The organism is Halorubrum sodomense (assembly GCF_900111935.1).
GTDB lineage: Archaea > Halobacteriota > Halobacteria > Halobacteriales > Haloferacaceae > Halorubrum > Halorubrum sodomense.
Genome location: NZ_FOYN01000002.1, coordinates 558,701 through 615,906, shown reverse-complemented (window position 1 = coordinate 615,906; position 57,206 = coordinate 558,701). Strand labels below are relative to the sequence as shown.

51 protein-coding genes and 4 pseudogenes (2 of these 55 running past the window's edge) are annotated in these 57,206 nt (G+C 65.9%); 25 read left to right on the top strand and 30 right to left on the bottom strand.

Features of this window, described 5'->3' with window-relative positions:
* The 3 genes from BM286_RS07895 to BM286_RS07885 form a co-directional block, all read left to right on the top strand.
* A protein-coding gene (locus tag BM286_RS07895) for a glycosyltransferase (protein WP_092921016.1) crosses the window boundary here: on the top strand, positions 1-421 show its end. The gene continues 629 nt to the left of window position 1, outside the view; only the last 421 of its 1,050 coding nucleotides appear in the window; its start codon lies off the left edge, out of view; its stop codon occupies positions 419-421.
* 46 nt (positions 422-467) lie between these two features.
* On the top strand, positions 468-1,286 hold the full coding sequence (gene hisF / locus BM286_RS07890) for an imidazole glycerol phosphate synthase subunit HisF (RefSeq protein WP_092921015.1): 819 nt from the start codon (positions 468-470) through the stop codon (positions 1,284-1,286).
* Positions 1,287-1,384: 98 nt separating this feature from the next.
* The gene (locus tag BM286_RS07885) at positions 1,385-1,570 is read left to right on the top strand and encodes a DUF7511 domain-containing protein (RefSeq protein WP_092921014.1); all 186 of its coding nucleotides are present in this window, start codon (positions 1,385-1,387) and stop codon (positions 1,568-1,570) included.
* A 453-nt stretch (positions 1,571-2,023) separates the two neighbouring features.
* On the opposite strand, the gene BM286_RS07880 is transcribed toward BM286_RS07885, so the two are convergent.
* Positions 2,024-4,225 (bottom strand): glucan 1,4-alpha-glucosidase, encoded by a 2,202-nt coding sequence (locus BM286_RS07880; RefSeq protein ID WP_092921013.1) that lies wholly within the window; start codon positions 4,223-4,225, stop codon positions 2,024-2,026.
* A 103-nt stretch (positions 4,226-4,328) separates the two neighbouring features.
* Between BM286_RS07880 and BM286_RS07875 the strand changes: the two genes are divergently transcribed.
* Together BM286_RS07875 and BM286_RS07870 are read left to right on the top strand one after the other, a co-directional pair.
* Entirely contained in the window at positions 4,329-6,641 is a 2,313-nt protein-coding gene (locus BM286_RS07875; protein ID WP_092921355.1) for an alpha-amylase family glycosyl hydrolase, read from the top strand.
* A 115-nt stretch (positions 6,642-6,756) separates the two neighbouring features.
* The gene (locus BM286_RS07870; RefSeq protein WP_092921012.1) at positions 6,757-7,818 is read left to right on the top strand and encodes a TrmB family transcriptional regulator; all 1,062 of its coding nucleotides are present in this window, start codon (positions 6,757-6,759) and stop codon (positions 7,816-7,818) included.
* Positions 7,819-7,888: 70 nt separating this feature from the next.
* On the opposite strand, the gene BM286_RS07865 is transcribed toward BM286_RS07870, so the two are convergent.
* From BM286_RS07865 to BM286_RS07825, 11 genes and pseudogenes are all read right to left on the bottom strand, one after another.
* Positions 7,889-8,971, bottom strand: a complete 1,083-nt coding sequence (locus tag BM286_RS07865) for a DUF7551 domain-containing protein (RefSeq protein ID WP_092921011.1) — start codon at positions 8,969-8,971, stop codon at positions 7,889-7,891.
* A gap of 25 nt (positions 8,972-8,996) precedes the next feature.
* Positions 8,997-9,143 carry a hypothetical protein gene (locus tag BM286_RS15595; protein ID WP_167603368.1) on the bottom strand — a complete coding sequence of 49 codons (147 nt, stop codon included), beginning with the start codon at positions 9,141-9,143 and terminating at the stop codon, positions 8,997-8,999.
* Complete coding sequence (locus tag BM286_RS15590) at positions 9,140-9,316, bottom strand: hypothetical protein (RefSeq protein WP_167603366.1); 177 nt, start codon at positions 9,314-9,316, stop codon at positions 9,140-9,142. Before BM286_RS15590 ends, BM286_RS15595 begins: the two co-directional genes overlap by 4 nt.
* Positions 9,317-10,561, bottom strand: coding sequence for an ABC transporter substrate-binding protein (locus tag BM286_RS07860; RefSeq protein ID WP_092921010.1), 1,245 nt, complete (start codon positions 10,559-10,561; stop codon positions 9,317-9,319).
* An 86-nt stretch (positions 10,562-10,647) separates the two neighbouring features.
* Positions 10,648-11,577, bottom strand: a complete 930-nt coding sequence (locus BM286_RS07855) for an ABC transporter ATP-binding protein (protein ID WP_092921009.1) — start codon at positions 11,575-11,577, stop codon at positions 10,648-10,650.
* Positions 11,578-12,792: a FecCD family ABC transporter permease gene (locus BM286_RS07850; RefSeq protein ID WP_092921008.1), complete on the bottom strand. Its 1,215-nt coding sequence runs from the start codon at positions 12,790-12,792 to the stop codon at positions 11,578-11,580.
* Positions 12,789-13,808, bottom strand: a complete 1,020-nt coding sequence (locus BM286_RS07845) for an FAD-dependent oxidoreductase (protein WP_092921007.1) — start codon at positions 13,806-13,808, stop codon at positions 12,789-12,791. The genes BM286_RS07850 and BM286_RS07845 overlap by 4 nt, the downstream gene beginning before the upstream one ends.
* Complete coding sequence (locus tag BM286_RS07840; protein ID WP_092921006.1) at positions 13,805-15,061, bottom strand: ABC transporter substrate-binding protein; 1,257 nt, start codon at positions 15,059-15,061, stop codon at positions 13,805-13,807. Before BM286_RS07840 ends, BM286_RS07845 begins: the two co-directional genes overlap by 4 nt.
* Before the next feature lie 184 nt (positions 15,062-15,245).
* Positions 15,246-16,160, bottom strand: coding sequence for a serine/threonine-protein kinase RIO2 (locus BM286_RS07835; RefSeq protein ID WP_092921005.1), 915 nt, complete (start codon positions 16,158-16,160; stop codon positions 15,246-15,248).
* A gap of 284 nt (positions 16,161-16,444) precedes the next feature.
* Positions 16,445-18,050 (bottom strand): annotated as a pseudogene (locus BM286_RS15835) (transposase); the annotation flags it as partial.
* 265 nt (positions 18,051-18,315) lie between these two features.
* The gene (locus tag BM286_RS07825) at positions 18,316-19,194 is read right to left on the bottom strand and encodes a DUF7351 domain-containing protein (protein WP_092921004.1); all 879 of its coding nucleotides are present in this window, start codon (positions 19,192-19,194) and stop codon (positions 18,316-18,318) included.
* A gap of 131 nt (positions 19,195-19,325) precedes the next feature.
* Here BM286_RS07825 and BM286_RS07820 point away from each other — a divergent pair, with 131 nt between their 5' ends.
* The 3 genes from BM286_RS07820 (at position 19,326) to BM286_RS15180 (ending at position 21,546) form a co-directional block, all read left to right on the top strand.
* Positions 19,326-20,393, top strand: coding sequence for a M23 family metallopeptidase (locus BM286_RS07820; RefSeq protein ID WP_167603362.1), 1,068 nt, complete (start codon positions 19,326-19,328; stop codon positions 20,391-20,393).
* A 391-nt stretch (positions 20,394-20,784) separates the two neighbouring features.
* Positions 20,785-20,958: a hypothetical protein gene (locus BM286_RS15575; protein WP_167603360.1), complete on the top strand. Its 174-nt coding sequence runs from the start codon at positions 20,785-20,787 to the stop codon at positions 20,956-20,958.
* A gap of 231 nt (positions 20,959-21,189) precedes the next feature.
* Positions 21,190-21,546: a hypothetical protein gene (locus BM286_RS15180; RefSeq protein WP_143103862.1), complete on the top strand. Its 357-nt coding sequence runs from the start codon at positions 21,190-21,192 to the stop codon at positions 21,544-21,546.
* A gap of 210 nt (positions 21,547-21,756) precedes the next feature.
* Here the strand turns inward: BM286_RS15180 and BM286_RS07815 are convergent, their stop codons facing one another.
* Together BM286_RS07815 and BM286_RS15570 are read right to left on the bottom strand one after the other, a co-directional pair.
* Positions 21,757-22,692, bottom strand: a complete 936-nt coding sequence (locus tag BM286_RS07815) for a hypothetical protein (protein ID WP_092921002.1) — start codon at positions 22,690-22,692, stop codon at positions 21,757-21,759.
* 355 nt (positions 22,693-23,047) lie between these two features.
* The gene (locus BM286_RS15570) at positions 23,048-23,185 is read right to left on the bottom strand and encodes a hypothetical protein (RefSeq protein ID WP_167603358.1); all 138 of its coding nucleotides are present in this window, start codon (positions 23,183-23,185) and stop codon (positions 23,048-23,050) included.
* Between the two features lie 469 nt (positions 23,186-23,654).
* On the opposite strand from BM286_RS15570, the gene BM286_RS07810 reads away from it, so the two are divergent.
* Positions 23,655-24,182, top strand: a complete 528-nt coding sequence (locus BM286_RS07810) for a hypothetical protein (RefSeq protein WP_092921001.1) — start codon at positions 23,655-23,657, stop codon at positions 24,180-24,182.
* A gap of 349 nt (positions 24,183-24,531) precedes the next feature.
* On the top strand, positions 24,532-25,215 hold the full coding sequence (locus BM286_RS07805) for a metallophosphoesterase family protein (protein WP_092921000.1): 684 nt from the start codon (positions 24,532-24,534) through the stop codon (positions 25,213-25,215).
* Positions 25,216-25,303: 88 nt separating this feature from the next.
* Here BM286_RS07805 and ppk1 read toward each other — a convergent pair whose 3' ends face one another.
* The 3 genes from ppk1 to BM286_RS16030 form a co-directional block, all read right to left on the bottom strand.
* Entirely contained in the window at positions 25,304-27,685 is a 2,382-nt protein-coding gene (gene ppk1, locus BM286_RS07800) for a polyphosphate kinase 1 (protein WP_092920999.1), read from the bottom strand.
* Positions 27,686-28,344: 659 nt separating this feature from the next.
* Entirely contained in the window at positions 28,345-29,217 is an 873-nt protein-coding gene (locus BM286_RS07790) for a hypothetical protein (protein WP_092920997.1), read from the bottom strand.
* 169 nt (positions 29,218-29,386) lie between these two features.
* Positions 29,387-29,605, bottom strand: coding sequence for a DUF7511 domain-containing protein (locus tag BM286_RS16030; protein WP_092920996.1), 219 nt, complete (start codon positions 29,603-29,605; stop codon positions 29,387-29,389).
* A gap of 359 nt (positions 29,606-29,964) precedes the next feature.
* On the opposite strand from BM286_RS16030, the gene BM286_RS07780 reads away from it, so the two are divergent.
* Entirely contained in the window at positions 29,965-31,023 is a 1,059-nt protein-coding gene (locus BM286_RS07780; RefSeq protein ID WP_092920995.1) for a PAS domain-containing sensor histidine kinase, read from the top strand.
* Positions 31,024-31,559: 536 nt separating this feature from the next.
* Here the strand turns inward: BM286_RS07780 and BM286_RS07775 are convergent.
* Positions 31,560-31,805 carry a hypothetical protein gene (locus tag BM286_RS07775; RefSeq protein WP_092920994.1) on the bottom strand — a complete coding sequence of 82 codons (246 nt, stop codon included), beginning with the start codon at positions 31,803-31,805 and terminating at the stop codon, positions 31,560-31,562.
* A gap of 622 nt (positions 31,806-32,427) precedes the next feature.
* Here BM286_RS07775 and BM286_RS07770 point away from each other — a divergent pair.
* On the top strand, positions 32,428-32,634 hold the full coding sequence (locus BM286_RS07770) for a hypothetical protein (protein ID WP_092920993.1): 207 nt from the start codon (positions 32,428-32,430) through the stop codon (positions 32,632-32,634).
* Between the two features lie 194 nt (positions 32,635-32,828).
* Here BM286_RS07770 and BM286_RS15170 read toward each other — a convergent pair whose 3' ends face one another.
* Positions 32,829-33,614 carry a hypothetical protein gene (locus tag BM286_RS15170; RefSeq protein ID WP_137706740.1) on the bottom strand — a complete coding sequence of 262 codons (786 nt, stop codon included), beginning with the start codon at positions 33,612-33,614 and terminating at the stop codon, positions 32,829-32,831.
* A gap of 463 nt (positions 33,615-34,077) precedes the next feature.
* On the opposite strand from BM286_RS15170, the pseudogene BM286_RS07765 reads away from it, so the two are divergent.
* A pseudogene (locus BM286_RS07765) lies at positions 34,078-34,907 on the top strand (IS5 family transposase).
* Between the two features lie 32 nt (positions 34,908-34,939).
* On the opposite strand, the pseudogene BM286_RS15995 reads toward BM286_RS07765, so the two are convergent.
* Positions 34,940-35,056 (bottom strand): annotated as a pseudogene (locus BM286_RS15995) (twitching motility protein PilT); the annotation flags it as partial.
* Positions 35,053-35,421 carry a UPF0175 family protein gene (locus BM286_RS07755; protein WP_092920992.1) on the bottom strand — a complete coding sequence of 123 codons (369 nt, stop codon included), beginning with the start codon at positions 35,419-35,421 and terminating at the stop codon, positions 35,053-35,055. The pseudogene BM286_RS15995 and the gene BM286_RS07755, both read right to left, overlap by 4 nt.
* A gap of 308 nt (positions 35,422-35,729) precedes the next feature.
* Between BM286_RS07755 and BM286_RS07750 the strand changes: the two genes are divergently transcribed.
* From BM286_RS07750 to BM286_RS07730, 5 genes are all read left to right on the top strand, one after another.
* Positions 35,730-37,301 carry an outer membrane protein assembly factor BamB family protein gene (locus BM286_RS07750; RefSeq protein WP_167603356.1) on the top strand — a complete coding sequence of 524 codons (1,572 nt, stop codon included), beginning with the start codon at positions 35,730-35,732 and terminating at the stop codon, positions 37,299-37,301.
* A 63-nt stretch (positions 37,302-37,364) separates the two neighbouring features.
* Entirely contained in the window at positions 37,365-38,216 is an 852-nt protein-coding gene (locus BM286_RS07745) for a lipoate--protein ligase family protein (protein ID WP_092920990.1), read from the top strand.
* A gap of 74 nt (positions 38,217-38,290) precedes the next feature.
* Entirely contained in the window at positions 38,291-39,127 is an 837-nt protein-coding gene (locus BM286_RS07740; protein WP_092920989.1) for a deoxyribonuclease IV, read from the top strand.
* A gap of 93 nt (positions 39,128-39,220) precedes the next feature.
* Positions 39,221-39,721, top strand: coding sequence for a hypothetical protein (locus BM286_RS07735; RefSeq protein ID WP_092920988.1), 501 nt, complete (start codon positions 39,221-39,223; stop codon positions 39,719-39,721).
* A 70-nt stretch (positions 39,722-39,791) separates the two neighbouring features.
* Positions 39,792-40,700 (top strand): class I SAM-dependent methyltransferase, encoded by a 909-nt coding sequence (locus BM286_RS07730; RefSeq protein ID WP_092920987.1) that lies wholly within the window; start codon positions 39,792-39,794, stop codon positions 40,698-40,700.
* A 571-nt stretch (positions 40,701-41,271) separates the two neighbouring features.
* On the opposite strand, the gene BM286_RS07725 is transcribed toward BM286_RS07730, so the two are convergent.
* Positions 41,272-41,916 carry a DUF7095 family protein gene (locus tag BM286_RS07725; RefSeq protein ID WP_092920986.1) on the bottom strand — a complete coding sequence of 215 codons (645 nt, stop codon included), beginning with the start codon at positions 41,914-41,916 and terminating at the stop codon, positions 41,272-41,274.
* 120 nt (positions 41,917-42,036) lie between these two features.
* Entirely contained in the window at positions 42,037-43,821 is a 1,785-nt protein-coding gene (polX, locus tag BM286_RS07720) for a DNA polymerase/3'-5' exonuclease PolX (protein WP_092920985.1), read from the bottom strand.
* A 27-nt stretch (positions 43,822-43,848) separates the two neighbouring features.
* Here polX and BM286_RS07715 point away from each other — a divergent pair, with 27 nt between their 5' ends.
* Together BM286_RS07715 and BM286_RS07710 are read left to right on the top strand one after the other, a co-directional pair.
* Complete coding sequence (locus tag BM286_RS07715) at positions 43,849-44,295, top strand: DUF2237 family protein (RefSeq protein ID WP_092920984.1); 447 nt, start codon at positions 43,849-43,851, stop codon at positions 44,293-44,295.
* A 72-nt stretch (positions 44,296-44,367) separates the two neighbouring features.
* Complete coding sequence (locus tag BM286_RS07710) at positions 44,368-45,387, top strand: hypothetical protein (protein ID WP_092920983.1); 1,020 nt, start codon at positions 44,368-44,370, stop codon at positions 45,385-45,387.
* 72 nt (positions 45,388-45,459) lie between these two features.
* Here BM286_RS07710 and BM286_RS07705 read toward each other — a convergent pair whose 3' ends face one another.
* A complete protein-coding gene (locus BM286_RS07705) occupies positions 45,460-46,689 on the bottom strand; it encodes an MFS transporter (RefSeq protein ID WP_092920982.1) in 1,230 nt (409 codons plus the stop codon).
* A gap of 988 nt (positions 46,690-47,677) precedes the next feature.
* Here BM286_RS07705 and BM286_RS07700 point away from each other — a divergent pair.
* Positions 47,678-48,268 (top strand): DUF4397 domain-containing protein, encoded by a 591-nt coding sequence (locus BM286_RS07700; protein WP_092920981.1) that lies wholly within the window; start codon positions 47,678-47,680, stop codon positions 48,266-48,268.
* A gap of 331 nt (positions 48,269-48,599) precedes the next feature.
* Positions 48,600-49,346: an archaellin/type IV pilin N-terminal domain-containing protein gene (locus tag BM286_RS07695; RefSeq protein ID WP_092920980.1), complete on the top strand. Its 747-nt coding sequence runs from the start codon at positions 48,600-48,602 to the stop codon at positions 49,344-49,346.
* 197 nt (positions 49,347-49,543) lie between these two features.
* Here the strand turns inward: BM286_RS07695 and BM286_RS07690 are convergent, their stop codons facing one another.
* A complete protein-coding gene (locus BM286_RS07690; RefSeq protein ID WP_199233598.1) occupies positions 49,544-49,987 on the bottom strand; it encodes a type IV pilin in 444 nt (147 codons plus the stop codon).
* A gap of 77 nt (positions 49,988-50,064) precedes the next feature.
* Here BM286_RS07690 and BM286_RS07685 point away from each other — a divergent pair.
* Positions 50,065-50,893 (top strand): annotated as a pseudogene (locus BM286_RS07685) (IS5 family transposase).
* Between the two features lie 89 nt (positions 50,894-50,982).
* Here the strand turns inward: BM286_RS07685 and BM286_RS07680 are convergent.
* The 5 genes from BM286_RS07680 to BM286_RS07660 all read right to left on the bottom strand — a co-directional run bounded on the left by BM286_RS07680 (position 50,983) and on the right by BM286_RS07660 (position 56,367).
* On the bottom strand, positions 50,983-52,179 hold the full coding sequence (locus tag BM286_RS07680) for a DUF6498-containing protein (protein WP_092920978.1): 1,197 nt from the start codon (positions 52,177-52,179) through the stop codon (positions 50,983-50,985).
* A gap of 282 nt (positions 52,180-52,461) precedes the next feature.
* Complete coding sequence (locus BM286_RS15990) at positions 52,462-52,575, bottom strand: archaellin/type IV pilin N-terminal domain-containing protein (RefSeq protein WP_137693840.1); 114 nt, start codon at positions 52,573-52,575, stop codon at positions 52,462-52,464.
* 276 nt (positions 52,576-52,851) lie between these two features.
* Complete coding sequence (locus BM286_RS07670; protein ID WP_092920976.1) at positions 52,852-54,243, bottom strand: signal recognition particle protein Srp54; 1,392 nt, start codon at positions 54,241-54,243, stop codon at positions 52,852-52,854.
* Between the two features lie 419 nt (positions 54,244-54,662).
* Positions 54,663-55,418 carry a DICT sensory domain-containing protein gene (locus BM286_RS07665; protein ID WP_092920975.1) on the bottom strand — a complete coding sequence of 252 codons (756 nt, stop codon included), beginning with the start codon at positions 55,416-55,418 and terminating at the stop codon, positions 54,663-54,665.
* A 31-nt stretch (positions 55,419-55,449) separates the two neighbouring features.
* The gene (locus BM286_RS07660; RefSeq protein WP_092920974.1) at positions 55,450-56,367 is read right to left on the bottom strand and encodes a pantoate kinase; all 918 of its coding nucleotides are present in this window, start codon (positions 56,365-56,367) and stop codon (positions 55,450-55,452) included.
* Positions 56,368-56,552: 185 nt separating this feature from the next.
* On the opposite strand from BM286_RS07660, the gene BM286_RS07655 reads away from it, so the two are divergent.
* Both BM286_RS07655 and BM286_RS07650 read left to right on the top strand, forming a co-directional pair.
* On the top strand, positions 56,553-57,065 hold the full coding sequence (locus BM286_RS07655; RefSeq protein ID WP_092920973.1) for a DUF7575 domain-containing protein: 513 nt from the start codon (positions 56,553-56,555) through the stop codon (positions 57,063-57,065).
* A gap of 123 nt (positions 57,066-57,188) precedes the next feature.
* On the top strand, positions 57,189-57,206 hold the start of the coding sequence (locus tag BM286_RS07650; RefSeq protein WP_092920972.1) for a phosphatase PAP2 family protein. The gene runs 819 nt beyond the window's last position; 18 of the gene's 837 nt are visible here — the first part of the coding sequence; it begins with the start codon at positions 57,189-57,191; the stop codon falls past the right edge of the window.

Sequence of the window (57,206 nt, the reverse complement as noted above, 5' to 3'; positions counted from 1 at the left end):
GCTCCCGACCCCGACCGCCGCGGACGGCGGGCGCAGCGCCCACGAGTGGGGCTGGAAGTACCGCGGCCTCGCCTACCGCCTGCTGAAGAACTACGGCGTGCGGCCGACCGTCCTCCTCCGGACGGGATCGCACGCCGTCGGAGACGCGCTCGGCGCGGCGAGGGACGTGGTCCGCGGCGAGTCGACGCCCACGCGGTGGGCCGCGACGGGCCGCGACGTACTGCTCGGGCTCACCGGCGGGACCTCCGACGGGCTCGTCGCGCGGCGGCGGGACCGGAGCCCCGCGCGGAACCCGAACGGGATCTCGACGCGCGCGGACCGCGCCGTCGCGAAGTACGACCGACGGGAAGCGGCGGACCGCGACGAGGGGAGCGGAGCGGACCGCGACGGGGAGGCCGAGGCGGCCGACGACGCCGAGTGAGCCCCGCGCCTTTTAACCGAGGGCGCGGCCAACGCTCCGACAACGAATGGGACTCACGAAGCGCATCATCCCCTGTATCGACGTCGACCTCGACGACGACGGCGACGCCGCGGTGTACACCGGCGTCAACTTCGAGAACCTGGAGTACACCGGCGACCCCGTCGAGTTGGCGAAGAAGTACAACGCGGCGGGCGCCGACGAGTTCGTCTTCCTCGACATCACCGCCAGCGCCGACGGGCGCGAGACGATGCTCGACGTGGTCAACGCGGTCGCCGACGAGTGTTTCATTCCGCTCACGGTCGGCGGCGGCATCCGTACCAAGGCCGACATCAAGGAGACGCTCCGCGCCGGCGCGGACAAGGTGTCGATCACGACCGGCGCCCTGGAGCGTCCGGAGTTGATCGACGAGGGTGCGGCCGCGTTCGGCAGCCAGTGCATCGTCATCTCGATCGACGCGCGTCGCCGGTACGACGACGCGGGCGACCACTTCTACGAGGACGACGACGGCGAGACGGTGTGGTTCGAGTGCACGAAGAAGGGCGGCCGCGAGGGCACCGGTATCGACGCCGTCTCGTGGGCGACGGAGGCCGAGGAGCGCGGCGCGGGCGAGCTGTTCGTCAACTCCATCGACAAGGACGGGACGAAGGACGGCTACGACGTCCCGCTGATGAAAGCGGTGGGCGAGGCGGTCTCGACGCCTCTCATCGCCTCCTCCGGCTGCGGGGGCCCCGAGGACATGTACGAGGTGTTCACCGAGGCGAACGCCGACGCGGGGCTCGCGGCCTCCATCTTCCACTTCGGCGACTACTCCATCGAGGAGACGAAGGCGTACCTCGACGAGCGCGGCGTCCCGGTGCGACGCTGAGCGCGGGGTGGCGGTTCGGCGTTAACTACCGGTGTAGTTTTTATTTTTACGCGACCGAAACCAACAGTTATTATCCGACCGAGCGCGAAGCGTGACGTATGTCCACGTCCACGTCATCCGCGCGTGTTCGCGACGGGTCGCCCGAGCTCGTCTGTAAACGGACCGACGGCGACGGCGGCGGTGAGGTGACGTTCTTCGAGCGGGACGTCGACCCGGACGAGCGGACCACCCGCTGGGTGACGGTCCGGGAGGAGGACTGCGTGCCCCGCGACGAGTGGCGATAAGATCGGGTTCGCTGTGGTTTTGCTGGTTGTCTATAAATCGTCGTGAGCGGAGCGGCGGAGAACACCTCCAAAGCCCCAGCCGCTCGGCGATACGTGGCTGCTGCCGCGGAGAACACCTCCAAAGCCCCAGTCGCTCGGCGATACGTGGCTGCTGCCGCGGAGAACACCTCCAAAGCCCCAGCCGCGAGGACTCGGTGCGCTCGCTGCGCTCCTCAGTCGCTCGTTTCACTCGCTCCTTTCGGTGCTTACGTCGCGCGCCGTCGTCCTCGCGGCTGCCCCTTTGAGTCCCACCCCGCACCGCACAGCACCGCACCTCACACCTCCCCAGCCTCGCGGCTCCCTCGCTTCGCTTCGGTCGCCGCGTCCCTCGCGCGTGCGACTCGCGCCCTTCGGGCGCTCGTCGGCACGCGCCGACCGCACCGCGGTCGTTAATAAATAGTCGCCGAGGTCCGGTCAGTCGTCGTCCGCGGGGGCGCGGTCGGCGAACTGCGAGAGCTCCTCGTCGAGCAGCGCGACCGTCGCCAGTCGGATCGCGTGCGGCCAGCCGAGCGGGGTCGCGCTGTCGGGCGTCCCGTCGTCGAAGAACTGCTCGGGGAGGTACGTCGTCGGCTCGCACAGGGAGCCGCCGGGCGAGACGTGCGCGAGCAGGTCGCGGGCCCGGGCCGCCATCTCGGCGGCGCGCGGGTCGTCGCGCGCCGCGAGCAAGGCGGCGAGCTCCGCGCAGGCGTTCGCGCCCCACGCGGTCGAGACGGTCCACACCTTCTCCGACTCCTGGTCCGCCCGCCGCCAGCCGTCGCCCTCGTAGCGGATCAGCCCGGCGATCGCGTCGCTCTCGTGGGAGAGCCCGTCGACGACCGTCTCGACGTGCGAGACCAACCGGTCGAGGCGCTCCTCGTCGACCGCGCCGGCTTCGCTTCCCCCATTGCCGGCGTCCGCACCGAGCGCGTCGAACGAGCGGTGCGCGGCCGCGAGCGCCAGCGTGGCGGAGTCGAGCCGACCGTCGACCCCGCCGTCGAGCGTCTCGCGGACCGCGTAGCAGCCCCGGTCCGGCAGCCACAGGTCGTCGAGCGCGTCGTACACCTCGCGGGCCCGGTCGCGGGCGTGCGCGGCGAGGTCGTCGGGGAGCGACGCGGCGCCCGGCACGGCGTCGGGGTCGTCGAGCGCGTCGGCGGCGAGCCCCTCGCCGTGACGGCCGAGTTCGCTGTACGCCTCCAGGAACGTCGCCGCGGTGTGCGTGAACCGGCCGGCCGAGTCCTCCCACGCGTTCTGACAGACGACCGGGCGGCCGTCGGGTTCGAGCGTCCGGTCGAGCCCCGCGAGCGCGGCGACCAGGGTGGCGTCGAGCCCCTCGACGTCGACAGTGCGGGACGACGTCCCGCTGGCAGCCGGATGGGGTCCGGCGACGCCCGCCGCCCGGGCCCGCGCGAGGTACGCGACGACGCTGCCGGTCTGGTCGGCCTGGTAGTCGACGTCTGGCCCGTCCTCGATGCGGGCGTTCGCCCACCCGGGCGCGAGGGCGCCGTCGCGGGGCCACACCCGGTGGGGCCACGAGCCGTCGGGGCGCTGCGTGGCGACGTACATCCGGGCGGAGCGGGCGTGCCAGTCGTCGAGGTCGAGGCCGAGCGCGTCGGCGGCGCCGAGCAGGAACCCGGATATCTCCGCGTCGTCGCGGAACCACGTGTAGCCGTAGCCGCCGGAGTGCTCGTAGTAGGGGTCGAAGTCCGGCCCCGCGATCCGGAGCCCGGACGGGGCGGAGAGCAGCGAGAGGACGCGAAGGTCCGCGACCACCGACTCGCGGGCAGGCGCGGACTCGGGCACCGACGGGAGCGCGTCGGCGGCCGCGTCCGCGAGCGCGTCGACGCCGTCGAGGTCGGAGAAGAGCGCGTCGAGCCGGTCGCGGGCCGCCTCGCGGTCGGTCTCCGCGCGGTCCGTCAGGAGCGTGGCGACCGTCGCGACCCCGTCGTCGAACGGCACGTCGGCGATCACCTCGCCGGAGAGGCGCTCCTCCTCGTAGCGGTCGCCGTCGCGGGCCCGCGGGAGGTCGGTGGGGTCGTCGTCGAGCAGCTCGGGGAACGTCGCCGGGAGCTGGCCGCGGAGGTCCGCGAAGCCGGTCGCGCTCGCGAGGAAGTCGTGCTCGTCGGCGTGGAACACCTCGACGGCGTCGTCGTATCGGAGCTGCCCCACCCGGTCGTCGCGGCCGTCGGGCGCGAAGCGGGCGTAGACGACGAGCGAGGCGTCCGCGGGGTCGGCGGCATCGTTCGAGCCGGCGCTGCCCGCGTCAGCGTCGTCGAACTCGACCGACGACCGGGTGAGGTGCGCGTCGCCGAGCGTGACGTCGTGGCGGGTCACCGTCGCGCGGGCCGTCTCGTGGACCGTCTCGACGAGCGCGGCGTCGCCGACGTACCGCTGGGTCGTGTCGGCCTCGTCGAGCCAGGCGACCTCGTCGCCGACGGCGAGGCCGATCCGCGACCGGACGAGCCCGGTCCGACCGGTGAGCGGGTAGCCGAAGTCGCGGAGTTCGCCGTCGCCGCCGACGTGGACGAGCCGCCCGTCTCCGCCCGAGAACCGACCGGTGACGGTGCGCCGCTCGCCGGGGAAACGCGTTCCCTCGCCGGCGTGGCGCTTGTAGTCGTCGAGCGCGTCGCGGAGCTGCATTACGCGAACACACGCCGGCGCCCGACATGAACCTTTGGTGTAATTATTGTTCGTTCGTTTGTCGAACGGAAACCCTCAAACCGCGGCGCGCCGAGTGACGTGCGTGTACGAACCCGGCCCCCCGCGAACGACGAGCGTCGGCGAGTCCGTGGAGCTGTCGCCGCGAATCCCCGATCCCGACGGGACCTACCGGTGGACCGTCCGCGACGCGCCGGCCGACAGCGCCCTCGCGACCGGGGACGGTCCGGACCCGGACGCGGCCGGGCCGCCGAGTCCGGCGACCGCGGTCGGAGGCGAAGGGCCGTCGACCCCGAGCCCCTCGTCTGCGGTCCTGCGCGCGGGCGAGACGGACCGCGACGACGACCCGGTCGTTCACCTCGTTCCCGACGCCCCCGGGACCTACGCCCTCGCGCTCGACGCGCCCGACGGCGTCCACCGCCAGCGCGTCAGGGCCTTCCCCGACGAGCGGCGCGATGCGGCGATCCGCGTCCCGGCGGCCGACCTCCCGGTGGACGACGACGAGGTCGACACCGTCTCGCTGCTCTGGCCCCACAACGAGAACCGGCTCGCGCTCGACCGCGCCGAGCGCGACGGCGACGAGTGGGTCGCCTCGGTCCGCGTCCCGCCGGGGCGACACGGCTACGGCTTCGTCCCGAACGGCGACCGCTCGGCGGCGTTCCACGGAGAGTGCGAGGTGCCCGGTCCCGGCCGACCGCGGCTCTCGCTGGACGCGACGGTCGTCGAAGACGGCGACTCGGCGGCGGGTGACGATTCGGCGGGGCGCGACGACCCGACGGGGCGCGACCGGCTCCGCCTGACCGCCGGGGTCGAGCCCGCGCCCGCGGTCGACGAGGTCGAGCGGGGCGGCGACCCGGACGCGCTCGACGCGACGTTCCTCGTCGACGACCGCGACGCCGACCCGGAGACGGTCGCGGCGATCGAGTCGCGGGCGGACGGGCGGACGCTCTCGGTCCCGCTCGACGACCTCCCGGACTCGGTCCGGATCCGCGCGGTCCCGCACGGCGACCGGTACGGGGCCGGGGAGACGGTGCGGATCGAGACGAACGGGGACGCGAGTGAGTCGGTCGAGGTGAGCGATCCGAACCCGACCCCCGAGTGGGCGGAGTCACCGACGATCTACGAGGTGTTCGTCCGGTCGTTCGCGGGCGACACGCTCCCGACGACGTTCGCGGAGATCGAGCGACGGGTCGAGTACCTCGAACATCTCGGCGTCGACGCGCTCTGGCTCACTCCCGTCCTCGCGTCGCCGACGGACCACGGCTACCACGTCACCGACTACTACGACACCGCCGCGGACCTCGGCTCCCGCGAGGCGTTCGAGTCCTTGGTCGACGCCTGCCACGACGCCGGAATCTACGTCGTCTTCGACCTCGTGATCAACCACACCTCTCGCGACCACCCCGCGTTCCAGCTCCACTCGGCCGGCGTCGACGCGTACGCCGACCACTACCGCCGGACCGACGGGGCCGCCGACGTGACCGGGATCGACTGGGCCGAACTCGGCGACGGCGACGTGCCGGACTACTACTTCGAGTGGGGTCGCATCCCGAACCTCAACTACGACAGCCCGGCGGTCCGCGAGTGGCTGCTCGACGTCGTCGACGAGTGGGCCGGCGTCGTCGACGGCTTCCGCGCGGACGTGGCGTGGGGCGTCCCGCACGGGTTCTGGAAGGAGGTCGCCGACCGCGTCCCGGACGACGTGCTCCTCCTGGACGAGACCATTCCCCACGACCCGTTCTACGGCGAGGGGGAGTTCCACCGCCACTACGACACCTCGCTGTACGAGACGCTCCGCGCGGTCGGTCGCGGCGACGAGCCGGCCGACGCGGTCGAGACCGCGCTCGCGCGCGGCGAGTGGCTCGGCTTCGACGACCCCGGCGCGCAGATGCGTTACGTCGAGAACCACGACGAGGACCGGTACCTCGCTGAGTACGGGAGAGACGCGCTGCGCGCCGCCGCGGCCGTGACGTTCACGCTGCCGGGCGCGCCGATGATCTACGCCGGCCAGGAGCGCGGCAACGAGACGTACCGCGGTCCGATCCGGTGGCACGACGGCGACAACGACCTCACCGAGTTCCACCGCGAGTTGGCCGCGCTGCGCGAGGACGAACCGCTCCTCCGCCAGGGGGAGGTGGCGTTCGACGGCCGCGCGGCCGACGTCCGCGTCGTCGACGGCGACGCCGAGCGCGTGGTCGCCTACGAGCGGACGCCGCCCGAGGGAGACGGAGCCGACGACCCGCTCCTCGTCATCGTCAACTTCGCCGAGACGTCGGCGACCGTCGCCGCGCCCGAGGCGGTCGAGTCCGATCTGTTCGCGGGCGACGAGAGCGCGGCCGAGGACGACGGCGAGGGCGGGGCCCGGGTCGCGGTCGACGCCGTCGCAGTACTCCGATAGGTGGTCGACGCCGTCGCCCCGCTACGGTGACGGCCCGGATGTCGCCGGCCGGTCGCGGGGCGGCGAGGACGCCCGGGACCGACTCTTATAAGTGTCGCTCGGGAGAGGCGTTCGTATGGACGACCGGACGCTGACCGACCTCCTTCGTCGCTTCGGGCTCTCGGACAAGGAGGTCGACACCTATCTCAGTCTGCTCGAACACGGCGAGGCGAAGGCGAGCACCGTCGCCGACGCGGCGGGCGTCTCGAAGCGGTACGTCTACAGCGTGAGCGAGTCGCTGGCGGACCGCGGCTTCGTCGAGGTGAACGACCACGTCGTGCCGACGACGATCCGCGCGAACCCGCCCGATGAGGTGATAGACCGGCTCCGGTCCGACGTGGACGCGATGCGTCCCGGACTGGCCGAGCGGTACTCCCGCGTGGAGCGGCAGGCCGAGCAGTTCGAGGTGATCAAATCGCGAGTCACCGTGATCAAGCGGATCCGGTCGCTGCTCTCGGACGCCGACTCGGAGGTGACGCTGTCGATCACCGCGGAGCAGCTCCCCGAGGTGAAGGAGGGGCTCGTCGACGCGGTCGAGCGCGGCGTCCTCGTCTTACTCGTCGTCTCCGACGCGCCCGCGGACCTCGACGCGGACGACCCAGCGCTGTCGGGCGTCGCGAACGTCGTCCGGACCTGGAGCGAGGCGATGCCGACGCTGCTCACCGTCGACTCCGCGGCCGGCGTCGTCTCCCCGCCCGAACTCCTCCGACGGTCGACGACCGACCGACAGGCGATCGCGTTCGCACAGGAGCAGCTCGCGCCGGTGATCGTCGGGTCGTTCCTCGGTAACTACTGGCCCGCCGCGACCGAGGTCGCCGTCGCCGACCCGGCGCCGCTCCCGGCCGAGTACACGGACTTCAGACACACCGTCCTCCAGGCGACCCTCCGGCTCCGCGCCGGCGACCCGCCGCGGGTGACCGTCGGCGGCCGGTGGACCGACAGCGACGAGCCGGCCGAGGTCGTCGGCCGCGTCGTCGAGACGAGACAGGGGATGGTGGAGCCGACGAACAACGAGTTCCCGGTCGAGCACTCGCTCGTCGTCGAGACGGACGACGGCGAGGTCACCGTCGGGGGCCAGGGCGCGTTCGTCGAGGACGTCGAGGCCGACCTCGTCCGGATCGAATCCGACGCGGAATAAGGCGGCGACGCGGGCGCCGAGTCGCGGTGAATCGGAGCGCGCGGCGGGCGACGCGTCGCTACGGCGGCGGTCAGTTCTCCGGGGGAACCGACGCGGTCGACGGGCCGCCGTCGAGGGAGGGAGCGTTCGGATCGACCCTGACCCACCAGTCCGACCCGGCCGAGTCGCCGGCCGACGCGAGGAGGGCGATCCCGGCGATCCGCCCGCGCGAATCCCGACGGCACACCTCCAGCGCGGCCGGGAGGGTCGCGACCCGTCCGTCGGCGGGCGACAGCGCGTACCCGGTGACCCGGACCGTCGCGTCGTCGTCCGGAGCCCCGGCCTTCGAGGCCGGTCCCGCGTCGTCGACGCGCTCGTAGCCCCCGACGAGGCCGACGGCCGCGAGGCGGTCGAACGCCGCGCCGACCGGATCGGCGGCGGACGGCTCCGGCGGGTCGGGGAGACGCTCGGCGGCGTCGGCCACCACCGCCGCCTGCGCCGTCGGATCGAGGTGTCGGTCGAGGGCGGCCGCCATCGCTTCGAGCAGACAGAGGCAGAGGTCGTCGGGGTCGGAGACGCGCTCGGCGAGCGAGAAGTACGCGTCCATGACCGCCGACTCGACGCGGTCGTGGCCGCCGGCGGAGAGCGCCTCGAACGTCGCCGCGGCCGTCGCGTGACAGAACTCGACGCGGTCGCGGGCCGGTCCGCGCTCTCCGGCTTCGTCCGCGGATCGGCGGTCCGTCGGCCCGTCGTCGCCGCCGGGCCGGCGGTGGGCGGCGCGGTCAACGATCCGATCCGTCAGCTCGTCGGGTGGCGCCTCGCCGTCGTCGGGGGCGAACGTCGCGGGATCGTCGGGGACAGGCGTCGGGGCGTCGTCGAGAGCGGACGTCCGCGCTCCGTCGTCCCGCCCCGTCGGCCGCGAGGGCGGCTCCACGAACCCCTGTCTGACGACCACGTCGTAGAAGGGGAGTTCGGGGTCGTACCGGCGGAGCGCGTCGCGGTACTGCTCCGTCGCCCGGGCCGCCGCGCGGGCGGTCTCGCGGCTGTCGAACCGCAGCCCCGCAGCGGGGACCGGGCGGTCGCCGTACCGCGCGCAGACGAGCGAGAACTCGCCGTCCTCGCTCGCGAGCGATTCGATGTGGTCCGCGATGTCGAGCAGGGTGGTTCCGATCACGTGTCGCTCCTGATTGCCTGGCCGGTCACTCCTCCGGGCTCGGGTACGTCTCCTGCGGGCCCGGGTGTGGCTCGGCGAACCGGTCGGGGGTCGCGCCCGTGGCGCGAGCCGAGCGGTCGGCGCCGCCGAACCCGCCCGAACCGCCGGAGCGGTCGGTGAAACCTCCCGTCACCGGCGTACCCGGACCGGCCGTTCCGCGGCGATGAAGGGCTCGTCGCGGTCGGTCGCGGCGAACGCGATCCCGTCGGTCCCGCCGCGCTCGACGCGCCACGTCGGCAGCGCCGGGATGCCGTACGCCGTCGGGCCGCTGTACGTCGCCGCGACGGTCCACTCGCGGGCGCGCATCTACAGGTCCCCGTTGATGGCGTCCGCGACCCGCTGCCGGTCGAACAGCCGCTCCGCCGCCGGGATCTCCGGGTACGGGCCCTCCTCGTACCGCGGCCACTCGCCGAACGCGTCCGGGTAGAGCTGCTTCGCGGTCATCTCCAGCTGGAAGAGGTTGAGGATCGGTCCCTGATACCTGGCGCCCTGCGGGTGGACGCGGTCGTGTTTCACCGCGGCGACCTTCGAGCCGACGGGGTCCTCCTCGAAGGCGGTCCGCCGGCCGGCCATGTCGGTCCCCGGCTCGAAGCCGCCGAGGTAGAGGATGACGTCGGGGTCGGCTTCGAGGATCGCCTCGAAGTCGACGACGGCACCGGACTCGACGCTCCCCTCGAACGCGTCGCGCGGCCCGAGGGGGCGCGTGTGCGAGGTGAGGAACCCGGGGTTGCTCAGCGTGTACGCGTAGATCTCCTCGATGTCGGCGGCGGCGATCATGATCGCGGTCGGGCGCTCCGCCTCCGGCGGGAGCCCCTCTTCGATCGTCGCGAGGAGGTCCTCGCGGACGGTCGCGAGCGCCTCGTAGCGCTCGCGCTCCCGGAACGCGTCGGCGACGATCTCGAACTGCTCCCAGAGGCCGTAGTACTGGTACCCGTCGGCCCACTCGCCCGTCGGCTCCTGGTGGCGGTCGGAGAGCGAGTTGCCGAACCACGGCGAGACGCGCTCGGCGATCTCGTCGATGTCCTCGCGACTCCACGCGTCCTGTCGGGTGATCCACGCCGGGTCCGCGAGGTGGAGGTCGCTGTCGAGCGCGTACAGCTGCTCCTTGTCGGGCTGCCACGAGGAGTAGAGCCCCGACCAGTCGAGCGAGACGCCGGGGAGCCGCTCGACGAACTGGTTCCAGAGGCCGTCGTAGTAGTCGGGCGCGTGGAGGGCGGTGACGTCGTCCCCGCGGCCCAGCGCGAACGCCATCCCCGCGTGGTGGGTGAGCCGGGTGAACACCGTCTCGGGGGGCGACTCGAACGTCACCTCGCCCACGGGCGAGATGGACGCCGTGTAGCTCCCGTCGTCGGTGTCGTCCGTCGCGGAGGCGTCCGAGTCGCCGGCCTCGCCGTCGGTCGAGCTCCCTCCGTCGCCGTCGGAACCGGACGGGTCGTTCCTCGCGTCGCCGCCGGTACACCCGGTGAGCAGGCCGCCGAGAGCGACCGTACCGCCGTACTTCGCGAACGCTCTGCGGGTCGATTCCTCGGGTACCGCGTCCTTGCTGGGCATACTTTTAGGCCCCCCTAAACCAAGTTAATCGTTCCGATCTTTAGGCCGACCTAAAATTAATTGACACGCCGGCCCCCGCGGGCCGGTCACTCCTCGTGGCGCGCGCGGATCGGCGTGACCCGCGGGCCGCGGTCGGTGGCGACGACATCGGCGTCGACGCGGAACACCTCGGAGAGCAGCTCCTCGGTGACGACCTCCTCGGGCGGGCCGCGGGCCCGGACCTCGCCGTCCGCGAGCGCGACCACGCGGTCGGCGAGCCGCGCGGCCTGCTCGATGTCGTGGAGGACCACGACGACGGTGACCTCGCTCTCGTCGCGGAGCGTCTCGATGATCTCGGTCACCTCCATCTGGTGGTGGAGGTCGAGGAACGTCGTCGGCTCGTCTAAGAGGAGCACGTCCGTGTCCTGCGCTAAGACCATCGCGATCCACGCCAGCTGCTTCTGCCCGCCGCTGAGGCTCCCGACCTCGCGGTCGCGCAGGTGACCGCAGCCCGCCAGATCGATCGCGCGCTCGACCGCCCGGGCGTCCTCGGCGGTCGTCCGCTCGAAGAACCCACGGTGCGGGTAGCGGCCGTGGTACACGAGGTCCTCGACGGTGATGCTGTCCGGCGACGTACTCTCCTGCGAGAGCAGGCCGAGCCGCTTCGCGAGCGCCTTCGTGTCCATCGAGTGAACGTCGCGCCCGTCGAGCAGCACCGAGCCGTCCTCGGGAGATATCTGGTTCGCGAGCCCCTTCAGCAGGGTGCTCTTCCCGGAGCCGTTCGGCCCGACAAGCGCCGTCACCGCGCCCGGCTCGGCGGCGATCGACTCGCCGTCGATCACCGGCTCGGGCGCCGTCGGGTACCCCAACACGAGGTCCTCGGCGTCGAGGTCGCTGGCGTCGGCCGCCGGGCCGCCCGGACCGTCCGCCCCGTCTGCGCCGCTCGGTTCGGCCGCGTCGCCCGGGCCGTCAGCCGCCGGTTCGGTCGCGCCGCTCGATTCCTCCGACTCCGTCGCGTTCGCGCGGAAGATGGTCATTCAGAGGTCACCCATATTCTGCCGCCGCCGCATCAGGTACAGGAAGTACGGCCCGCCGACAAGCCCGGTGACGATCCCCACCGGGACCTGCGCGTCGGCGCCCGTGAGCACGCTCATCCCGAGGCGCGCGCCGACGTCGGCGCCGACCATCAGCGCCGGGCCGACGAACAGGCAGCCGACGACCACCCGCTTGTAGTCGCTGCCGACGAGGTTCCGCACCACGTGGGGGACGATGAGGCCCACGAAGCTCACGATCCCCGCCACCGCGATGCTGGCGGCCGCCGCCAGCACGGCGACGCCGGAGAGCGCGAACCGAACCTTCTCGATCGACATCCCCAGCGACTTCGCCGTCCGCTCCCCGAGGAGGAGGAGGTTCAGCTGCCGCGACCCCGCGAGCGACAGCGCGACCGCCGCGAGCGTCCACGGGAGCGCCATCCGGACCTGCTCCCAGTCGGTCCCGGTCAGCGAGCCGGTGGTCCACTGGATCGCCGACTGGACGACACCGATGTCGTTGGCGAAGAAGAACAGCCCCGTCTGGAGGCTGTTGAAGACCGTCCCGACGATCACGCCCGCGAGCACGAGCCGCACGGGGCTCGTCCCGTTCTTCCACGCGATGGCGTAGACGACCAGGAACGCGACCGACCCGCCCAGCGCCGCGATCAGCGGCAAGAACGCCGTTAACCCGCCGAACACGACGAGCGTGAGCAGGATCATCAGCCCGGCCCCGGAGGAGACGCCGAGGATGAACGGGCTCGCGAGCTCGTTCCGCGTCACCGCCTGGAAGATGGCGCCGGAGACGGCGAGGTTGGCCCCGACGACGACGGCGACGAGGACCCGCGGCAGGCGGATGGTCCAGACGACGAGCGTCTCGCGCGCGAGCTCCGGCAGCTCCCCCTGAAACCCCGTGACCGTCCGCATCAGCCCCTCGCCGAGGAGGAAGTTGAGCAGCCACCGCGGGTCGAGCAGGACGGCGGGGTCGAGCACGGCCCGCCACGCCTGCCCGACCGTCATCGAGTACGCCCCGTAGCTCACCTGGACGAGCCCCGCGACGGCGACCAGGGCGAGGCTCCCCGCGACGACCGTCGCGAGTCGAGGCTCGAACAGCCACCCGAGCCGGTTCCCCTCGACCGGTCGCCCGGAGGACCCGCCGCCGACCGTCCGGCCCTCGCCGTCGGCGACGGAGCCGCCGTCGGTCCTCGCCTCCCCGTCGCTCATGGCGACTCCGCCTCGGCTCGCTCGGCGTTCGGGTCGTCCTCCGCGACGTGCGCCGCGATCGCCTCGTCGTCCATCGCGTCGAGCAGGGCGTCGGTCCCGTGGGCGTCGACCACCGCCTCGGGGTCGAGGCGCTCGGCGAGCGCGCGGTGGCCGGCGGCGGCGCGGGCCGCCTCCTCGTCGACCTCGACGTACGCCGACAGCGCGTCGTCGACCGCGGCCTCGCGGACGCGCGCGAACCGCTCCGAGTCGGGGTCGACCGGCCCGTCGGCGTGGGTCTCGTCGAACCACTCGACCCAGCGGTCGCGGTCGGCCCACTCGTCGTCGAGCTCCGCCTCCCGGCGGACCCAGTCGACGCCCTCGGCCGGCTCGGGCCACCAGCCGTCGTCGATCCGGGCGTCGGCGACGACCCGCTTACCGACCCGAGCGCCTCTGCCCGCCGCCGTGACCGCCTGCCGGTCGGCGTCCGAGGGGGAGGCGACGTACAGCCCGTCGACCGGCGTCCCGCCGTCGCGGTCGGCGTACTCCCGGTCGAATCCCTCGTGCGTCTCGCCGCCGTGGTCGTGGACCTCGAACATCGCGTCGTCGCCGTCGAGTCCGCGGAGGTACTCGCCGTCGTAGCGCGTCGCCGCGACCACTCGGCGGGCGGCGACCGGATCGCCCGTCTGCGGCGTGACGACGAAGCGCGGTCCGTCGGCGTCGGGAGACGCAGACGACTCGGCGTCACCGGCGGCCTCGTCGGGGCCGTCGCCCGCGCGCTCGACGGACTCGACGAGGTCGTCGACGACCGCGCAGCCCGCCCGCTCGGCCTGCGCGCGCATGAGGGCTGAGAGCGTCTCGGCGTCGACGCCCGCCGGGAACCCGGGGTAGTTCTCCAGGTGCGCGCACCGGGCGAGCGACGACCGGCCGCGGTCGAAGACGGCGACGTCGAGCCCGTCGCGCGCCGCGAACACCGCGGCGGCGCAGCCGGCGGGCCCGCACCCGACCACGACGACGTCGCGGTCGACCGCGGGGCTCATTCCGCCCCTCCGGCGACGATCGAGGCGACCTCCTCGCGGTCGAACAGCCGCTCGTCGGCGGGGATCTCCGGGTAGTCGTCGCCGTGCTCGTAGCCCGGCCACTCGCCGAACCGGTCGGGGAACAGCTGCTTCGCGGTCATCTCCAGCTGGAACAGGTTCATCAGCGGCCCCTGAACGGGGGTGCCGGAGGGGTAGAACCGGTCGTCCGCGACCGCGGAGAGATCGCCCGCGACCGGGTGCTCCGACAGCTCCGCGCGGATCGCGCCCACGTCGTAGTAGGAGGCGATCCCGTACTGGTGGAGGACGACGTCGGGGTCGACCTCGAGCAGCTGCTCGTGGTCGTAGGCCGTCTCGTAGGTGACATCGTCGCCCGCGAACGCGTCGGGCACGTCGAGCGGGCGCACGTGCGCGTTCGCGAACCCGGGGTCGTCGGTCCGCGAGGGGTAGTAGGTCCCGTCCATGTAGATGAGCGTCGCGACCGTCGGCCGCTCCTCGGCCGGCGGGAGGTCGCTGCGGATCGTTTCGATCAGGTCCTCGCGGACCGCGTCGAGCGCGGCGAACCGCTCCTCCTCCCGGAACGCGGCGGCGACGCGCTCGCCGATCTCCGAGAGTCCGTAGTACTCGTAGTCGTCGCGGTACGGCGCGGGCGGCTCCGAGTGCCGCCGGCTGTAGACGTTGCCGAACCACGGTCCGACTCTGTCGCGGATCTCGGCCACATCGTCCGCGCTCCAGCCGTCAAAGGAGGCGAACAGGGCGGGGTCGGCGAGGTGGAGGTCGGAGTCGAGCTCGTAGAGGAGTTCGCGGTCGACGGAGATGCCGCCGCCCGATCCGGAGTTGAGCTGCGTGAGCCCGTCGCGGTCGAAGGAGACGCCGTCGAGGTCGGCGTAGTAGGCGTCGAGCGTGTTCCCGCCGGCGTCGGCGTCGAACCCGAGCGAGTTGACCGCGTCGCCGTGGCCGAGCGCCACCGCGAGGTCGGCGTACAGCAGGCTGTACACCAGCACGTCTTCCGGGACCGAGTCGAACGTCACCTCGCCGACCGGGGCCATCGAGGCGGTGTACGCGTCCGCGCCAGCGTTCCCGTCCGACGAGTCGCCGCCGGAGCCGCCGTCCGCAGATCCGTTCCCGTCCTCGGACTCGCTCGGCGCCGCGTCCCTTCCGCTACATCCGGCGAGCAGTCCCGCGCCGGCGACGGCGCCGACGTACCTGATCGCGTCGCGTCGCGTGCCGGCGAGTCGGTCCGCGTCTGATCCCATACGGTTTAGGCCACCCTAAAGGATTAAATCGGTTTCGAATCTTAGGTGGGCCTAAATACGAGCGAGCAGTCCCGAGGAATGCGCGAGCGGCGGCGGCGGAGCGGGAACGGGGCGACCCGTGGGAGAGAGGAGCCGTTCGAAGGCGGATCGGTCGCGAATCGTATTTCGTATCGCGCCATACGCTTTACTCGGCGCCGAACGTCCGAACGCTCTCGAACGAGCCGTCGGCGATAGCGCCGGCGATACCGTCGATATCGGCGTTTCGAGGCACCTCGTGGGGATACTTACGAGCGAAGTACCGCGTGAGGTTCTCGACGTCGCGTTCGAGGAACTCGCGCGCGTTCTCGTGGTCGACGGACACCGCCTGCGGCCAGTCGAAGATCGTGATACCGCTTTCGGCGACCGCGACGTTGTGCTCGGAGGCGTCGGCGTGGACCCAGCCCAGCTCGTGGGCGGTCGCCAGCTCCCGGAGGATCAGGTCGAGGACGCCGACCGCCTGTTCCGGGTCGAGCGTCGCGCGCGAGAGCTCCGCCCCGGCGAACTTCTCCATCACGATGGCGTGGCGGTTGTGGTCGACCGGTCGCGGGACGCTCACGTCGGGGTACAGCTCCTCCATCGCCTCGTACTCGCGTTCGGCCGCCTTGCGCGCGGTGTAGAGCCACGAGACGTGGTCCCGGTCGGCGGTGTACTCGCGTCCGCGGTTCACCTCGCGGAAGTTGGTGTACCCCTCCCGGTGGTACTTCAGGGCGAGCGGCCGGAACGACTGCGCCTCGTACACGTCGCCCTCCTTGCCGAGCCCGAGCGGCGACCCTACCCCGTCTATCGTCTCGCGCTCGGCGAACGTCCGGAGCGCCAGGGCGTCATACCCTTCGAAGGTGAGCTGGTACCCCTCGTACTGGATCGTTTTCCGCTCGATCAGCTCGCGGTCGAGACAGCGGTCGATCCGGTAGTCGACCTCCTCGCGCGTCAGGTCGGCGTACTCCGGGAGCTTGTCGCGGCGGACCCATTCCGAGAAGCGCATCCCCTGCTCGACGCCCGAGAGGAGGTAGAAGTCCTCGGGGTCGAGCTCCGCCATGTCGCCGGCGACGTTTCGCACCATACGCGCCCCTACTCCGGCGAATCCTAAAAGGGACGCGCGTTCGGGAGGATCTGATAATAAATCAGATAACGCAATATAGAATTCGGACTACATGGAAGTTGAGATTACAGCGGGTTTATCGGGGCTGTGATGCGTGGTTTCGGCCGAATTTTCGAGGCGAAACTGCTTCGGATCTACTCTCGATAGTATTCTGGTGTCGTACTACCAACTAGACCAGTGAATTTTCAAGATCCCCGGCAGCGTTGCCACTCAGGAATCCGGATTGGCCCGGACAGAGTATCTCTCTATCCGATTCCGGTCTCCTTCTTCAGCAGCGTGAGCGTATTGTCGGCCGTCACAATGAGTGGGTGTTCGTACTCACCCGTCAACTGAACTTGGACGAGCAAATCGACCGCTCGCCAAATCGAATACAAAAGACACGCGAATGCGAAGTAAAAGAATCGGAGCTCGAAATTCTTCGACGTCGTCGCCGCCATGAACCGCTTTATTGACCTGTAGCCGCTCTCGATCTCTCACCGAAACCCGTACTCTTGAGGTGACCGCTCCCGCAATTCGTCATGAACACCGAGTACTGCCGGTGGTCGTCGTGCTCGGAGTCTTCTTTCCGACGGTAGATCAGCGTCGTCTCGTGCCATTCGTTCTTCTCGAGGTGGAGCTTCCGGTCGGTCTCGTAGCGGTCTTGACCACGTCGGAGCAACCGCTTTGCCTGCGCTTTCTCACTGGTCTGCATCCGCTTGGGAACGACACACGACAGGCCACGCTGGCTGATCATCTCCAAGACGTGCTGGCTATCGAACTCCCGGTCCATCAGCACGTTATCGACGTGGACGAGCTCTTCAGCCGAATCTAGCAAATCCTCGATAATTTCCAGTCGTGACTCGCCTTTCCGTACCGGGCGGGCATCGAGGACCAGCGGGACGGCGTTACCGACCAGCTGGACTGTCGCCCACTGGTAAGCGTACTCGTCGGTCTTCTCCTTCGTCCCGATGATCTCGTCCTCGTGGCCCGTGCGGTTACCTGTGAAAGGATCAGCTTCGGTAATGTCGATTGCGACGATTCCGGCTCGAAAGAACTGCTCTGTCTCCGCAACTTCGTTCAAGAGCTGGCCTGCCGGTACATCTCTCGCACTTGGTCAATCGAGAGGTCGCGGATCTGCTCCCGGTGGGCGTGCCCCAGTAGCGTCCGATCCCGAGTCGACTCGTAGAGGAAACTACGAGCACCTTCGTTCGCAGCCAGCCGCTCGCGAAGTCCGAGATATGTCTGTAGGCCCCAGTAGGCGTTCTCGTAGATCTCACAGCCCTCGCCACGGTCTAAGGAGAACGTGGGGAAGACGATGCGGCTGACGTGATCGGTGATGTCTTCAGTCCGGTTGAGGACAGTTTGGTCGTTCAGATCCGTCTCCTCATCATCGGTATCGCGCAGTGGATGGCTGATGTCGGGTTCGCGGGGGACGGCAACGCCCGCCTGGGACGCTTTGATGAGAATCGTCCGCGCAGCCGTCTGGACCGTCTCCTGGAGATCGGACGTGAACCGCTAGTGCCAGTTACGCCACAGCGTCGATTGATCTGGGATGGTTTCAAATCCCAGTTCTTCACAAAGCTCCGGTTGCTGGTCAAGATACTCGAGCAGGGCCGTTTCGTGGTCCCAGCCGTGGAGTGTTTCGAGCAGGAAGACTCGGAATAGCTGGCTCATCTGGTACTGTGACGAGCTGGCGTACCGGTCGTTCGGTCCGAAATCATGGTAGGCGAGGGGGTAGTGGCAGGCGAACTCGTCGACGGAGGCGTGGGCCTCGTGTGTGAACCAGACCGTGGCGACGGTCCGAATGTCTTCTTCGAGCGCAGCGAGCGAGTGCCGGTCGTACAGCGGTGTCGTATCGTAAGCGGGCCAGTCAGTGAACCGTTTCTGGGCGAGATGTCAGAAGGTAGTCCGAGTGGGGTGTCGAAGGCACTAACCGGTAGAGAACACGTTTTCAGGAAGAACCCTTCTAAACGCTCAATAGAGGGGGGACACGTACTATGATGAGTGGCAACTTGTGTGAAATATATCAGAATATCGGTGAAACATGTAGAGAATGGATTCAATAAGATCGTGACATCCACCTAACCGGTTACTACAGGCATCCTCGCCAGAGCAGCACATCGACCGCTCACGTCGACTACTCCGATGCCCGGCAGTCTGTCCGGATCTCTTGTACCGACAGGTCGCTGTCGGTGGTGATCGTCACTTCGCCCTCGCTAGTCGTCACGACGAGATCGACCTCCGCGGGTTCGGTGTCGGTCACCGTCGCCGTCGGGTTAGGGAGTTCCCACGGAAAGCACTCCTCGACTGCCACGCCCACCGCGTCTAGAGCTGCCAGTACACGGGCATCGGTTAGAAACGGTAGCATGAATCCGGTTCGAACCGTCCACGTGCAGGTGTCACAGTCGATGTGAATCGGTGGCTCTGTCTCCGTGACGGCCGACGCCTCCACGGTCCGCGTCGTCGTCCCACCGCAGTCAGGGCACTGCCCACGACGGGCGAGGCCGATATGTTCGCGCGCGCGGTCGTAGACGGCTTCAAGTACCTCCCGGTCGGTCCGCTCAGCCAGGCCGTTCTTCGGTAACGGATAGGTGAACTCCCCGACGACACTGTCACAGGAGCCACACCGCAACGAGAAGAACTCACGCTCGTAGACGCCAGCGAGCCCCGCCCCGCAACGGGGGCAGTCGACGCCCGGATCGAGGTGGGTACGGTCGGGCGTCGCAGTCGGCCGGTGGGCCAGGACGGCGCGGTACAGCGCGGTGGCGCTAGCGGTCGGGACGTACCCGGCGTCGGTCTTCCGGAGGTAGACACCTCGGAGCCTGTCGAGATGGTAATTGAACTTCCCGCTGTCCTCCATTCCGACCGCCCGCATCAACTCGGAGTACCGCTGGGGCTCGGTATCGACGGCTTCCCAGTGAGACAGCAGGGCCAGTAGGATCTCCAGCCTGAGATCGTGACTCAACAGAGCAAACGCGTCCCGAGGCTGAGCGAGGCGTCCCTCGCCGTCGGTCATATGAGTTAGTCTGTGTGATATCGTAGTAAGCTTACCGCCGGTTGGCCGGCATAGAAATGTGGTTTGGTACCAAGACTTGTGAACCTGAATTCTCAAAACCACTAATATCCACTGGTACAAGGGTTAGACTGATGAGTGAGAACCTAAATGCATCTGCCGACCGATCCGCGTCGGCTGAGGAGACAGACTCAGAGCTATCGGCGTTCCGGCAGGTCGTCGAGTGGCTGGCCAACCGCAACAGCTTCGCCATTGTGGGCGTGTTCCTCGCCCTGGGTCTGACTGCCGACCACTTTGGCGTGCCCGAACCGGCGGACAACATCCTGTACCTCATCGGCGGGGTGTTGCCGCTGGTGCTGGCGACCGTTTCGACGACAGAGGACGGCTATGACCACGGCCTGTCGAACTGGGCACGGGCGAAGATCATCGCTTCACAACTCGTCTTTATGATTACCCCCTGGGGACTGTTTACGCAACTCCTCCAATCGGGCGGGACCGCCGTCGCCTACATCCGCCATCGCGGGCGACCGCCCAATCGAACTCGCAAGACACCGACGACGAAGTTCTCCGTCCCTGTTGAAAGGGAGTGGACGGTCACCAACGGCGGCATCACCAAGTCCACGTCCCACTCCTGGGGGCTTGTTTCCCAACGGTACGCCTACGACCTCGTGGTTACCGACGATGACGGAGACACTCACGAAGGGAACGGGCAGCGGTTAGAGGACTACTACGCGTTCGGCGAGCCGGTCACGGCACCCGCCGACGGCACCATCGTCGCCGTCGAGGACGGCCTACGTGACCACCCCGAACCCGGGAGCGCGCGAGTAGAGTGGCGAACCTGGAACATCGTCGGCAACTACGTCGTCATCGAACACGACGACGGCGAGTACAGCACACTGGCCCATCTCCGGGAAGGCAGCGTGACGGTCGCCCCCGGCGAGGAGGTCTCCCGTGGCGACGTCGTCGGTGAATGTGGGAACTCGGGCATGTCCACCGAACCTCACCTCCACTTCCAAGTCCAAGACCACTCGAACTTCTGGATCGCTGCCGGTCTCGTCCCCCAGTTCCGGGACATTGAGGTGCGCCGGCCCGACGATCGGCGGGCCGACCACGATGTTTACGGCACCCCTGACGAGGCCGAGACGCTGTACCTCTGGGCGGGCGACCGGGCCGCCGGTACCGAGGGGGGTGAGCCTGCGTGATTGACGGACTCGCCGTTCAGGTGACGGTCTTCGCGGGCCTGACTCTGTGGACTGCCGTGCTGGTCCGTCTCGCCCGTCGGTACGGTGAAATTCGCAAACCAATCTTCCATTCACACATCAATCCGTAGGATATGTCAGACAAACGGGATACTTCGCATATCGGTCGATTGATTGGCATCGGTGTCGCCGGCCTCGCTGTATTACTGATGATTCTGGACAGGACAACTGACCTGTCAGTACCCTATGGATATGACGGAAGCGGGTTCAATCTTCTAATTGGCGTCCTCGTAGCACTTCTGATCGTGGTTTACACCGGATTACGATACAGCGATGGTATTTAAATCGATTTACAGCGTGAAAATGTCCCGAATAACTGACATTTTCTATACCCATGAATAGGGTACTTGTAGCCGTCGGGGCCGCGGAAGTCCTCGGGGCGGTTGCGGTTGTCATCACGACGTTCACGATTCCGGCTTTCGCCGATATGGCGCTCGCATGGCGGATGCTCGCCGTGTTCATGATTCTTGAAGGGAGTAACAGGGTTCTTGACAACACGAACCTCTGAGCGCGGTTGCCCGGAGCAAGTTCTCACACAACTACCGACTGGTTAGTGCGTGCTCTATACTGAGTAGACACCGCTGCTTTCTCGCGGTCAGTCTGTACTGTATATACGCAGTCCATACAACAACCATCGTATGAACCACCGAGCACCTGTCAAGAACAGCAAGAGTAATTCGGAGGGTGAGCTCAGCGCAGATGAAAAACAATACTGACCTCCCGCGATCAAATACCCTTAATGCCCTGTGTGACCCGTCGAGCCCTCCTCAGGTGTACCGGACTGGCCGCCACTGTTTCAGTTGCGGGCTGTGGGCTGCGGTCTGACGACGATGTCTTTCTCTCGGCCGGGAGTCTCGGGTTCGCTAACCTAGATGACCTTCCCCACAGGCTTGGTGTCCGCGTCGTCGACGCTCCGGAGACCTATCGGACGGATGACGGTGACGAGCGTGGCGTTCCTTTGCCACAGCGCCACCTACACGCGTCGGTGTCGCTCCGTCCCGGGGACACCGTCCTGTATCCGGACGCGTTCACCGAACCGATCGAGTACGAGGTGAAGATCACTGTCGACGGTGCACCGCCCCGATCCGAACGCTGAAACGGTCTCGTTTGACCCGCAAGCGGGTGAGGCTGGACAGTACCTGTCGGTCGTAACGGGCGAGACAGGCGAGACGACGTGGGTAGTGACGACTGCCGGTGTGAACGACCACTACGATCAGCCTGCTGAGGGCGGATAGCTCGGTGGATCTCGACTCGTCTTGAGCCGGCCCAAATTCAATTGGACGCGCTCGTCGTTCTCCCGGAGTGGTCACGCAGAAGCAGCGCCTTGGTCGTTCGAGACGCTCGCGTCGTACCACTGCCCATCGTAGCGGACGAACATGGTGTCTCGTAGGGTCTTCAGGAGAGACATTGAGGCTGCCGGCGTCGGCGTCGCCGGCGAGGCTTGCGAGCCATCCGTACAGACGGTCTGGGGTTCGTCGATAGCCGCATCCAGAAACGCCCGATCTGCCGGCGACAGCGACGTCCTCGGCAATTTGGTGCCATACGTATCCAGGAGGCGCCCGATGACTGCTTCTCTCGTCGTGCCTCGGGGTTCGAACCGAATCCGGAAGGTGCGAATCGTTCGCTCGGCCCGGTCGGTTCGAGTGAGCCGGAGGACCGCCCCGTTCACCGCGAACAGTACCGCCTCCGGGCCGGTCAACTGGAAGCCGCCGACAGCAGTTGTGGGGTAGCGCAGGGTCAGTTCGAGCGGGTCGCCGTCCCTGTTGCGGACGATGGCGCGGGTGTCGGCGGTAGAATCTGTGAGGAGTCCTTCGGAGTCGGCCGCGAGGAACGCCGCCCGGTCGCGACGGTCGAGGGTGGCGTATCGGACGTCCGGCGTTGGCGACCCCTCCGGCAGCGTCACCGTCCGGGTCACCTCGACGCCGGCGACCTCCTCGATCGTTCGGACGGCTTGGTAGTAGGTGTCTTCAACGGCGAGAAAGGTGGTGTCGACGATACCGCTGGGGAGCGTACGCCGTTCGGTGGTGGGGTCACGGGCGAACAGCCGGAGCAGGTAGTCCGTGTACGTGCGAACAGTCTCGGGCGGGGCCCTGACCACCTGTTCGAACAGGGCGGCCCGGTCCAGCGGCTCCAGCGTTACCGTGTAGCCGTCGGTACAGGTCGGTTGACGAGCGGAACAGCCAGCGAAGCCGATGCCGGTTGGGAGGGCTGCGAGTGTGGTGAGGGCCGTTCGTCGCTTCACATACCCACCCTGACCGCTCGGTTCAAAAATCGCTTGCTAATCGTATTTACGGTCCCGTAGCGGCCGAGATGGCCCGTGATTTTCACGGGCCGGCCGCCTAATTCGCGGGCTGTCAGTACCAGCGTGACCGACTCGGAGGCAAGGTTGCCAAACGGGCGACCAGATAGCTGGTCTTCGACTCACGCATATGAGCAGTAGCGAATGTGTCTTGAGAGCCTGGAACTGCCTACGCCCACGCCCCACCTGTTGCGGTCCAGCTTACACTGACCTCGACGGCATTCTCGAACGTGAGTCCGGCGACCTCGGGCGGGTCGTCGTCACTGCCTTCGGGAAGAAACTGGACGCTGAGTCGTTCTTAAGTCTCGCCAAGGCGGGCTTTGAGAGTGCCGATATCGCCCCGTTCGGCAGTGACGAACTCTCGACGAACGATTGTTTCTTCACCGGCAACGGGGGTGTCGAACGAGGCGGTGTACTGGTCCAGTTTCGTACTCACTGAGACCGGGGCAGAGTTACCACGTTTATCCTTTACGACTAATGTCCCGCCAGGATATTCGGGGTCTTGGGCACCACTCGAGAACGCGCCTACACAGCCAGCGAGCGAGACAATAACGAAATACCCTCCGACGCCACGAAGAAGTTGACTTCTCTTGACAACAACGTTTTCATATCGTTCTGAAACGTCTTCTTATTGGCTGAAACCTGTGTATTGGACGTCTCTCCGCCCCGATCGCTCTGGATTTTCATATTCGGTACCAAGCTGATGGTCGATACACGCTGTCCATACTGTATCCATAGGTACTCTGTAATCCCCGTCGGAAGCGCGGTAACCGACCCGCGCCCTGTGTGTAGGTACCTCAACGAACTACTTGACCTCTGTCAGTACCAGCGTGACCGATACAGAGGATACATTCATCACTCAGCGGGAGCGCTCAATTATATACACACCGACGAAACAGGAGTGTATGAATACGTGGCGTCAGGCGCCAAGCAGTATATCACATCACGAAGTCGGTGCGGGGGCTGTCGCCGCCGCCGCGACGGTGGTTACCTCGGTCATCTACTTAATCAGCCTGTGGGCATTCGTCTCGACAGCAGAGGTGCCGTTCAACGTCGAGATCTACATGCTGGGCTATACTGGGTTCGTCTTCTTTGCCCTGTTTGTCACCCCGCTTGTAGGCTTCGTCGTCGGGACAGCGGTATGGCACTGGACGCTGTCGTCGACATCGAACCCGCGTCGAGGTGCGCTCGCAGGGGTCGTGACGGCACTCGGAACGGTGTTGGCCGTGTCAATACTGTTCAGCCTGTTGTTGGCCACTCGGGAGTTGCTTGAGGTGATCCCTGCGCTATTTGTGAGCCCTGTCGATGCGTTCGTAATAACCACGCACGGAGTCGTCATCTACTGGGGCCTTTTCACCAGCGTGATACTCGTGCCGCTCTGTGCGCTCATTGGCTGGGCGTACCAGCGCAGAGTGCTGTCTAGGAGTCGGTAACCGCTTACCTCCATGGGTCGTACAAGCTACGCTCATACTATCTCGTACGCCCCCTAGAACACCTCTTTGAGCTGGTAGAACCCTCGAATCAGTACGAACTCTTCAGCAACGAGACGATTCAGACGATGATCTGTCTGAAGAATAGAATTCCGACAGAGTCCGCGAGTTCATATTGCTTCACAAACATTGTGAGTCCAAATTGACACTAAACAGCACGTAAGGACACACTTCGCCACCGCGAACTACATAGCGGTATAGTCTACTAATACAAACTGATTAATTCGGGAGCATAATATCTTCATTTGAGTCCGATCCTCAGACGAACTGCTTCGGCTCTGGACCCACCCACATGAACACGAAACCACAGTTCGGTAACGGCGTTGAAGCACAACATGAACGGTTCGAAACCGACAGTCACGGTGATATCTACATTGTCGGAGACGTCCACGGGAGCCGAATAATTCTCGAACGGCTCCTCACGAAACTCGAATTAGAGGACGACGATCTTGTCGTATTCGTCGGTGATCTTGTGCGAAAAGGGCCGGACAGTCCCGGTGTTGTTGATCTCGTCCGTGAGGATCCGCGTCTCGTTAGCGTCCGCGGAAACAACGAGCAGAAAGTTGTGCGCGGTGATAAACACCCGGACTGGCTCCGCGAAGACGACCGCGAGTACTTCGAATCGCTTCCGGTCGCGATTTCCTTCGACGACGTTCTTGTCGTTCACGGTGGTATTGATCCCCAACAATCGCTTTCAGACCACACCGTCGAGGAGTTGCTGACGATGCGTTCCCCGCACGGCAACGGGTATGACGGTCCGTTTTGGTATGACGACTACGACGGACCCTACCGCGTCTTCTTCGGTCATACCGTTCATGACCACCCAGTGGAGCGAGAACACGCCGTCGGCCTCGATACCGGCTGTGTCTACGGCGGAACGCTCACCGCGTACGACTACCGGAACGACGAATTCCTCACCGTGGAGGCGAAGACGCATCAAGAACGCGCCAACTCGAAAATCGTCGATCCGGCCTGAGCGACTCCATTCAGACCTCCCTCTCGATACTCGAGGAGCTGTTAGCGGTGAATAACCGACACCGTGCTAAACGGTACTCTGACCGCAATCACTCGTACTCGGTCTGAAGGCGATTCCGTACTCCCTCTCGCGTTTTGAAGTACCGTCGGCCGCCCTCCGCCGTCCGAACAGCCCAGTCGTACGTCTCGCTATCAGGACGATACCAGCGATCAGAGTACATGTCGAACACAGACACGTTTCCCCCATCCGAGTGGGTCTGTTCTTCATCGGCATCGAGATCGGCTTCATCCGACCCCTCGGATCGAGCTTCTGTCTCGCTCTCTGTGACCTCCCCAACGAGAAGCGCTTCCTCGATGAGATCCGTATCGACGATCATCCCCGGACCGTAGCCGTGATCGAGTGCTGCTTCCGTCGCTGCCATCAGTATCTCTTGGATGTCTCGAACCGGGTCGTCGTCGGAAGAGACCGCTTCGTAGGTTCCGTCGCTTTGCATCACCCATCGACGGCGGTTATCTGTTAGTGACGCCTCCAATATGAACCGGAGCTGTTCGCGCAGTTGCGTGTCTTCGACCGGCGTGACCGCTTCTACTCGATAATCGAGATTCCGGGTCATCCAATCGGCGGAGCCGATGTACCACTCGGGACTGCCTCCGTTCTCGAAATAAAATATCCGAGCGTGTTCGAGGAATCGGCCGACAATCGAGTGGACAGTGATATTGTCGCTCAGTCCTTCGATACCGGGACGAAGCCGGCAGATATCTCGGACGATCAAATCGATTTCCACGCCGGCCATCGAAGCACGATAGAGTTCCTCGACCATCGACGGGTCTTCAAGCCCGTTTATTTTGACCACGATCCGTGCCCGCTGACCAGCACGAGCATGCTCGGCCTCTCGTCTGACCATCTCCGTGAACCGCTCACGCATCGTTACGGGTGCAATCAAGAGCTTCCGGAAGCGGTCGTCGAGCGTCGGTCCGGTAAAGAAATTGAACACCTTCGTGAGATCGAACCCAATGTCTCGATCAGCGGTCAACAACCCCAGGTCGGAGTACCCTTTCGCGGTTCCTGAATGGTAGTTTCCGGTGCCGATGTGCGAGTAGAGCTGAACGCCATCGTCCTCTCGACGCACGACGAGCGCCGTCTTCGTGTGCGTCTTCAACCCTACAGTCCCGTACGCGACGTGGATGCCCTCCTCTTCGAGTTGCCGAACCCATTCGAGGTTGTTTTTCTCGTCGAACCGAGCCTTCAGTTCGACCATCACCGCGACCTGCTTGCCGTTGTCGGCGGCATTTATAAGGCTCTGAATTACCTTCGAGTCGCTCGCGGTTCGATAGATCGCCGCCTTCACCGCGAGCACGTCGGGATCGGTCGCGGCCGCGTTGAGGAATCGCTGAACCGTCCCCTCGAACGAGTGATACGGGTGGTGCGCGAGAATGTCCCCGTGTTTAATTTCGTCAAAGATACTCTTCGTCTCGTCTCTAGTATCACTCGCCAGTGAGCCTAATCGGGGATGAGGCTTTGGTGACCACGCCGGCGGCTTGAGATCGGGGCGATCGAGATCGATGAGCTCGAAGAAGTCCTCGAAGTCGATCGGTCCCTCACGGTGGAACACTTCTCGGTCGTCGACCCCGAGCTGATCTTTGAGAATCGTCAGTGACTCATCGGGCATATCGGCGTCAACCTCTAGCCGGACTACCGTCGCGAAGCGTCGCTGTTCGATGACCTCCTCAACCATATCGACGAGGTCTTCGGCGACCTCTTCGTTCCGCCGCACCTCGGCGTTTCGCGTCACCTTGAATTTCGATACGTCACGGATGTCGAGATCGGGGAGCAACAGGTCGAGGTTACGTTCGATGAGGTCTTCGATGAGAACGTACCTGTCAGCCTCGCCAGAAACGCTGATGAGGCGGGGTTGATTCGGCGGAATCTTGATCCGGGTGAATGTCGGCTCTTCACCCCCGTTCGACGAGAGCACAGCGAGCGAAAGCGAGAGGTTAGAGATGAACGGGAACGGGTGAGCGGGATCGAATGCGAGCGGCGTCAGTGTCGGCAGAATAGACTCCTCGAAGTGCGTCCGCAGCTGTTCTTGATCTCCTTCGGGTAACTCGTCAGGGGTACAGATCTCGATCCCTTCGTCGGCGAGCGTCGGTTTGAGAACAGACTGCCAGTATTCCGACTGCTGCGCAAAGAGCGGGCGTGCGGTGTCGAGTACTTCGACCCACTGCTCTTTCGGTGTCCGTCCATCGGGCGTCGTCTTCGTCACGCCGGCGTCGATCTGCTGTTTGAGTCCGCCGACGCGCTTCATGAAGAACTCGTCCGTGTTTTTTGTGAAGAACGCGAGAAATCGGAGCCGTTCGAGCGGCAGATTCCGATCGTCCATTCCCTCTCGAAGAACTCGCTCCTGAAACGCCAGTTCGGAGAGTTCTCTGTTGAGGTAGTACTCTGGGTCTGTGAGGTCTCTGTCGGTCACAGAATCACCCGCATAGAGAACGTTGATACCGTGAAGCGGCTCCCGTATCTGTCAAACTGAAATCCTCCTATCATTTCTGGGTCAGCGGAAATGAGAGAGTGACACTCATTTTCCGGGTTCACCTGACTGTGATCGGTTATCTTTCGACATCGGACTAGCGGGATGAGGTCTCGACTGACGGTTCGGGTGCTGACAGAGACCCCCCGCTACCGGATAGGGCACCATCGGGGAGCCATGTGTCGTCGCGTTCCATCCACTCCCCGATCGGAAGTCGCTGAGTAGTCTCTGAGGGGATGACAATTTCAGTAGCGTTAGAAATGATCTCGTACTTTCGAATTGCCATTTTGGGCTCGTTGAGATCGTGCCTACCTAGATGTGATTTCACGCGAGCGTACAGATCCTGTTTCGAATACTCGCTTCGTCGCCCTTCGAGTGCGCGAACGGCGTTACAAACTGGACAGCTAAGGACCATAGCCGATTTCATGACTTACAGATGCTACGCTAACTACAAGAATCCCGATCAATAGTTGTATATACTAATATATAATATTTAAAACCGTCCGTGTCGAGGCTAAGCTCACGGATAACAACCTCCCTCACCGAGCGAAGTCGGTAGACTGAGCGAAGTAAGGTGGGGTTGTTGACCACGGTTGCTCCGGTCAGTGGGGGCGCTTCGCCGACGCGTCGGCAATCGTCTGAAACTGCGTCGGGTCTCGGAGGAACTCCTCACCCGTGTTGGTGATCGCCGACTGGTCGATGTATTCGACGCCGTCGCCGTACACCGCTAGCACGGGCTCGTCTTTGAACTCACCAATCGGGCGAGACGTGGTACACTCTATCCCGACGTACGTCTCTCCCGGGAGGGTGGGCGCGTCCGCGTACACCGCCGGGAGGTCGTCCTTGTGAACGCCGACCAGCATGTGACCGGGAAGGATCACCATCGCGGTCCGGTAGCCGATCGCCGGCTGCGAAAGCATCCCGACAAGCAGATACGTGAGGTCCTCGCAGTCACCGCAGCCATCGACAAGCGTCTCCTCGACGGTTCGGATGTAGTCCGGCGCTCCCATCGATTCCGCATCCGTCGCGTATTCGAGCGAGTGTACAAGTCCGATCGCTCCGTCGAGAAGGACCGACTCAGGGAGCGACCGTCGAGCACTCTCGCCCATCGCGCTCGCGTTGACGAGCGTCTCCGTGAGCCGCTCGGCATGAGCGCTCGCCTTCGCCGCTTCGAAGCCACTCAGATATCCGTGCGTCTCGGCGGCCGCTTCTCTGTATGCGGACCGTTCGATCGGAAACTCTAGGCGCCACTCACGCCCGGACCGGTCCGTCCACTCGTACGTCATGGCGTAGCCGTCCGCGGTCCGTTCCCGAGCGACCGAATCTCTCCCGTCGATGGGTGTCGGCCGCGTCGGCTCGCTCGCAGAAAGAGACAGCGCCACAGACCACAGATCGGACAGTTCGAGGACCGAGGAAGCGACGACCCCGAGCGCGACTCGGTCCAGCGTTTTGTTGAGGAGTTCCCGTCGTTTCATGCCCACCGACGGATCACCTCGGATTCGTTCTTTACTGGGAGAGGCGTCCGAATCGGCGGCGGGCGAAACATCCGAGTCCGCGTCGATCGGGGCTTCGGATTCGACGGGGACCGGCAGCGTCGGGCTTCGCGACCGTCTCGCCCGCCGCAGTCGCGGTACATCCGGGGGGTTATCGGAAGCATTCGGGCTTGACGACGGAGTCGACGTCCACCGTCACCCACGTCGACAGCCGCTCGTCATCGGTCGCCTCAGCTGGGAACACCGTGACCCGATCGGGACCCGACGACCGCCTGTCGACTTGGTGTACCAGACCGATGAACGCGGGACTCACCGATTTCCGCCCGGTCGTCTCGTCGTTCTTCGACCTCTGGTTGGTATCTATTGTCATCTGTTACTCGTTCGAGTTATTCGGCAGCCTGTGCTTGAACCCTTATAATAGGCGAACGGACGCGTCAGAAGCCGACCGGTGGGATATATACTCGTCGTGACCAGTCCGTCATGCCCCTTCTCGCTCAACGAAGACGAGTCCACTCCGACATTTAGATTGTAGTTTTTCAGATTGAGATAATCAGACTATGGCGTGGGCCCAGACGGGACTCCGGAGATGGGCGATCATGTCATAGTCGGCTTGATACAAATTCGACTCTCTCTTGATCAGAAAATTCCCGGCCGGCCGCTGATTTCGTACGGAGCGATATATATCACTCATAGCAACGAAAACCGTACCTCGGTGAAATTCCCGGGTATATGTCCTCGCCCGAATGCGGGACGCTATCTCCGGTACTCGATACGCTCCACACCGGTGTGGCGATCTATGACGCCGCCTCTGGGGCTGTTATCGACGCGAATGCGCGACTGGAGGAAATCCTCGGATACAGTTCGGACCGACTGCGTGAGCTCTCCGTGGCCGAATACACGGCAAACACCTACCCGCACACCGAGTCTGAGTTCCACAATCGACTCTCCAAGGCCGCCAACGGAAGCCCGCAACAGTTCGTGTGGCGAGCCAAACGAGCGGACGGCGAACTCATTTGGATTCAGGTGTTCACTTCGCGACAGCGCCCGACGGCGGACCGCTGTGTCCACGTCGAGGTACGAGATATCACACGGCACTACGACACCCATCATCGAGCGGAACTGTTCTGGCGCGTCCTCCGGCACAACCTCCGGAACGAGGCCGCGATTATCATTGGATGTGCGGAGCAGGCGATGAACGGCCCCGAGAGCGGACCGTCCGAAGAGGTCATGTCGACCATTCGATCCAGAGGCGAGAAGCTCGGTAACATCGCCACGTCAGTGAAACAGATCGAACACGCGGTGACCGACTCGCAGACGAGCGTCGCCCGGGTTTCCGCTGCGGGCGCCGTGCGGGACATCGCGAATCGGATAGGCGCCGAACACCCCGACGCAGACATCCGGGTCAGCGAACGGCAACGGATGTGGATCGACGTCAACGATGCGTTCGAGTACGCGCTCGCACACGCCGTTGAGAACGCGATCGTCCACAGCAACGACGAGGCGCCGGCAGTCGAGATAACGGTCGGCCCGTCGCCCAACACCGGTCGCGCGGAGATCCGCATCAAAGACACGAATCCGCCGATCCCACCCGAGGAGATCGCCGCGCTGTTTTCGCCGACCGTCACCACGAGCACGTCCCACGGCTCTGGGATCGGCCTGTTCGTGATGAAGTGGTGCGTCGAATCGCTCGGGGGAGAGGTGTTGTTCGAATCGCGGAATTCCGGGGGAAACGCCGTCTGCTTACTCCTGCCGCCTAAGCAGCACCAGGATTCGATGACGACCGATTGAGTTCGCTGTTCGCGACGGCGCGTACGTCTCGATGAGAGTTACCCTCCCTCAGTCAGCATGAACCGGTCTCCAATTCGCTCCATTCGACATCGATCCGAGCTCTGTCGGCAGCGCCACGTCCGGTGGCGGAACGGGAGGAGGTTCACGAAAACAACCGAGGCGACCGCACCTGTGAATTACCTTGATAATCACAAGCCCACACCGGGACATACGGAGCGGAACGGATGTCTATTGAACCGAAAGTGATGTGTTTCTCTTGGAGATCTCATCCATCGGTAATTCCGCCTTCGAATTCGTCACTGAGGTGCGATTCAACTTCGTAGCGGGGAGCCAAGTGGTCAGCCGTCACGATCCGATAGCCGTCTGATCGACTCGCACTGTGTATGTAGCAGTGCCGTTTCGAACTTCCCATCCTCTGTCAGCAGCGGTAAGACCGATTGAAAAGATAGATTTGCGGAACCAGTACAGACAGTCAGAGCTGAACCGACTGTCACTGATTATTGACTCTTGGCGTCGCGTCCTCGGGGCGCAAATCCTCACTCCGACATCGCTGTACCAGTCCACAACTTAATAACTGCGAGCGTACCGAGGTCGGCGACGAGGAGCACCACGATAGCAGCGATTGGTGTGCCGGCGCCCAGTCCCTTGGCGACGAGGTAGACAGCGACGAACACGGCAGTCACGACAGCACAGGCCACGAGCGCCCACGCAACCACCAGCGGGGGTTCGTACTGGTGCGGCCAGCGGTCGTAGAGTTGCGGGACGCCGACCCCGAGTGTCATCAGCACGAGGAAGCTGGCCTCGAACCCGCTGTCCAGCCAGTGCTGGACGCTGTAGGCGGTCGGAAGAGCAACGACGATGGCAGCGAGGAGGACTGGAGTCTCTGGGCCGAATAGCCATCCCTCGTTCGTTCGAGGACGCCAGACACGTCCGGCTCAAGGGGACGGAAGTAATAAAATCTCGTCGCCGCCCCGGCCGCCTGAGCTACCTCCCGGGATGCCCCCCAGTCGAAGGACTGTAAGATTCGCTTTCGAATTGAGCAAGTATCGTCCCCGAAACTTCTTAGTAACTGCTGGTTTGGCACCTTGCCATGGAATCAAGGGACTACGCCATCCTGTTCGTGCTTGACGTGATTGCAACCGTAGTTGCTATTCTTGTGTACATTGGTATTGGCGGCTCATTCTAATCAGCTAGCGAAATTGCTCTTGGGCAAGCGATTGTTGGTGGGGGACTGTCTTACGGTTACGTCACAGCCTTGAACTGAGTAACTTAAGACCGACGCGGTTGTCACGAGCGAATCCGCCGATCATCTGCCCCGAACCACCCCGCTCCATGACGACCAGCGATCCGCTACGGAGGAGCGATCGTTATATTCAATGTGATCTCAATCTGGTGCCAGTATAAATGATAGATGCCCTCCGAAATCAGTTCGAGAAGGAAGACACTGAGACGCTGGTCGTTGCTGGGATGGCACTGTCAGTCACCGGGAGCGCGGTGTGGGTAAGTGCCAGCGACGAACGAATCAGTAGCATTCTGGGTATCAGTATAAGTGCCCTGGGTGTCGCGGTGCTACTCGCCACTGTCGTCTGGGGTACCAGTGAAGAGGTCTGACCAACAATCTGCTACCCAAAAGCGAGCGAAATAGATGCGGCAAAGAACGGATGTGAGAACACTTCTCAGACACTTTAGTAATGCCTGGGCCTAACGAACCACGAATGTTCCACGTCGGGGTGATGGCATCGTAGATTGTAGCGAAGGCTATGGTCCATCGGTCGACTGCTTGTGGCCGGTTGGGATCTCCGCTGCTATGCTGTTGTAATCCCTTCCGGGAGGTCAATCACGGACACGTCGAACGTTTCGCGCCCATCGACGCGTACCGTCCGGCCGAGCGGCCCTGACTGTGAAGCTTGTACCTCGAACCCGCAATGTAGTTCGCTGGGCAGCGTAGCATCATACGGCTGGAATCGGCCTTCCACGATGATCGTGCCGTCCTCGTGTACATCAGGAGCTTGCACAGCAAGTTCTCGCACAGCACCGGTGTAGCCGTACGTGGTGCGGATGTCGGGCCACTGAGGCGGTTGCACGAACGCTCGGAGCCCCGCCGCCCCATCATAAGTGCGCGGGACCCCGATGTAAAACCGGAACGAGTCTGCCTGATATCCCTGATAGGATTCTCCGGCAGCGAGGTCTGCGACAGTCGAGTTCAACCTGAACTGCAGGGCAGGAATCACCGAGTCCGCATCCACGGCCATGTTGAACACTTGAAACCGGATTGCCGCGTAGCCGATCCCTTCGAACCCCTGATCGCTCTCGGCGGCACTAGCGGGGTAGGCCCAGATCAGGGTGTTCCCGTCACGGGTGGTTCTGGAGTCAACGCTCGCGGCCTTGCCCGGGAGTCGAGCGGTACAGCCAGCGAGGCTGACACTCGCAGTGGCGGTTACTCCGGCAAGAAAGCGCCGCCGAGAAACCGTCCGGGTGGGAGTCGTCGGACCGACCTGGTCAGCGGTGCCAGATGATGACTCGTCCTCGCTGGCGTAGTCCTCAGAAGAGGAATTTGATGAGCGGTGGCTGTGGAGGGGACCAAGCGGCATACCCGCAGTTCAAACGTGAACCACTCGTATGTTATGGCTGGACTCGATCCTCAGAGAGACAGCCTGAGGAGTCATGTTCGGGGGAGAGCCATCGACGTTTCCAGCGAGGATCGATTGCGAGACCCGCGCGTTGTATCTTACACGGCTCCGAGAACATATACCGTATCTGGTAGAAATCACAGCAGTAGCTACGCACATACACTGAGCAGTTGTTTCACTCGCGAGATTAGAGAAGAAAATCTGATACATCGTGCCCGCTTCCAGTGCTGCTGAATAGTTGTAATTGTACAATCTGCAAGCCCACTGTTTTGATTTAGCACCGAAAATGCCAATAGCGGCGAGTGTATTCGTCGCTATACCACTGATCGAGCGAGAGGATTTCGACGAGACTGCTCTGTTGAATCCGCAGAAGGCGGCGGAATAGCGTCGCTCTGAAGGTGGAAGCGAAGCGGAAGAGCCGAATGTGTCCAAACCACTCTTCCGCTTCGTTAAGCAAGCCGTGTCGCTGGCTCAAAAGCGCTGTGCCGCCAGTCCAACGGCGGTGAGTGATCCGACTGGCAACGGATTTCCCGGGTGGAAGCATGTGACGCTCCACTTTTTGCGGGTTCACATGGATGCGACGTACCGCGAGATCGTGGATTGGGCGAGTGAAATGGATCGTGTTCGTGGTCTGTTACAGCTCGCTCGAACGGCATCTCCCGCACCCTCAACGCTGTACCGGTCGTTTGAGAGGGTGCCCATGTCGATATGGCGCGGCTTCCTTCGAGAGTCCGCGACCATCTGCGATCCGGGCTCGCACAGAGCCGTCGATGCCACGTTCTTCGACCGAGAAACGGCATCGAAACACTACCAACACCGCTCGGATCGCCACATACGCACGCCCAAAACGACGGCACTCGTCGAGACAGACTCGTGTGCCATCCTCGATCTTCACTGCTCGGCACACTGGCCGCACGACACACAAACTGGCCGTCGAGTCGCTCTTCGCAACGCCGAGAAAATCGAGAGTCTCGCCGGCGACAAAGGCTATGACGACCAATCTCTCCGGGACGCACTCCGATCAGAGGGCGTCCGGCCCCTGCTGCGGCACCGGCTGTTCGCTGCGTACGATCACGCGCACAACGCGCGGTTGGACAGCGAATTATACGGCCAGCGCTGGATGGCCGAGACTGCCTTTTCGGCCATCAAGCGTCGGTTCGGCCCCGCTGTCCACCCTCGCCGTGGTACCGCGAGTTCCGCGAACTCGTGGTGACCGCCGCAGTCTACAACCTCGAACAGGCTCTCAAACAGTGACCCCGATGCCGTCATCGGATTCAAAAAAGCAGTACTGTACAAATTCCCGAGAGTCCGGCCACCACCCACAACTGGTCGATGTAGGCAAAGTTCGATAGAACAGTCGTATTGAGAACGCTCGGGTCCGCTGGAATATCGGCAGTCGTCATTGCGAGTCCGATAGCCCGTCACCAGCAGGCTCATCACCGAATTCGAGTTCCGTCGCCGCCTCCGCTTCGTAGGCCGCATCCTCCTCACCTGCGAGCCCGAGCCGAAGTTCCACACCGTGTTCACGGAGGATGTCGCGCATCGTCCAGCGATCGACATCAGCGAGTCTGGCTGCGTCACCGAGAGTGATCCGCTCGCGTTCATAGAGAGCGACCGCAGCTGCTATCCGCTCGTTTTCGTGGTCCTCGAAGTACTCACGCACGAATTCACGCAACGCATCACTCTTGCCTCCAAACACGCCAGCCTCAACCGCACCCTCGATGAGGAGATCGAGATCGTCTGGATAGGAGCCGGTGATTCGAGCCATCGTTCTATCTCAGGCTACGGCTTCATACTATTTATGAACTGCGCCGGAATGCCATATACATTGAGACGACCAGTCTCAACTTCTGCGGACCGCGGCGTTCGCGGTGCTCTCCGTATCCCGGCGCCGTCGCGCTATGCGGCCTCGTCCACGACGACATTTTATCAAGCACGTGTCCGTTCGTGGCGTATGGGAATCACAACCGTAGCGTCGCTCCGCGCTTCGATCAGATGACCCTCGAGGCGCAGTGGAACCACAGGCTCGCCGGATCCGTGGCAGACGTCCGATACTGTTCCTGCGGTCTCGTGTGCGTGATCGAGTCGTCTGGGTCGGGGAACCCGACCGCCAGGATATTTGCCGTCGATACCGGCACAGAACGCGGGAACCTCGTACTCGACGGAGAGTTCCGCAGTGCGAGCTACCGCGAGTCACCGGGACTGCTCTTCGTCACGACCCGGAACGGTCGAGTGTACGCGATAGCGCCCGAGACCGGAGAGACGCGCTGGACCGCGGCCGGTTCGCGGGTCGCGGCCGCGACCGACGACGTCGTCTACGCGTTCGACGGCGCGACCCTGCGAGCGATCCGGGTCAGCGACGGGACTCGCGAGTGGTCCAGCGCGCTACCCGGCCCGGTCACTCGCGTGTCCGAACTCGACGACGCCGGCGACCGACTCGGCGTCACCGTTGGCAAACCCCGCGACTACACGCTCGTGGGCGTCGACGCGGCGACGGGCGCGGAACGCTTCCGTCACCGCGCGAGCGACGTGAGCGGCTACCACATCGACGGCGAGGCGATCCTCGCGATCGTCGCGGACGACCACTTCACGGAGAGCGTCCGTCGGATCGACGGGCGAACGGGCGCGGAGCGGTGGGCCTACGCGGTCGACGACCCAGTCCGGATCGACGAGTCGAACATCGAGGTGTCTGACGAGGCGATCCACGTGTACGCCGGCGAAGACGCCGGCGTTACCGCGTTGAACCAGGCGACCGGACGCCCGACGGGTGCGCTGGGTGACTCCGGCAACGCAGTCTCCTGCGGCCCGATGCTCTTTTCAGCACCGGCCGACGGTGAACCGGGGGAACTCGACGCGGTCGATCCCGAGACCGGGGAGCGCTCGTGGCGGCTGACGGCGGACGGCGAACTGACCGGAGCGGCGTTCGACGGCGAGTCGGGCGACTTCTTTTTCGCCGACTTCGGCGACGAGGCGGGGAGCGTGTACAGGGTCGACGGCGCCGCGGGAACGGTCCGGTGGCGGTGTCCGATCGGCGGGAACGTGAATTCGCTCCGCGTCGACGCAGACCCGCTCGTCGCCGCGAACTCGCTTCACCCGATGATGCGAGACATGTTCGCCGCCGAGGGCACCGCCGACGATAGCGTGTACGCGATCGATCGCCGGGACGGCCGAGCCGAGTGGAGCTTCTCCGCCGAGGGGCTCGTCGTCAGCGGTGCGACCGCCCGGTTCGTGGTCGTGAGCGGCGAGGGGTCGCTCTACGTGCTCCGGCGTGCCGACGGGAGCGTGGCGCTGGAGCCCGACTACGACAGGTACGAACTCGACGGTGAGACCCTGTTCGTGGTGCGGGGAGCGACGGTGACCGCGTATCCGCTGACGGACTCCCCTCCCGAGCCGCCGACCGACGCTGAGGGCGGCGGCCCACTGCCTGCCGACGACGCCGACCGAGGCGATACTCGACCGCTTCCGTCGGACGGCGGGAAGGACGGATCGACGGACGGAGAGTCGCTCCCGGCACCCGACGACGATCCGGCGGAACCCGCGAAACGTGAGGACACAACTGTTTCGTTCTGTCCCGAGTGCGGCGTCGACCTCGACTCCGAGGCCGACGCGAACTTCTGTGTGGCCTGTGGGGCGAAACTCCCCGAGTGACGGGGACGGCCGTCGTCGGACGCGAGCGCAACCGCTTTCGGCCCGCCACTCCGACACGGGGACATGACCGCGCCCGCCGTCGACTGGCGGCTCATCCGCGAGGAGGCCAGGCCCGGCCCGCTCCAGATGGCGTTAGACGAGGTCGCCGCGGAGACCGCCGCGGCCGGGGGACCGGCGACCGTCCGCACGTACCGCTGGGAGCCGAGCTGTCTCACCCTCGGCCGGCACCAGGCGCCGGAGACGGTCGACTGGGCGTTCTGCGAGCGCGAGGGGATCGACGTCACGCGGCGGCAGACCGGCGGCGGCGGGATCTACCACGACGCTCGCGGCGACATCGCGTACTCGATCGCGGTTCCCGCGGAGACCGTGCCGGGCGAACTGCTCGACTGCTATCACCTGCTGTGTGAGCCGGTCCTCGACGCGTTCGACCGACTCGGGCTCGACGCCGACTACGTCGACGAGCCGCTGCCGGAGCTGTACCGCCCCGCCTGTTACCTCCGGGAGCTCCACCCGGCGCACGACGTGGTGGCCTCCGGGCCGGAAGACGACCGGTCCCGCAAGATCGCCGGCAACGCGCAGTACCGCAAGCGAGAGGCGGTGATCCAGCACGGGTCGCTGACGTTCGCGGTCGACGCGGGGCGACACCTCGGCGTCTTCGACGACCCGCCGGTGACCTCCGAGGCGTTCCGCGAGCGCGTCGTCGGGATGAACGAGTTGGTCGACGTCGACCGCGCGGACGCGGTCTCGGCGATCGAGGCAGCGCTTGCCGACTGGGCGAGCGCGGCGCCCGAGGCGACCGTCGACATGAACGGGTCGTGGACGGACGCGGAGCTGGAGCGAGCCGCGGAGCTCGTCGAGGAGAAGTACCGCGACGAGGAGTGGATCCGAACGCGACCCGGGAGCGGGGGGGCATAGACGGCTTCGGGGGGTATCGTGGGGTGTCCGCCCGGTTCCGAAGGGGCTTTTTTGACCGCCCCACAGTGTCCGGTATGAGTCTCAAGGTCGGCGCGCACGTCTCCATCGCCGGCGGCGTGGACAACGCCGTCGCGAACCAGGTCGAGGTCGGCGGCAACTGCGGACAGATATTCACCCACTCGCCGCAGGTGTGGCAGGACCCGGACATCGACGACGAGGAGGCCGAGCGGTTCCGCGAGGGCACCGAACGCGACATGGAGGGGCCGTGGGTGATCCACACCTCCTACCTCGTGAACCTCTGTACGCCGAAGGAGGGACTCCGCGAGAAGTCGCTCGACTCGATGCAAGCTGAGGTCGACGCGGCCGACAAGCTGGGAATCCCGTACGTCAACGTCCACCTCGGCGCGCACACGGGCGCCGGCGTGGAGGGCGGCCTCGACAACGCCGCGTCGGTGATCGACGACCTCGACGTTCCCGACGGGGTCACGATCCTGATCGAGAGCGACGCGGGCGCGGGGACGAAGCTCGGCGGCGAGTTCGAACACCTCGCCGGGATCATCGACCGCACGGAGACGGACATCGACGTCTGCGTCGATACCGCCCACGCGTTCGCGGCGGGCTACGACCTCTCGACGCCCGAGGCGGTCGACGAGACGGTCGCGGAGTTCGACGACGTGGTCGGCTTAGAGCACCTGAAGTACGTTCACCTCAACGACTCGAAACACGAGTGCGGCACCAACAAGGACGAACACGCCCACATCGGCGAGGGGCACATCGGCGAGGCGGGGATGGAGCGGTTCCTCAACCACCCCGACCTGGCGGACGCGCCGCTCGCCTTAGAGACGCCGACCGAGGACGGGAAGAGCTTCGCGTGGAACATCGACCGGGTGCGCGAGCTCCGCCGCGACTGAGGCGTCCCCGTCCCCGCCGCCGAGTCGCCGTTCTCCCCGAAGACGCCGTCCGTCCGACGCGGATTTAAGTAACCCCGCGAGCGATCCGCGGACATGCCCACCACGGAGGCGTTGCTGTTCGGACGCCGCCGCGTTCGCGCGGTCGGGCTGGTGGTCGGGTTCGCCGGCGCCGTGACGCTCGCGCTCGTCGCCGCGTTCGCCGCCGAGTCGGCGGACGTGACGGCGGCGAGCGCCCTGACCGACCGGCTCCTGCCGCTGCTGGTGTTCTACGCTCCCGGGCCGCTGGCGGCCGCCGGGGCGTACGCGCGCTGCGGGGGACCGGCGTGTCTGGCCGTCGGCGTCATCCCGGCGGTCGTCCTCGGGGGGTTCGTCCTCCTCGGGACGGTCGTCGGGGTCCCGGGCGTCAACGGCGGGAACCCGGCGATCGGCGACGTGACGGTGAGCTTCGCCGCGATCGGACTGAGCAGCGCGTTCGTCGGCTACTGCGCCGGCGTGACCGGCGTCCTCGGCGCCGACCTCCTCGGGTTCGGGAGCGACGACGGCGACGGGGAGGGCGGCGACGAGGACGACGGGAAGAGCCGCGAGGACGAGTGAGGAACGCGCGGGAGGACCGAGCCGCGACCGATCTCCGGACGTTTATTTTCGCTCGCGACGAAGCGGGGCCGTGCGACGCTTCTCCGCCGAATACCTCGAACACACCCGTCGCGGGATGTGGAACGACGGCCGTGATGCCCTCGTCGACCTGGACCTCTCGAGCCGCGAGCGCGTCCTCGACGTCGGCTGCGGAACGGGCGAGCTGACGAGGGTGTTGGCCGCGGAGGCGGACGCGACCGGGGCGGACGGGGCGGACGGGACGGCGGTGGACGCGGAGGCGGACGGGGCGGACGCGGACGGGGCGAGGACGGAGACCGACGCGACCGTGACCGGCGTCGACGCCGACCCGGAACTTCTCTCGGTCGCTCGCGAGGAGGAACTGAGGCCGGAAGCGAGCGGCCGTATCGACTACGTCGCGGGCGACGCGACCCGGCTCCCGGTGGGTGACGATGCGGTCGACCTCTCGGTCTGTCAGGCCCTCCTGATCAACCTCCCGGACCCGGCCGCCGCGGTCCGGGAACTCGCCCGCGTCTCCTCGGACCTCGTCGCCGCCGTCGAGCCGGACAACGCCGACGTGCGGGTGGCCTCGACGGTCGACGCCGAGGAGCGGCTGGAGCGCGAGGCCCGGGAGGCGTACGTCGACGGGGTGGAGACGGACGTCGCGCTCGGCGACCGCGTGCGGGAGGCGTTCGACGCGGCCGGGCTGGTCGACGTGCGAACGCGGCGCTACGTCCACGAGAAGCGGACCGAGCCGCCGTACGCCGAGGCCGCGCTGCGGTCTGCGGCGCGGAAGGCCTCCGGCGCGGGGCTGGCCGACCATCGGGAGGAGCTGGTGGCCGCGACCTCGGAGGCCGCCTACGACGACCTCCGCGGGCGCTGGCGCGAGATGGGTCGGGAGGTCGTCGACGCCATCGGCGCCGAGGCGTACGAGCGCGTCGAGTACGTCCCCTTCGACGTGACCGTCGGACGACTGAAGTGAGGTGTTGGATCTGAATCGGCGCGTCCGCGTGGTTATTTATAAATAGCGAGCGGTAGCGTCAGCAGCATCGGAGACAGTTTATAAATGGATGACGGCGCTGCGGCGAACACCGCCAAAGCCCCAGCCGCTCGCTTATAAACGTTTGACCGTGGATCGGCAGCGGACACCTCCAAAGCCCCAGTCGCGAGAACTCGCGCGACTCGCTGTCGTTCGAAAGGCGCGAAGCGCCTTTCGTGATGTCGTCAGAACGCGGAGCGTTCTGACTGCTAGCCAGAAATCTCCGATTTCTGGCGATGACGAGACGCCTTCGGCGTCTCGAACCACGCTCCTCACTCGGTCGCTCCGCTCCCTCGTTCCGGTGCTTACGTCGTCGTGCTTCGTTCTCGCGACTGCCCCTTCGAGTCCCGCCCCGCACCACGCAGCACCGCACCTCACGCCTCCCCAGCCTCGTCGGTCGCCGTCGCTTCGCTCGGCGACCGACTCCCTCGCGGGCGGTTCGCGGCCGCCGGTGGCGGCCGCTCACCGGCGCGCCACCGCGGTTATTTATAAATAGCGTCGCGGCGCGTCCGAGTCACACCATATCGCCGCGCACCGAGGCGCCCTCCTGCTCGGCGCGCTGTTGTTTGAGGACGTCCGCGGCCGCGTTCGCGGCGTCCTCGTCGGCGCCGAGCATCCCGAGCGCGGCGGGCAGCGTCGGCATCGCGAGCGAGGCCTCGCGGAGGCGGTCGAACGCCTCGTCGTCGCGCTCGCCGTCGACCCACAGGCAGACCCCGCGCGGGTCGAGCACCTCCTCGTAGGCGTCGCGGGCGAGCGCCCCCGTCAGGCGCTGGCGGACGTTGTCCTCGAACCCGGCGTTACACACCTCCAGGTGGATCGGCTCGTGGTCCTCCACCAGCTCGGCCGCGAGACACTTCTCGGGCGCCGCGTACCCGTTGTCGCTCGTGCGCACGCGGTCTGGGTTCGCCTCGGCCCACGCTGCGTCGACCGTGGTGCCGACGCCTTTCACCCCGTACTCGGCCTCGAACGCGGCGGCCGCGTCGGCGTCGCCGCCCATGATCACGTCCTTCGTGAGGTAGATGTCGAGGCGGTCGACCGGGTCGAGGCCGAGCGCGACGTCCCCGAACGCCCACACCTCGCGGACGGGCACCGGCATCGGCTCGTCCGCGACGCGGTCGACGAGCGACTCCAAGCGATCGACGGCCCGTTCGCGTTCCATTAGCGGCGAGTAGACGGCGGGCGGGCAAACCGGTTACGGAGAATCGAGGAGAAGGCCTCGCGCTTTAGCGCGGGGAGGATGTCAAGCTCGGGCGGGCGGCGTCCGGGACCGGTCCGTCGGCTACAGGATAAACGACCGGAGGCCGTTGAGCGATCGCGCGTTGAGCACGGTCGACGTCTCGGCCCAGCCCCGCCGCGCGGTGTGGATCCCGTACCGGGCGTTGTCGAGTTCGCGGGGCGCGTGCGCGTCGGTGTCGATCGCGATCGTCGCCCCCGCCTCGATCGCGGCCCGAACGAACTCGCCGTCGGCGTCGAGTCGAGCGGGGTTCGCGTTCACCTCGACGGCGGTCCCGTTCGCGGCGGCCGCCTCGGCGACCGCCCCGACGTCCGGATCGAGCCCCGGCCGCTCGTTGATGAGGCGGCCGGTCGGATGACCGAGGATATCGACGTGCGGGTGTTCGACCGCCCGTATCAGGCGCTCGGTGGCCGCCTCGCCGTCCTGCCCGAGCGCGGCGTGCGGCGACGCGACGACGATGTCGAGGGCGGCGAGGACCTCGTCGTCGGTCGAGAGGCCGCCGTCGGCGTCGATGTTGGCCTCTATCCCGTGGAGGATCGGGATCTCGACCTCCTCGGCCGCCTCGGCGATCGCCGCGGCCTGTTCCTCGAGGTCGGACTCGTCGAGGCCGACCCCGCCGACCATCCCCGGCCCGGTCGCGTGGTCGGTGACAACGTGGTAGTCGTAGCCGCGCTCCGCGGCCGCCGCCGCCATCTCCGCGATCGAGAAGCCGCCGTCGGACCAGTCGGTGTGGGTGTGGAGGTCGCCGCGGAGGTCGCCCGGCTCGACGAGGAACGGGAGCCGCCCCTCGGCGGCCGCCTCGACCTCGCCGCGGTCCTCGCGCAGCTCCGGCGGGACCGGGTCCATGTCGAGCGCGCGGTAGACCTCGGCCTCCTCGGCGCCCGCGATGCGCTCGCCGGCCCGCGTCGAGTCGGCGTCTTCGGCGTCGCCGTCCGCCGCGTCGTCGACTCCCTCGCCGTCGACGTCGCTCACGTCGAAGAGCCCGTACTCGTTCAGCTTGAGGTCGCGGTCGATCGCTCGGTTGCGCACGGCGACGTTGTGCGCCCGCGACCCGGTGAAGTACTGGAGCGCGGCGCCGAACTCGTCGGGGTCGACGACCCGAAGGTCGACGCGGGTGCCGTCCGCGCGCACGCTCGCCTTCCCGGTGCCCGCCTCGATCGTCGCGTCCGCGGCGTCCCAGTCGGTGAACGCCTCGACGATCGGCTCGCGCTCCTCGCTGGCCACGAGCAGGTCGACGTCACCGATCGTCGGCTTCCACCGCCGGATCGACCCGCACACCTCGACGGACTCGACGGAGTCGAGGGCGGTGAGGGACGCGAGCGCGTCGTCCGCGAGCGGCCGGGCGTCGCCGAGGCGGGTGCGCTCGCGGGCCTCTCGGGCGAACGGGACGTTGTCGAGGATGTTCTGTTCGGTCTTCGCGCCGAAGCCGGACACCTCTTGAATCTCGCCCGCCTCCGCGGCGGCCTCCAGCTCGTCGAGGTCCGAGATACCGAGCGCGTCGTACAGGGAGCCGACCGTCTTCGGACCGACGCCCTCGACCGCGGTCAGCCCGGCCATGTCGACCGGGAGCTCTTCGCGCAGCTCGGTCAGCTCCTCGATCGTCCCGGTCTCGACGTACTCGACGATCTTCGCGGCGATGGCGTCGCCGACGCGGTCGATCTCGGCGACCGCGTCCTCGCCGTCGGCCGCGAGCCCCTCGATCGGCGCGGGGTGGTCGCGGACGTTCTCGGCCGCCCGTCGGTAGGCGGTCGGCTTGTACTCGACGCCCGTCGCCTCGAGGAGGTCAGCGAACTCCTCCAGTCGGGTCGCGACCTCGTCGTTACGGCTCATTGTCGACGGTTCGGCGGCGTCCCACTTATGTCGACGGGGACGGAAGCGGATCGCGTGTCAGCGGACGACGACGCGGACGACCGCGGCGACCGCAACGTGCTCGGCGGCGAGCTGGCCCCCTGCGGCCGCGACCCGACGACCGGCTACCTCCGAGACGGCCACTGCCGCGACGTGGACGGCGACGTCGGAGAGCACACGCTCTGTGCGGTCGTCACGGCCGAGTTCCTGCGATACAGCCGCGAGCGGGGCAACGACCTGATCACGCCTCGTCCCGAGTTCGACTTCCCCGGGCTGGAGCCGGGCGACCGCTGGTGCCTCTGCGTCGGTCGCTGGCTGGAGGCGGCAGAGGACGGCGTCGCCCCGCCCGTCGTCCTCGAGGCCACGGACGAGTCCGTGCTGCGCGCGGTCGACCCCGACCGCCTCCGCGACCGCGAGTTCGACCCGGCGGCGTTCGACCCCGGAACGCTCGACTGAGGAGAGAGCGGACCGCCGTCCGCTCCGGTCAAACCCCGGTGGCTTTTTCGCTCCGGCGCGGGAGCCCGAGACATGACCGAGGCGAGCGACGCGCCGGACGACAGCGTCCGCGAACGCGCCGACCGGAGCCGCGCCGCGCTGTGGCTCCTGCTCGACGCCGACCGCCGGCTCGTCACGGCGATCATCCTCTCGCTCGTGTTCCTCGGGCTGGTCGCGGTCGGGGCCCTCCTCCCCGGCGCCGCCGAGGCCCTCCGCGGCGGCGACTCCGTCGACACGCTGTTTCAGGGGCTCCTCACGGCCACCATCACGGGCGTCACGCTCGTGCTCACCCTGAACCAGCTCGTGCTCTCGCAGGAGCTCGGCGCCGTGGGCGACCAGCGCGAGCGGATGGACGGCGCGATGGAATTCCGAGAGGACGCGGCGGCGGTCCTCGACGAGCCCGTCAGCCCCGCGGAGCCGGCCGCGTTTCTCAGCGCCCTCGTCGAGGCGGCGAGCGACCACGCGACGACCTTCCGCGAGGCCGTCTCGGGCTCGACCGACGAGGATCTGGTGCGGACGACGGACGACCTGACCGAGGCCGTCGTCGAGAACGCGGAACAGACGGTGGCGAAGCTCGACGGGGGCCGGTTCGGTGCGTTCGAGGTGATCGCGGCCGTCCTCGACTTCAACTACTCGTGGAAGCTGTTCGCCGCCCGACGGCTCCGCGAGCGCCACGGGGAGGCGTTGGACGACGAGGGGGCCGCGGCGCTCGACGACCTGATCGGGTCGCTGCGGCTGTTCGGCCCCGCCCGCGAACACTTCAAGACGCTGTACTTCCAGTGGGCGCTGATCGACCTGTCCCGGCGGATCCTCGCGTCGGCCGTTCCGGCGCTGCTGGTTGCGGCGGCGATGGTCGCCTTCTTCGACGCCGGGCGGTACGGGGGAGCGGTTCTCGGCGTCGAGAGCGTCGTGCTTCTGGTCGCGGCCGCGGTCGCCGCCTCGCTCGTCCCGTTCGCGCTGCTGCTCTCGTATATCCTGCGGATCGCGACGGTGACGAAGCGCACCCTCTCCATCGGCCCGTTCATCCTGCGGGAGACGGACGAAGAGGCGTGAGCGGTGAGAGGGCAAGGGGTCCGCGATCTTTGAGTCGGTCGCTCTCGCGGTCCGCGATTCGGTCGCCTTCGCTCACTCCGTGAGCCAGAGGCCGGCGGCGACGACCGCCGCCAGTCCCATCGAGCCGGCGAGCAGCGCGAACGCCGGACGGAAGCCGACCGCGTCGGCGATGACGCCGACCGCGCCGGGCGCGAGCGCGCCGGCGCCCATGAGCAGCGTCCGGACGACGCCGAGCCCTCCGCCGGCGAGTCGCTCCGGGAGCAGTTCCATCAGGTACGCGCTACGCACGGGCTGGAAGCCGTGCGATCCGAGGCCGAAGGCGGCGACGACGACCGCGGCGGCGACGGCACCGAGGCCGAGTCCCGGGAGCGAGACGAGCGCGACGAGCGCCGTCGCCGCCAGCCCGAGCGCCGCGACCATCACGGGGAAGCGACCGACGCGGTCGGAGAGGTCACCGGTGACCAGCTGGACGAACGTCACCGCGAACACCAGCGAGTACAGGAGGTTCGCGGTCGACGTCGCGAGGTCGGCGGCCTCCGAGAGGTACAGGGGAAGGAATGCGACCAGGCCGTTGTGCGCGAACGAGAACCCGACCGTGACCAGCACGAACGCCGAGAACCGCGGGTTCCGGAACAGCCGGAGATACTCTTGCGCCTCCGGCGAGTCGTCGCCGTCGGCGTCGGTCGGACCGGTCGCCGCGGGCGACCCGGAGAGCCGGACCGCGGTCGCGACCGCGAGCCCGACGGCGAGGACGCCGGTGAGCAGGAACGGCGCGCGCCAGTCGGCGCCGGGGAGCCGCGCGAGGACGGCCGCGAGCGCGGGCGGCGCCGAGAGGACGGCGACGACGACGGCGGGCGCGGCGACCCCGCCCATCGCGCCCAGCGTGTCGTGCGCGCCGAGCATCCGCCCGGTCCGCGCGGGGTAGACGCGGGCGATCAGCCGCACCGAGACCGTCTTGTGGACCCCCGTCCCCGCGCCGATGACGACCATCGCGGCGACGAGCGCGGCGAACGGGGCGTCGAAGACGATCGCGAGCGACCCCGCGCCGGCGACGAGCGCGCCCGCGACGATCACCCGGACCGGACCGAGCCGGTCCGCGACCGCGCCGCTCGGGAACTGGAGGAGGGCGTACACGAGCATGAAGCCGGTGAAGGCGGTCCCGACGGTGGCGTTGCTCACGCCGTAGGCCTCCTGGATCGACTCGAACAGCGGCGGGAAGAGGTAGCGAACGAACTTCCCCAGGAACCAGACGAGCGAGACGAGGACCAAGGCGTCGTACTCGCCGATCCGGTCCCGGTCCATCGCCAAGCCGTAGCCCGGTCACCCGTATAAAGGGCCTGAAGCGCTCGGCGGCTGCCGGTAAGGATCGATCTGTCATCTCGATTCCCGCGGTGGCGCGTGCCTGCGAGCGGCCGCCCTCGGCGGCCGCGAGTCAGCACGCGCGAGGGAGTCGCTGGCTCCCGAAGCGAAGCGGAGGGTGCCAGCGACGAGGCTGGGGAGGTGTGAGGTGCCGTGCGGTCGCGGGCGGGGAGGGACTCAAAGGGGCAGCCGCGAGGGCGGCGCAGGCGACGTAAGCACCACAGCGAGTGAGCGGAGCGAACGAGCGAGGAGCGCAGCGAGCGTGTGCCGCCCTCGCGGCTGGGGCTTTGGAGGTGTTCCCCGTCGATCCGCAGTCAACTATTTATAAATAAACAGCTGGCTTTGGAGACGTTCTCCGTCGGTCCGCAATCAGCTATTTGGCTCTGTTGAAATCCTATTCTACAGACACGTTCTCGCCTGAAACAGCTGGTCGCTGAAGAGTGCGGGTTGAATATCGGGAGTTCTACCAATTCAGGGAGACATTCGGATCGTCGTGCGAGATACAGCGCGCGAGTCGAGCACACAGACGACTATCTCGACCAGAGCGGAACAGCACACCGATGAACCCTCGCTGGACGACCACGCGGCAGCTCCAGTCCAATGCCGAGACAGCGAGGAAACCGATGAGTCTGATGAGAAGACAGGCCCACGACGCGCCCTTCGTCTTCGATAACTTGGGTCGGTTCTGCTCTCACGCACACGAAAACGACTGGCCCCCTGACCGAAGTCCTGCTCGGACCCGGTCCATCGCTCGCTGGCCGAGTTGGAGTTGCGGTCGTTTTCGCCTCTGTAGCTGAAGTCGGTATACAACGCCGCCTCGGGGAGCACAAACTGCGTGCTCCGGTGTTCCCCGTACGGCTCATACCCATATATAATATATTTTGTTCACATATATAGATTGAAACTTCTGGCACGAGCAACAAGAATTGGTATGGCAGAAACCGCATCCGTCCGCGTTGGTCACTGTTGTCCGGACGCACCGAACGTCGATGTCCACGTCGACGGCGAAATCGCCTTCGAAGACGTGCCATTCGAAACCATCAGCGAGTACGCCGAGCTGCCAGCTGAAAGCCACGAGATCGCTGTCACGCCGCATGGCGACGACGAGGCAGTCCTCGATCTGACAGTCGAACTTGAGGCAGACCGCGCGTACTCGGCGCTTGCGACTGGTATGCTCGCTGAAGCCGAGTGTACAGTACTTTCCGACGCCCCCGGTGATGTCGAAGCCGACCAAACTCACGTCCGGTTTGTTCATGCCTCACCGGACGCTCCCGCCGTCGACGTGCGAGTCGCTAACGGTGGTCCGACCCTGTGTGAAAATATCGAATTCCGAAGCGCCAGCGAGTACGTTCCTGTTGACGCTGGCTCCTACGATCTTGAGGTCCTCCCGCACGGAAGCGACGACATCGCGCTCTCGCTGCCTGACACCGAACTTGACGGCGGCGCCGCAGTCTCAGCAATCGCGGTTGGGCAGGCAGGTGACGACTCGCTCGGCGCAGTGTTCGCGGACGACACCCAGTAGCCTCCCGACCTCGATTTTTCATGCTACTGGTCGCTAGAGCTGGCCGCTTAGTCGGCTTCGCACGATGTCTCCATGCGTTACACACCAATATGAACGAGCAGCGCTCACCGAGTTTGAAATGCCTCGGTACGGCTCCGTTGAAATTCTCAACAAGTGATCTGTTCTCGGTGTCCTGCTGAATACAGCGCGCATGTGTCTCAATCTCACATGGCGTGTAACTGAACAGCAATAATGGCTATTAGAACTGATATGTGGATCGAAATGTATACTTCCGGAACAGGCCGTTGTATTGGTATGAGTGGCAGTCAGGTCGCCTGCGCCGGAGTGAGCGATGGACGGTAGCCGTGACCGCGGCGTTACGACCGTCGTTGCCACGATTCTCATGGTCGCCATCGTGGTGATACTCGCTGCTACCATCGGCGTCGTCGTTCTTGACTTCGAGAGCGAGCTCCCAGAGCCCCAAGAGCTGCGCGGGTTCGGCGACGCGGAGGTGACGCTCGGGCCCGAACACCGATCGTGGGGCGGGTGGAACAATGGTAACAGCAATCCCCCCCGCGGAGACATTGACGTCGTTCGAGTGCCCTACGTCGCAGGGCCGACCTTCCAAGGCGACGAGATCGGTTCGATACTGGTCAGCTGGGAGGGTAGCGACGGCGAGGGCGGTCAGGTTCGGTTCCTGAACCCCAACCGCTTCGACGCGGACACCGGTCAGACGTTCCACGACGGCGATGTCGGGGAGTTCTGTACCGGCGATTTCGGCGTCGGTGAGACACTGACAATCCGGATGGCTCACAACCGGTACCAACAGGGGGGAACCGGTACCGACGTGTCAGACATTGGTGAGCAATATGTCGAGTCGAACCAGAATGACATCGCTCGCGGCGGCGACGAACCCTTCTTTCGCGTCGAAAACAGGTATCCGATCGATTTCAGCGGCGACCGCCCGATGGAGCCGGGAGACTCGGTTGAGATCCTTTTTATCGGCGTCAACGACAAACAGCCCATCGCCAGAACGACCGCAGTCGCGGCCGCGGCGACCGGCGACCCTACGGAACGGGACAAGCCGGAGTGTCGCTGAAACCCGTCGACCGTCGCGAAACTACATACATATCGCTACAGAGTCTATCTTAGCCCTGACGTGACGTTCTCCCCAGAGCGAACGGCGGAACCTCCCGGGCCGTAGGTGGGATATTTATTGATTTCCGAGGCTCTGTCGAAATACATAATTTTTGATATTTTTTGAGTCGTGCTGAACACAGAGCCCATATATTCCACCTACGGTGTGAACGTTTTTTTAACAATAACAGCGCTCGAAGGAGTATGAACAATTAGAACCGTAAGTTCGTCAGCATCAGGATTACTACCTACTGGCGGTTCACGAAAATCGGCTCCTCCCACGTTTATTTCAAATTGGATTGTGTCACCAACGCCCCACGTGTTTGGATCGTTACTCTCAATTTCTTTATTGAAATACAATATTATGTTCTCAGGATCTTTCTCCTCATCAAACTCGGGGAGGTTAACCAGTCGTGCTTCAGTATCCACATCGGGGCCAGATGCCCGAACGACAATTTCCAATTCTTCAGCGGGAACGCCCTCTCCAGATATGTGCGTAATACGTACACGCTGGGCATCCGCCCCTGGCTCAAACTCTCCACTCGTCTGGCCAACGATTGGCGCAGGCTCGTTTAGATTCTCTGTAGCACCAAACAAAAACACGGCTCTGGTGAATCGCTGTAAGACGGCGGGATAGGTCGTCACATCAAAGGAAGTGAAGCGGAAAATCGGCGATGCCTATGTCGAATATCTCCCGCTTCACGAGCAAGGCGGTCACGTAGCTAAAAATGCTGTTGGTGGCCGAGGCGAAGCCGCCGCCCCCGAAGGGGGTGTGGGGGCTTCGCCGACTACGCCGTCGTTTCTCTCCACTGTCTCCGGATTTACCTAGAGAAATCCTACCGCGAGGCGCTTGATCTCTTGAGCGAGATGCCACAAATAGTGGCCGAGATCGGTTTCGAAACGTCCGATCTCCCGCATCACTCGACGCTAGTCAAGGCGTTTGACACATTAAAGATGAAGATCTGGCGAGTGCTGCTGCGCCTCTCGGCGCAGTTGCACGACACCGCTGATCACACCGCGATGGACGCGACGTTCTTCGACCGCGAAACCGCCAGCAAGCACTACTGCCGCCGGACGAACTACCGCGTTCAAACGCTGAAAACGATCGCGCTTGTCGATACAAAAACACAAGCTGTACTTGACGTTCACTGTACGACCGAGAAACGTCACGACACGCAGATCGGCTGGCAACTCGCCTGCCGCAACGCGGGCGAGATTGCCAGCCTCGCGGCCGACAAAGGGTACGATTGGCAGCGATTACGCGAGAAATTGCGCGAAGAAGGCGTGAGACCGCTGATCAAACACCGTGAGTTCCGACCCGTCGATTGCGCGCATAACGCGCGAATCGACGAGTCTCTATACGGCCAGAGGGCGCTGTTTGAAACCGTCTTCTCAACGATCAAGCGGACGCTCGGCCACGCGGTGCGTGCCCGAGCGTGGTACCGCGAATTTCGTGAAATTGTTCTGATGTGTGCGGTCTACAACATCAAGCGAGCCGTGAAACCGTGAAATCAAACGCCTTCTAGCGATTTTTCTCGATTCACTCCTGATCTGAGAATCGGCCCGGAAACGCGCCTCAGACCTGACGCACGCCGAGTTCAGCCTGCACCCTCGCCGTCGAGCAGTCTCGCGGCCGACTCGACGTCGCCGAAGTACCCCAGCGTGTGGCTCTCGCCGCCCGCGGTGGTGATCTTGACCGTGTCGTACCACTCGGGTAGTACCCCGGCGAAGAGGTCGGAAGACGGGGTAACTTCGGTGATCTCGGCGCGGCGAACCGACCACTGCGTCGCGCCCGTCAACTCGTTGTGGGCCACGACTGCGTCCGGGTAGACATGATAGACCACGTGTGCGCTGACCACCCACCCGACGACGAGTTCGACGAGGACCCGGACGCCGACGACGACCGCGACGCCGACCGCGGCGCCGACGACGGGGCCGGACGGCGTGGTGAGCACTCCACCGCCGACGAGCAGTCCGACCAACCCACCCACCAGAACGGGGAACAGCATCACTCCCAGCACGGAGACGAGGACACCGCCGATCACCGAGGCGACGAGCGTGCCGCGGCGGTCGCTCTCGAACGACGCGACCGGCTCGCCGTCGGGCGCCTCGACCGACCGTTCGCCCCCGACGGTCTCGTCGCTGAACACGGCCGACTCGACCCACCCCGGGTGGCGGAGTTCGACGAGGTCGTAGGCAACCCGCACGGCGACGACTGCTAACCCCAGGCCGAGGCGGCCGACGCCCGTGGCCGCCGCGCCCTCTAGCGCGAGCGGGGCGACGACCGCGAGGACGACCACGAGTACCAGGTACCGCCGAGTACTGCCGCCGGTGGCGGCCGTCGACTCGTACGTCTCCGTCCGGAGCCAGTCAACAAATCGGACCGCTTGGCCGACCACGACGGCGAGGACCGCCAGCCAGAGAGTCTGTGGTGGCGCGAACGTCGTGACGACCGGCGCGACCGCACCGGTCAAGAGGAGTCCGGCGAGCGGCCAGAAGGCCGCGATCGGAATCACCGCTAGGACAACGTACGGGACGTTCCGCGGGTACACCGGGGGGAGCCAACTCGCCAAGCGGACGCCGCCGCGGACGTCCGCGAGCGCCGCGAGCGGGAACGGCATCCTCGTGCCGCACGGTCTGTACGCCTCCGAGGGCGGGAGCTCAGCAAACAGGGATTGGAGGACGCCCCGACCGGCCGCGATACCCGCTTCGACCCAGTAGACGAACAGCAAGAGCTGTGGGTCCCACTCGAAGCGGAGGACACCCGCGACCAACACCGCGGCAACTAGCGCCATCCGATACCACCTCCAATTCACGGTGAAATAACCTCTCTACGTGAGTAAAATGATTGTCTCCTTCGCCGGATGTTCGCTCGCGCTCGGGATGTGGAATCAACAGTGACTGCTCTGATAAATCGCCATATAGCGGTTGATTTCACGGTATCACAACACGTTTGATGTTGTGAATGACACATTTCACGACGAGTTCACGAACATTATGAGACCACGTTCGCGCTCGCACGGCATCGCCGATTTTCGCTTCATTTTCCAAGTTCTCACGGTTGAAGCCGACGCCGCTTAGTGATTCACCAGAGCCAAAAACACGGAAATCGTTGTAGCTAAAACTACCACAATTGCGACCACGAGAATAGTCGAGACAACAGGAGTGACAGCACGATCCCATCGACCCATTATTTTAACCATTCTCTACTGAGTAAAATAGCCTTGGAACTCACTGCTGTACTGATCCTCTGTATCTCGCAAGACGTTCTTGACAGCATTAAGAGTGGTATAGTCCGAATCTGGTCTGTAAGAACCCTGTATTGACCGCAAGCGGGTCAGAATGTGTCACCTGTTGAGAATTTCAACAGAGCCAGCCATTTATAACCGAAGGGCTGGGTGCCTGAAAAAATCCGCCGTCACCCGCGAGAGCAACGGTCGATAACCGATTCGCGGACAGTATCTTATTTAAAACGGCCCTTTCCCGCCGCCCATCATGTCGCCGAGGCCGCCGCCCTCGCCGCCCATCTTCTTCATCATGCGCTGCATGTCGCCCTCGCCCATCCCCTGGAACTGACCGATCGTCTCCTCCATCATCGAGTGCTGCTCCAAGAGCTGCCGGACCGTCTCCTCGTCGGTGCCGGAGCCGCGGGCGATGCGCTCCGTGCGCGACTGGCCGACGACGCGGGGGTTCTCAAGCTCCTCTTCCGTCATCGAGTCCATGATGCGCTCGAAGCGGCGCATCCGGTCTTGGGTGACGTCCATCGCGTCGTCCGGGAGCTCGTCCATCATCCCGCCGCCGAGCCCGGGGATCATGTCCATCACCTGGTCGAGCGGGCCCATCTTGTTCATCGCGTCCATCTGCCGCTTCATGTCCTTCAGGGTGAACTCCCCCTGAAGCATGTCCTCCGGATCCCAGTCCTCGTCCTCCTCCTGGGTCTCCTGCATCGCGCGCTCGACGCGCTCGGAGAGCTGCTTCAGGTCGCCCATCCCGAGCAGCCGCGAGATGAACCCCGAGGGCTCGAACCGCTCGATGTCCTGGACCGTCTCGCCGGTGCCGAGGAACGCGATGGAGGAGTCCGTCTCGTTGACCGCCGTCAACGCGCCCCCGCCCTTGGCGGTCCCGTCGAGCTTGGTGATCATCACGCCCTCGATGCCGATCGACTCCTCGAACTGGCGGGCCTGCTCCTTCGCGCCCTGCCCGATCGCGGCGTCCAGGACGAGCAGCGAGCGGTCGGGGTCGACGACGCCCTCGATCTCCTCGATCTCGTCGATGAGGTCGTCTTCGAGCGCGTGCCGGCCGGCCGTGTCGACGATGTGGACGTCGGCGTCCTCGGTCGCTTCGAGGCCGTCGCGGGCGATCCGGACCGGGTCGTCGCTGTCGGGGTCGCCGTAGAACTCGACCTCGGCGCGCTCGCACATCTGCTTCGCCTGGTCGTACGCGCCCGGGCGGAAGGTGTCGGTCTGGATCACCGCGGGACGGAGCCCCTTCTTCGAGAACCACCAGGCCATCTTCGCCGCGGAGGTGGTCTTCCCCGACCCCTGGAGGCCGGCCAGCAGGATCGTCTGGTTCTCCAGCGGGAGCTCGGTGGAGTCGCCGACCAGCTCGACCATCTCCTCGTAGACGATCTTGAGGACGTGGTCCTTCGCGGTGGTGCCGCCCGGCGGCTCCTCCTCGAGCGCGCGGGACTTGATCGAGTCCGACAGCTCCATCACGAGGGAGACGTCGACGTCGGCCGAGAGGAGGGAGCGCTGGATCTCCTTGACGATCTCCTCGACGTCGCTCTCGGAGAGTCGGGACTTCCCCTGGAGCTTGTCGAGGCTGCTCCGCAGGGACGTGCCGAGGTCGTCGAGTACCATTTGCCGGAGCTAGGCGGGCGACGCGGTAAAGCTTTGTTCGTCGGCGGTGGCGGGATACGTTTCGAGTGTGGGGACGGTGGGGAGTGCTTTCTACACCCTTGTCGCTCGCTTATAGAGATACGACTACGGATCGACGGCGAACGGCTCCAAAGCCCCAGTCGCGAGGACTCGGGGGCCTTGCTTCGCTCCTCGCTCACTCCGTTCGCTGCGGTGCTTGCTGCGGCCGCCTTCGCCCTCGCGACTGCCCCTTTGAGTCCCGCCCGTCCGCACAGCGACCGCACCTCACGCCTCCCCAGCCTCGTCGGGCGCGCTGCCTCGCGGCCGCCGGTGGCGGCCGCTCGCAGGCACGCGCCACCGCAGAATAATTATAAATCAAGACTCGGCATCTCAAACCGACAATTCTCCGCCAACCGCCCGCCTCAGACCTCCTCGGCGATGTACCGCTCGATCCGCGTCACGAGTTCCGGCCGGAACGTCCAGAAGCCGTCCCAGACGTTCGGTTCGTCTTCGAGCGCGAGCAGCGCGACGTGGTCGCCGTCCCCGCCGTTCGGCGGCGTGAACACGACGAACCACGACCGCTGATACGGGTAGGAGGTCCCGGTGTGGACCGTCACCGGGAACTCCGACAGCGAGTCCACGTCACCGACGCCGTACACGTGGACGTCGACGCCGGTTCCGGCGACCCGTTCGTACACCGACCGGGTCCCGCGCTCGTCGTCGATCCGCGAGAGCCGCTGGAACGAGGCCCGGAGCGTGCCGTCCCCGTGTTCGGCTGCGATCCGCTCGATCACGCGCGAGATGATGATGAGGAGGAGCTTCTCCTTGTTCGAGGCGGGGTAGCCGCGGACCCGAAACGGGACCTCGTCGAGCCCCTCGAACACGGCCGGGAGCGCGACCTCGTCGAGTTCGATGGCGCCGGTCTTGTACAGGTCGGAGTTGATGAGCAGCACCGATTCGAGCAGTTCGTCGAGGGTCGAGCGCGCGACGACCGACCCGTCCTCGACGAGCGCGACCACGTCGTCGTCCGCCGCGGAGTCCGCCTCGGCCTCGCTGACCGAGACGGGCTGGCCGTCGAGCAGGTTCCGGACCGGATCCGGCGACGACCGGTTCAACAGGGCCAGGTGTCGGTCCGGCGCCTCGAGCTCGTCGAAGAACGAGCGGAGCGATTCGGCCATACCTCCCGTCGGGCCGAGCGAGTGAAAGGCCTTACCTCCGGTCCCCCTCGTCGACGAGCCGCGCGCCCGCGGCGTCGATCCGACAGCCCTCCGGGTCGTACCCCGCGTCGGAGAGCCCGGTCCCGAACGCGAAGACCGTGCGACCGAGCATCGCCATCGCGGCCTCGCCGCCCGCCGATTCGACCGCCGCGATCGCCTCCGCGATCTCGGGGACGAGGAGGTCCGCGTCGCGGGCGAACCCGCGGGCCGCGTCCGTCAGCGTCTGGAGCCGGGGGTCCGCGCGGAGCCGGTCGAGCGCGTCCTCGCCGGCCGCGGAGAGCGCGGCGGTGTCGCCGCCGAGGACGGTTTCGGTCGAAAGCTCCCCGAACGTGACGTACTCGACGCGCGCGGTCCCCGGGATCCCGTCGAGTTCCCCGACCCCCGGGGCGCCCGGTTCCAGCCGGATCGGAACGCCGCCGCGCGCCTGCGCGACCACGTCGCCGAGGCCGGTCCCGCGACCGACCTCCGCGGCGTGGGCGATCCCGACCAGGTCGTTCTCGGAGCGCCCGCGGTCGAACGCGTCGTTCGCGGCGAGGGCGGTCCCCAGGGCCGCGGCGCCGGAGACACCGAAGCCGGCGCCGATCGGGAGGTCCGTCTCGACCGCGACGTCGGCGGCGGTGGCGTCCAGTTCGGCGAGGACGTCGTCGACGGCGCCGATCGATCCGAACTCGCCGTCGATCGTCGTGTCCCCTTCGCCGTCGCCCGTCGCCCTCTCCGCGTCGCCCGTCACCCCCTCCGCGTCGCCCGTCGCCCTCTCCGCGTCGCCCGCCGACACTCGGACCGTCACGCCGTCGGTGAGCGTGACGCCCGCGCCGCGCGACCCGGCGACCGCGGGATCGTCGGCGGGGTGCGCGCTGAAGAAGGCGGTGACGTGACCCGGGACGAACGCGGTCGCCCGCTGACTGCTCATGTAGCGGCCGACGAGCGGACCGCGATTAACGGTTGTTATCCGGGACGACGCGGACGTGGGCGGGCGTTCGGCGCCGGTGGCGGAGGGGGCCGCGGGCGAGCGGATCGCCCGCGGACGGGATACCGGCTGCGGCCGATCGGCGCGACACCGCAGGCCTAAGTACCGGCCGGACGAACTCGGGCCGTATGCGAAACCAGTTGCGTCCCGTCCTCGCCGCCCTGCTCGCGCTGGTCCTCCCGGGGCTCGGCCACCTCTCGTTGCGCCGGTGGGGGCGGGCGCTGCTGTGGCACCTGACGATCGTCGGCGGCGGGGTCGCGCTGTTCGCGCTGTACGACGTGGAGCCGGTCAACCCCCTCACCGACCCCGCGGCGGTGTCGGCCGCGGTGCCGACCGACGTGGCGGTGCCGATCGCGCTGTTGTCCGCGCTGTCGGCGCTCGACGCGTACCTCGTCGGCCGGGCCGACGCCGCGGCGCGCGAGCGCGCCGACGCGGCCGCCGAGGCGATGCGGCGTCGCGCCGCGAGCGCGGACGGCGACGACGGGTTGGGAACCGTCCGGGGTCCGCCGAACGCGACCCCCGCCGACGAGGACGGCGGGTCCCTCGACGTGACCTGTCCCAACTGCGGCAAGGAGGCCGACGCCGAACTCGACTTCTGTCACTGGTGTACCGAGCCGCTCCCGTGGGCGGAGACGGAGTGACCGGCGGGGTACGCGGACGATCTGTTAGCCGGGCGATCGGTGACGCGGACGGCTCCGCCGGTACCGAGAGACTGATTGCTCGCCCGTCCCGCGTGGGAGTCGATCGATGACGGGTGACTCGTGATGCCCGGCTGGATACCG

Bases quoted from the DNA above. Each gene is read 5' to 3' on its own strand.
- BM286_RS07810 (WP_092921001.1), top strand. From the start codon at position 23,655: ATGAATACGTGGCGTCAGGCGCCAAGCAGTATATCACATCACGAAGTC.
- BM286_RS07845 (WP_092921007.1), bottom strand. From the start codon at position 13,808: ATGAGCCCCGCGGTCGACCGCGACGTCGTCGTGGTCGGGTGCGGGCCC.
- BM286_RS07840 (WP_092921006.1), bottom strand. From the start codon at position 15,061: ATGGGATCAGACGCGGACCGACTCGCCGGCACGCGACGCGACGCGATC.
- BM286_RS07745 (WP_092920990.1), top strand. From the start codon at position 37,365: ATGACCGCGCCCGCCGTCGACTGGCGGCTCATCCGCGAGGAGGCCAGG.
- BM286_RS07805 (WP_092921000.1), top strand. From the start codon at position 24,532: ATGAACACGAAACCACAGTTCGGTAACGGCGTTGAAGCACAACATGAA.
- BM286_RS07660 (WP_092920974.1), bottom strand. From the start codon at position 56,367: ATGAGCAGTCAGCGGGCGACCGCGTTCGTCCCGGGTCACGTCACCGCC.
- hisF (WP_092921015.1), top strand. From the start codon at position 468: ATGGGACTCACGAAGCGCATCATCCCCTGTATCGACGTCGACCTCGAC.
- BM286_RS07715 (WP_092920984.1), top strand. From the start codon at position 43,849: ATGTCGACGGGGACGGAAGCGGATCGCGTGTCAGCGGACGACGACGCG.
- BM286_RS07850 (WP_092921008.1), bottom strand. From the start codon at position 12,792: ATGAGCGACGGGGAGGCGAGGACCGACGGCGGCTCCGTCGCCGACGGC.
- BM286_RS15590 (WP_167603366.1), bottom strand. From the start codon at position 9,316: ATGCGCGCCCGCGAGTGGACCGTCGCGGCGACGTACAGCGGCCCGACG.
- BM286_RS07665 (WP_092920975.1), bottom strand. From the start codon at position 55,418: ATGGCCGAATCGCTCCGCTCGTTCTTCGACGAGCTCGAGGCGCCGGAC.
- BM286_RS07670 (WP_092920976.1), bottom strand. From the start codon at position 54,243: ATGGTACTCGACGACCTCGGCACGTCCCTGCGGAGCAGCCTCGACAAG.
- BM286_RS15575 (WP_167603360.1), top strand. From the start codon at position 20,785: ATGAATAGGGTACTTGTAGCCGTCGGGGCCGCGGAAGTCCTCGGGGCG.
- BM286_RS07705 (WP_092920982.1), bottom strand. From the start codon at position 46,689: ATGGACCGGGACCGGATCGGCGAGTACGACGCCTTGGTCCTCGTCTCG.
- BM286_RS07885 (WP_092921014.1), top strand. From the start codon at position 1,385: ATGTCCACGTCCACGTCATCCGCGCGTGTTCGCGACGGGTCGCCCGAG.
- BM286_RS07725 (WP_092920986.1), bottom strand. From the start codon at position 41,916: ATGGAACGCGAACGGGCCGTCGATCGCTTGGAGTCGCTCGTCGACCGC.
- BM286_RS07710 (WP_092920983.1), top strand. From the start codon at position 44,368: ATGACCGAGGCGAGCGACGCGCCGGACGACAGCGTCCGCGAACGCGCC.
- polX (WP_092920985.1), bottom strand. From the start codon at position 43,821: ATGAGCCGTAACGACGAGGTCGCGACCCGACTGGAGGAGTTCGCTGAC.
- BM286_RS07680 (WP_092920978.1), bottom strand. From the start codon at position 52,179: ATGGCGCTAGTTGCCGCGGTGTTGGTCGCGGGTGTCCTCCGCTTCGAG.
- BM286_RS07740 (WP_092920989.1), top strand. From the start codon at position 38,291: ATGAGTCTCAAGGTCGGCGCGCACGTCTCCATCGCCGGCGGCGTGGAC.
- BM286_RS07735 (WP_092920988.1), top strand. From the start codon at position 39,221: ATGCCCACCACGGAGGCGTTGCTGTTCGGACGCCGCCGCGTTCGCGCG.
- BM286_RS07655 (WP_092920973.1), top strand. From the start codon at position 56,553: ATGCGAAACCAGTTGCGTCCCGTCCTCGCCGCCCTGCTCGCGCTGGTC.
- BM286_RS07755 (WP_092920992.1), bottom strand. From the start codon at position 35,421: ATGGCTCGAATCACCGGCTCCTATCCAGACGATCTCGATCTCCTCATC.
- BM286_RS15990 (WP_137693840.1), bottom strand. From the start codon at position 52,575: ATGGGTCGATGGGATCGTGCTGTCACTCCTGTTGTCTCGACTATTCTC.
- BM286_RS07860 (WP_092921010.1), bottom strand. From the start codon at position 10,561: ATGCCCAGCAAGGACGCGGTACCCGAGGAATCGACCCGCAGAGCGTTC.
- BM286_RS07790 (WP_092920997.1), bottom strand. From the start codon at position 29,217: ATGAAACGACGGGAACTCCTCAACAAAACGCTGGACCGAGTCGCGCTC.
- BM286_RS07870 (WP_092921012.1), top strand. From the start codon at position 6,757: ATGGACGACCGGACGCTGACCGACCTCCTTCGTCGCTTCGGGCTCTCG.
- BM286_RS07855 (WP_092921009.1), bottom strand. From the start codon at position 11,577: ATGACCATCTTCCGCGCGAACGCGACGGAGTCGGAGGAATCGAGCGGC.
- BM286_RS07825 (WP_092921004.1), bottom strand. From the start codon at position 19,194: ATGACCGACGGCGAGGGACGCCTCGCTCAGCCTCGGGACGCGTTTGCT.
- BM286_RS07700 (WP_092920981.1), top strand. From the start codon at position 47,678: ATGGCAGAAACCGCATCCGTCCGCGTTGGTCACTGTTGTCCGGACGCA.
- BM286_RS07880 (WP_092921013.1), bottom strand. From the start codon at position 4,225: ATGCAGCTCCGCGACGCGCTCGACGACTACAAGCGCCACGCCGGCGAG.
- BM286_RS16030 (WP_092920996.1), bottom strand. From the start codon at position 29,605: ATGACAATAGATACCAACCAGAGGTCGAAGAACGACGAGACGACCGGG.
- BM286_RS07780 (WP_092920995.1), top strand. From the start codon at position 29,965: ATGTCCTCGCCCGAATGCGGGACGCTATCTCCGGTACTCGATACGCTC.
- BM286_RS15170 (WP_137706740.1), bottom strand. From the start codon at position 33,614: ATGCCGCTTGGTCCCCTCCACAGCCACCGCTCATCAAATTCCTCTTCT.
- BM286_RS07835 (WP_092921005.1), bottom strand. From the start codon at position 16,160: ATGGTGCGAAACGTCGCCGGCGACATGGCGGAGCTCGACCCCGAGGAC.
- BM286_RS07775 (WP_092920994.1), bottom strand. From the start codon at position 31,805: ATGACACTCGGGGTCGGCGTCCCGCAACTCTACGACCGCTGGCCGCAC.
- BM286_RS07695 (WP_092920980.1), top strand. From the start codon at position 48,600: ATGGACGGTAGCCGTGACCGCGGCGTTACGACCGTCGTTGCCACGATT.
- BM286_RS07820 (WP_167603362.1), top strand. From the start codon at position 19,326: ATGAGTGAGAACCTAAATGCATCTGCCGACCGATCCGCGTCGGCTGAG.
- BM286_RS07770 (WP_092920993.1), top strand. From the start codon at position 32,428: ATGATAGATGCCCTCCGAAATCAGTTCGAGAAGGAAGACACTGAGACG.
- BM286_RS15180 (WP_143103862.1), top strand. From the start codon at position 21,190: ATGCCCTGTGTGACCCGTCGAGCCCTCCTCAGGTGTACCGGACTGGCC.